This is a genomic window from Spirillospora sp. CA-108201 (genome assembly GCF_050936235.1).
GTDB lineage: Bacteria > Actinomycetota > Actinomycetes > Streptosporangiales > Streptosporangiaceae > Spirillospora.
Map to the genome: position 1 here is coordinate 4,934,029 of NZ_JBNJNE010000001.1, position 57,671 is coordinate 4,991,699.

Genomic DNA, 57,671 nt, shown 5'->3' on the forward strand with positions numbered 1-57,671 from the left:
CCGGGCCAGAACAAGAACGGGACGAGCAAGCCGCTGATCGCCGCCGTCGCCGCGCTCGTCACGGTCGCGGTCGGCGCCGTCGCGTTCGTCGCGTGGCCCTCCGGGGACGACGCGCCGACGGGCGGCGACCCGTCCCCGGCGGCGTCCCAGAAGCAGGTCGCGCAGAAGAACCAGATCCCGCCCGAGACGAAGCAGCAGGCCGCGATCCTGAACGGGGTCCTGAACGACAGCGTCGACACCCGCCGCATCCTCGCCGGGGCGATCGGCCGGGCCGGCAAGTGCAAGACGCTGCCGCAGGCGATCCAGGGATTCCAGACGGTCGCGCAGCGCCGCACGAACCAGATGCGCCGCACGCAGGGCCTCAAGGTCGACAAGCTGGCGAACGGCGAGCGGCTGCGCGGCTCGCTGAACCAGGCGCTCGGGGCGTCGCTCCAGGTCGACCAGGTACTGCTGCACTGGGCGCAGGCCAACCAGCGCAAATGCAAGGGCAAGCCGCGCCCGAGCGCCGCGCAGGTCCCCGGACGCGCCGACGCCGAGCGCCGCGCGACGGCGGCGAAGAAGCAGTTCGTCGTCCTGTGGAACCCGGTCGCGAAGAAGACCGATCAGCCGCAGCGTAGCTGGAAACGGGTGTAACGGTCGGTCACGCAGTATTCTCTGACCGTTCGAACTCACCGGGCAGGGGGCCGTCATGCGGTGTCCGAACTGCGGAACCGAGTCCGCTTCGTCGTCTCCCAGGTGCGCACGCTGCAACGCGCCCCTCGCTCCGCCGAGCGCGGACGACGCCACCGCCCTGGACAACACGGCCAGGGCGGGCGACGCGATCACCCAGGACGAAACGCTCCGCGACCCCTACGGCGGCCCACCGCGACCTGGGTGGGCACCGAACACGGACGACGCGGCCACCCAGAATCAGCCGTACGGCGGCACTCCGATGGGCAGCGCGCCACCAGGCGGAAATCCGTCCGACACCGGCGACACGGCCACTCAGGACGACCCGTACCGCGATCAGTACAGCGACCCCCCAGGCGGAAACTCGCCTGACGCGGACGACCCGACCCTTCGGAGCGACACTCACCGCGCACCGTACGGGAGTGCGCCGTACGGGAGTGCGCCGTACGGGAGTGCGCCGTACGGGAGCGGGCCGGGTGAGGGCGGGCCGGGCGGGGTGCCCGTGCCGTGGGATCCGGAGCCGCCGCCGTGGGCCGGCCAGGGCCCCGTCCAGTGGGAGGCGCGGCCCGAGCACACGCTGAACATGCCGCCCGGCGAGGAGCGCACGACGCACCTGTCCCCCGAGCCGTGGGCGGCCGAGTCGTGGTCCGAGCCCGCGATCTGGCAGCCTCCGGCGCCGCCGAAGCGCAGCACGCTGCCCTACTTCCTGGGCGCGGCGGGGGTCGTGCTCCTGATCGGGGTGGCGCTGGGCATCGTGTTCTGGCCGAGCGGGTCGACGTCGTCGCCGCCCGCGGCCTCCGGGCCGTCCACGGGCCAGAGCCAGGACCCCGCGTCCCCGTCCGAAAGCCCAGCGGCCGGCGGCGATCTCGACGCGCAGGCCGGCGCCGTCGACGACCTGCTGCAGGAGATGGGCGGGACCCGCTCCGACCTCGGCTCCGTCGTCACCCAGGGCTGCCCGGTCGACGGCGTGCGGCGCGTCCTCGACGCGCGCCGCGGCGAACTGGAGAGGGCACGCGGCCTGGACGTGAGCGCGCTCGACAACGGCGCGGAGATGAAGGCGGCGCTCGTCCGCGCCCTGGAGGCGTCGACGGAGTCGAACCAGCGCTACCTGGACGGCGCGCCCGGCTGCCCGTCCGACGGCGAGGTCGCCGACGTCAACCAGCGCGCCAGCTCCGCCAAGAGCGAGTTCATCGGCTACTGGAACCCCGTCGCCCAGAAGGCGGGCCTCCCGGCCCGCACCGAGGGCGACATCTGAGTCACTCGGCCTGCGGGTTGAGGAACGCGAGGCCCTTGGACGGGTCCTCGAACGGTGTGACGAAGCGGTCGTACCAGCTCAGGACGGGCTCCAGCCATCCGGTGACGCGCATCGTCCCGGCGACGTGCTCGATCTGGTCGTCCTCGTCGACGCCGATCGCCACGACGGCCAGGTCCTTGAAGAAGCCCGACTGGTCGTCGTCGCCGTAGAGGGCCGTCGCGGCGATGGGGCGGTTGCGTTCCAGCTCCATGGACAGCGGGTGGCGGCGCAGGGCGCGGAGCCGGTGGCCGAGCTTGGCGTCCGGCGGCTGCCTGAGGCCGGGCAGCTGGTAGTCCAGGGGCGGCGCGAGGGCGTGCTTGTCGGGCGCGCTGCCGCCGTAGGGGAAGAGCCTGCCGAGCTCGTGCAGCCACCTGACCTGCGGAACCACCCAGTTCGACCCGGGGGCCGACCCCGGCGGGCCGCCGCCGAGCAGCCGCTGGGCGATCTCGGCGACGGCGGCGGTGAGGTCCGCCGGCGGGAAGGCGGTGCGCAGCCCCCGCGACCGCCGGGACACCGCACGTTCGAGGACGGTCGCCAGCGCGCACTCGCGGAGCCGGGGCGCGAGCCGCGACCAGGCGCGCCCCAGTTCCGGCGGGACCGACGGGATCGGGCGGTTCGCCACATGCGCCAGGACGAGCGTGTCGCCCCACAGGCGCAGCCACGCCCACTCGGCATGGCCCGCGATCAGGTCCGCCTCGCGCAGCTCGTACAGGGTGCAGGCGCGCCCCGACCGGCACTCGCAGCCGCACGCCGACGAGCGCCGCCCGTCCACGGGCGGGGGCGGGCCGGGCAGCTCCGCCTCGCGGCCCTCGCCCAGCGGCACCCGCACGCGCAGCGGACGGTCCATCCCGTCGGCGAACACGGCGGCGACGCCCGGACGCAGCGACACCACCTCGCGGGACTGGTCGCCGTCCAGGTTCATCGCGGCGCCGACCTGGTGCCGGTCGTCGAACGCGGGCAGCCGGTGCACGACCTTCAGCGCCGTGTTCTTGATGACGTCCGGGACGAGCTTCGTCGGGATCTGCTCGGCGACGATGATGCCCTCGCCGTACGCGCGGATCTCGGCGAGCATCCCGGCGAACAGCTCGACGGCGTGGGAGCTGCCGCGCTCCGGGCCGCGGTTGCGCAGCAGCCGGTGCGCCTCCTCGATCACGATGACGTGCCGCAGCGCCGACCCGGTGGTGCGGTCGCGCTTGCGCTCCCGCATCCGCAGGTGCTCGACGATGCGGATGATGAGCGTCCCCATGAGGAACGCCTTGTCCTCGTCGTTCGCGACGTCCTCGATGGCGAGCACGATGTTGTCGCGCAGCATTCCGCCGATGTCGGCCGGGTGGCCGCCCTCGAAGAACCGTCCGGCCGAGCCGATGCGCAGCGACCGCAGGCGCACGTCCACGAACCCCTGCACGTCGGCCATCAGCTCGCGCCCGTAGCCCACGTCCTGGATGACCTGGAGCGCCGCGTTCTGCAACTGCTCCAGCGTCGGCACCGCGGGCTCGATGAGCGACCCGGGGACGCCCCCGCCCGTCACCACGTCCCACCCGTTGTTCTCGTAGACGCGCTGCAGCGCCTGCGCCATGATCTGCGGGAACGGCTCCTCGGCGTCGAACGCGGCCTGGAACAGGGCGCGCACCATGTCGATGTGCGCCTGGACGGGGTAGCCCGGCTCCGGCGCGAGCGGGTTCACCGACAGCGGCACCGAGTCCGGGTCGGAGGGGTTGACGACCGTGACCGGACCGCCGAGGTCCTGGATGCGGCCCGCCATCGCCGCGTACTCCGACTTCGCCGGCTCGATCGCCAGCCACGGCACGCCGGCCCGGGTGAGCTGCTCCAGCAGGTGCCGGACGGTCTGCGACTTCCCCGCGCCGGTCGCGCCCGTGACGAACACGTGCCGGTTGATGGTCGAGCGGGGAACCGCGAACCGCCCGACCTCGCGGTCCTGGCCGTCCAGGATGGCGCCCAGCTCGATCTGCGCCTCCCCGCTCGCCGGCGCCGTCTCGGACGTCACGTCGAAGTATCCGGCGTCCAGCACCCGCAGCCCCGGGACCTCCCGGCGCGGCAGTCCCGCCAGCGCCGCCAGCGCCCCGGCCGTGGCCGTGAACGGGAACCGCTGCTCCGCCTCGCCCATCGGCCGCGCCGCCGCGGGCGCCGCCCCCGGGCCCAGCATCTCGGCGAAGGTTCCGCTCCCCTGCCCCGACCTCAGCCGGTACGGATGGTGCCCGAGCTCCATCGACCCGACCAGCACGGGCGCGATCTGCCCCAGTTCCGCCTGCGTCGCGGCCCCGGCGACCACCCGGACCTGCCAGAGCCCCGCCTCGCGGAACGCGTCCAGCTCGGCGAGCCGCCGGTCGGCCCGCGCCACCGCGAGCCGCGCGTGCTCGTCCTCGCCTCGCCGCAACATCCGCAACTCGTGGTGCAGCTCGCGCATCTCGACGTCGACCAGCCGCTCGTCGCACGGGTCGGCGACCACGAACCACCCGAACGGCCGCTCCATCAGCGTGGCGAGCGTCGACTCGAACAGCCCCGGACCGCCGACGGCCCCGGCCGCCCCCTGCGGGGCGAGCCGTCCCGGACACCGCGTCCACGCCATCCGCTCGGCCTGCCGCAGCCACCCGTCCCCGACCGGCACGCCGCGCGCACCGCTGGGGAACAGCAGCCCGTGCGTCTCCGCCCCGGCCTCGGGCGTCCCGATCGGCCCCGCATTGGTGATCAGCTCCAGCGGCGCCCCGCCGCCCGCCGACAGCCACCCGACGACGAACGGCCTCCCCAGCCGCGCCGCCGACAGCGCCGCGGGCAGCACGCTCACGAAGTCCCACTCCGCGGACGCCTCCCGCTGCGGGCTCGGGATCGCCTGGATCCGGTACCAGGGCCCCGGCAGCGCGAACGGCGTCCCCTGCACGGCGGCCGGCGGCCCACCGCCCCACCCCAGAGGCGGCCTGCCAGCACCAGACGAACCAGGGGGCATAGTCACCCCAGCATCCTTCCCCGCTCCCGCCCCCGGCGCCAATGCCCCGTCCGGAAGAACCCGCCCTCCCCCGCCGTCCAGCGCACCTGCACGCACAACTGATGGTTGTGGCGGGTGGCGTGTCGTTTGTTGGACACCACTGGTCGCTCTCCGGTCGAATGCGCGGATTCGCAGCTGAATCTACAACCGGAGGTCGTGGTCGTCGTGAGGTCGTTCGTGCATCTCCACGTGCACACCGAGTACAGCATGCTGGACGGCGCCGCCAAGATCACTCCGCTGATGGACGAGGTCGCGCGGCAGCGGATGCCCGCGGTGGCGATGAGCGATCACGGCAACGTGCACGGGGCGCACGAGTTCTTCCACGCGGCGGCCGCGGCCGGCGTCAAGCCGATCATCGGCACCGAGGCCTACGTCGCGCCGGCGTCGCGGTTCCACAAGCAGGCGGTGTACTGGAGCGAGGACCGCGCGCTGCGCCGCTCGGACGACGAGACCGGCCGGGGCGGTGACGTGTCGGGCCGCGGCCTGTACACGCACATGACGATGTGGGCGGCGGACGCCGGAGGGCTGCGGAACCTGTTCCGGCTCCAGTCGCGCGCATGGCTGGAAGGCCACGTCCAGAAATATCCGCGGATGGACGACGAACTGCTCGGCGAGCACGGTGCGGGCATCATCGCCACGACCGGCTGCCCGTCCGGCGCCGTGCAGACCCGGCTCCGTCTCGGGCAGTACGACCAGGCCGTCGAGGCCGCCGCACGCTACCGGGACATCTTCGGCAAGGACAACTACTTCCTGGAACTGATGGACCACGGCCTGGCCATCGAGCGGCGCGTCCGCGACGACCTGCTGAGACTCGGCGAACATCTGGGCCTGCCCCCTCTGGCCACCAACGACTCGCACTACGTGACCGAGGACCAGGCCGCGGCGCACGACGCGCTGCTGTGCATCGGCACGGGCAAGCAACTCGCCGACCAGAACCGGTTCCGGTTCTCCGGGTCGGGCTACTTCGTCAAGAGCGCCGCGGAGATGCGGGCGTCGTGGGACCGCGAGGTCCCCGGGGCGTGCGACAACACCCTGCTGATCGCCGAACGCGTCGGCGACTACGCGGAGGTCTTCGCCCACCGCGACCTCATGCCCGAGTTCCCCGTCCCCGACGGGGAGAGCGAATCGTCGTGGCTGCGCAAGGAGACCCTGGCCGGAGCCGGGCGCCGCTACGGCGGCGATCCGCCGCGGGACGTCCTGGACCGTATCGACTACGAGCTGTCGGTGATCGACGGCATGGGGTTCCCGGGGTACTTCCTGGTGGTCGCCGACATCTGCCGGCACGCCCGCGCCGGCGGGATCGGCCTCGGTCCGGGCCGCGGGTCGGCGACCGGGTCGATGGTGGCGTACTGCACGGGGATCACCGAACTGGACCCGATCGAGCACGGGCTGATCTTCGAGCGGTTCCTCAACCCCGAGCGGATCACGATGCCCGACGTCGACCTCGACCTCGACGACCGGCGCCGCGACGAGATGATCGACTACGTCACCGCGAAGTACGGCGGCGACCGGGTGTGCCAGATCGTCACCTTCGGCACGATCAAGGCCAAGGCCGCGGTGAAGGACGCCGGCCGGGTGCTGGGCTACCCCTACGCCCTCGGCGACCGGATCACCAAGGCGTTCCCGGCCGCCGCCGGCGGCAGGGAGATCCCCCTGTCCGCCATCCACGACGCCGGCCACCCCCGCCACGGCGAGGCCGGCGAGCTGCGCAGGATGTACGCGGAGGAACCCGACGTCAAGCGGGTCATCGACACCGCCATGGGCGTCGAGGGCCTGACCCGCGGCACCGGCGTCCACGCCGCCGGGGTGATCCTGTCGTCCGAGCCGCTGATCGACGTGCTCCCCCTGGTCAAGCCCAAGCAGGGCGGCCCGGTCATCACCGGGTTCCCGTTCACCCAGGCCGAGGAGATGGGCCTGCTGAAGATGGACTTCCTCGGGCTGCGCAACCTCACCGTCATCAACGACGCGGTCGCCGGCGTCAGAGCCAACAAGGGCGTCGACATCGACATCCTCAAGGTCCCGCTCGACGACGCCAGAACCTACGAGCTGCTCGCCCGCGGCGACACCCTCGGGGTCTTCCAGCTCGACGGCGGCGGGATGCGGACCCTGCTGCGGCTGATGCGCCCCACCGAGTTCACCGACATCGCGGCGGTCTCCGCCCTGTACCGGCCGGGGCCGATGGAGATGAACGCCCACACCAACTACGCGCTGCGCAAGACCGGCAGGCAGAAGGTCGAACCGATCCACCCCGAGCTCAAGGACGCGCTGGAACCCATCCTGGGCGACACCTACCACCTGGTCGTCTTCCAGGAGCAGGTCATGGCGATCGCCCAGCAGCTCGCCGGATACTCCCTCGGCGGCGCCGACATGCTGCGCCGCGCGATGGGCAAGAAGAAGAAGGAGGTCCTGGACGCCGAGTGGGGCAGGTTCTCCACCGGCATGCGGGACCGCGGCTTCTCCGACGAGGCGGTCAAAGCCGTCTGGGACGTGCTGGTCCCCTTCTCCGGATACGGCTTCAACAAGTCCCACACCGCCGGGTACGGCGTCGTCTCGTACTGGACGGCCTACCTCAAGGCCAACCATCCCGCCGAATACCTCGCCGCGCTGCTCACCTCGGTCGGCGACGACAAGGACAAGATGGCGGTGTACCTGGCCGACTGCCGCCGCCTGGGCATCAAGGTGCTGCCACCCGACGTCAACCAGAGCGAACTGGACTTCACCGCCGTCGGGCACGACATCCGCTTCGGCCTGGGCGCGATCCGCAACGCCGGGGCGGGCATCGTCGACGCCATCGTCCGCACCCGCCGGGAAGAGGGCGACTACACCGGCTTCAACGACTTCCTGGCCAAGGTCCCGCAGAGCGTCTGCAACAAGCGCGTCATCGAGTCGCTGGCCAAGGCCGGCGCGTTCGACGGCCTCGGCCACCCCCGCAAGGGCCTGGTCATGGTCCACGAGCAGGCCGTCGACGCGGTCATCGACCTCAAGCGCAACGCCGCCCGCGGCCAGGACTCCCTCTTCGGCGCCTCCACCGAGGCCGCCGAGACCCTCACGGTCGAGGTCCCCGAGCAGGAATGGGACACCGGCACCCTGCTGGCCTTCGAACGCGAGATGCTCGGCCTGTACGTCTCGTCCCACCCCCTGGACGGCGCCGAACCGATCCTCGAAGCCAACCGCGACACCGCGATCGCCGACCTGCTGGCCTCCGCCCGCGCCGACGCACCCGTGCGGGTGGCCGGAATCGTCTCGGCCCTGCAGCGCAAGGTCACCAAGCAGGGCAGCCCGTGGGCGGTCGTCACCCTCGAAGACCACGACGCCGCCGTGGAATGCCTCGTCTTCCCCAAGACCTACACCCTCTACGGGCAGACCCTGGCCGAAGACCGGGTGATCTCCGTGCGCGGCCGGACGAACATCCGCGACGAGACGCTCAGCGTCTACGGCGAGGAGATCACCACCCTCGACCTCGCCCGGGCGGCCGCCGGGCCGCCCGTCGTCATCCACGTCCACGAAGACCGGCTGAACCTCCGACTCGTCGGAGAACTCAAACAGACCCTCACCGCCCACCCCGGCCGCACGCCCGTCCACCTGCTCCTTCACCGCCACGGGCCCAAGAGCGTCCTGTTCGACCTGCGCCCCTTCCAGGTCACCCCGGGTCCCGCCTTCTACGGCGACGTCAAGGCTCTGCTCGGCCCGGCGTCACTCATAGGATCCGACTGACTCCCGGCGGCGCCACCGCCCCCGATCCGCCGCGGCGTCCGACAGCTTGGAGTACTTGATGGAGATGGACCTCGGCGCCGTCCGGGCCTTCCTCGCCGTCGTCGACGCCGGACGCTTCACCGAGGCCGCCGACCGCCTGGACATGACCCAGCAGGCGGTCTCCAAGCGGATCGCCAAGCTCGAAGCGGCCGTCGGCGTCCCGCTGCTGCGCCGCTCCCGCACCGGCGCCGAGGCCACCGAGGAAGGCGCGGCCTTCCTCCCGCAGGCCCGAGCGCTGATCAGCCTCGCCGACCAGGCCACCGCGATGCTGCGCGCCCGCCACCGCCCCCTGCGCATCGACGTGCTCGGCTACAACTCGGCCCCGATCGAGATCGTCCGCTCCTACTACGAGACGGGTGACGCCGAGGTCGACATCGTCATCTCCCGCGGCGCCGGCTCACGCTGGACGGCCCTCACCGACGGCTCCGTCGACGCCGCCTTCGGCCGGGTCACCGGCGCACTTCCCCCCGGGATCAAACGCGTCCCTGCCGCTCTGGAGCCCATCCCCATCCTGGTCGGCCACCGGCACCGCCTCGCCGAACGCCGCCGGGTACCCATGGCCGAACTCGCCGGCTCGACGGCATGGATGCCCGGCAACACCCCCGAAAGCGAGTGGGCGGACTACTACCGCCGCCTCAGCGCGGAGTTCGGCATCCACATCGACACCTCGGGCCCTGTCTTCGGTCACGACCACATCATGGAGAAGGTCGGCGCCTCCCCCGGCCTCATCACCTTCGGCAACAAGACCCAGTACCCCGGTCACCCGGACGTCGTCCAGATCGCCATCACCGACCCCACCCCGGCCTACCCCTGGTCCCTGATGTGGCACGAGGCCAACCACCACCCGTCCCTCCCGAGCTTCGTCACCCATGTAGAGCACCGCTATCGCTCCCACACGCCCGGTTTCCCATGGCTTCCCTCCCCCGACCGCCCCCACTTTCCGGATGGCGGACGGGGGTAGGCCGTCCCCCTCCGGTCTTCACGAGGTGTCGAGGACCGCGAAGACGACCTTGCCGGCGTTGCCGGAAAGAGGGCGGACGCCCCAAGAGCGTGCGAACTGGTCGACGATGAACAGCCCCCGGCCCGCCTCGTCGGTGATGTCCGCGCACTGGACGCGGGGCAGATCGCAGGTCGCGTCCTGGACCTCCATCCACAGCGCGCCGTCATCAGTGCGCCCGATCCGTAACGTCACGTCGCCGTCGGACGCGGACGCGTAGCGGAGTGCGTTGGTGACCAGCTCGCTCGCCACCAGGCACGGCACAAAGTCGTCCATTTCCCACTGACCGGCGACCAATCGAACGAACCGCCGCACCTCGGCAACGACCGCAAGGTCGTTCTTCACCACCATCTCGTTCTCATGACACGCCGCCTCACCCATGATCCGTCTCCTCACTGTGATGGTGGGGTGATGTTGTTCCAGCGCTGGTGGCAGGCGGTGGCTTTCCGCTGGTGGCGGCGTCGTCAGGCGGACCAGCGCAGGACGTGCGCGAGGTCGCGGCGCGGCTGTGGCAGGACAGCGGCCCGCAGGAGTCGGAGCAGTTCGCGGGCGCTGACCGGGACGAGATCGGGCGTCTGCTCGGTGGTGCGGGCGGTGCGGGCCCGGGCGATGGCAAGGACAGCGGCGGCCACCAGGCTGATCAGGCTCCACCGCATCCATGAGTTCCAGCAGGTCACCTGGCCCTGGTCCAGCCCTGCCAGGTTCTTGGCGGTGTGGAAGTCCTTCTCGATCCGCCAGCGCGTGCAGACCACGCGCACGAGTTCGCAGAGCGTGACAGGGGCGGCCGAGTGGCAGCGGTAGAAGGACAGCTCGCGGGTGTAGCGGTGGCGGCGGACCAGCAGAGCGTTGTGCCCGGCCGGGGTGCCGTCGGCGGGATCGTCGTCGGCCAGGACGTCGACAACCGCCCAGTCGTAGTGGCGGTCGCCTTTGGTCCCGTGCCCGGTGCGCAGGCGCATCCAGGCGCGGTCGGGCAGCTTCGCGACCAGGCGGGTGGCGGTGAATGCGCCGGCCGGGGTGTCAACGGTGTGGTCGGCGCGGACCCCCGCGGTGCGGGCGCGCTCCAGCATGGTGCAGGCCAGCTCGGGGTCCCACACCCCGCGGGACAGGAAGTGCTGCAAGCGGTGCGGCCCCGAGTGACCGAGCGCCTCCGCCAGCGTCCAGCAGTTCACCCGCTGCAGCCCCATCAGCATCGCCTCGGTCATCCGGCGAGCGAGCAACCGCGGCTCCCGACGCGGAAAGCAATCCGCCACCTCGGCCATGAACGCCCCGAACACCTCGGTCCACCCCTGCCCGACTACCGTGGCCTCCACGGCCATCGCGTTCTGATTCGTCCTCACAAACGATCAGCATCGCGGTGGCCGCCCGTCTGCCCCCAGCCACCCGGCATCCCGATAACCAGCCCAGACACCTCATCGATCAAGAACTACAGCTGCCGTGTCTGCCCATCAGGAAGCTGTCCGGAAAACGCGTGGCCCCTCAGTCAGCAAGGCCGGTTACCGGCAGCTGCAGCGATTCGCACGCGCATGGCCGTGGGCCCGCTGGGCCATCGAAGGCGCCCGCGGCCTCGGTGCACCGCCGGCCGACGACGGCATCGCCGTGCTGGACGTGCCGGCCAAGCTCGCGCGTCGCGTCCGGTTGCTGTCGACCGGCCACGGCCGCAAGACCGACGAGGCCGACGCTCTGTCGGTCGGCATCGCGGCTCAGACCGCCACCGGACTGCACGTGGCCCGCCTGGACGAGGCCGTCACCGCAATGCGCGCCCTGATCGAGCACCGCGAGAACCTGGTGCGCACCCGAACCCAGACCATCAACCGGCTGCACGCCCTGCCCACCAACCTCGTCCCGGCCGGCCTGCCGCGCAGGCTGACCGCCGACATCGCCGCCAAAGCCCTGCGCGGGGTGCGTCGTCAGGCCGTCTTGGGTTGCACGCTGCCCGCCATGGTGGTGGACCTGGTCGCCGAGATCCGGCGCTTGGACCGGCGGATCACCGCTGTTGCCGAGCAGATCTCCGCGGCGGTCACTGATTCCGGCACCAGCCTGACCGAGTTGCACGGCAGGTCACTTGTCGGCGGCCAAGATCCTCGCACGCACAGCGGGCGTCGACCGGTTCCGATCGGCCGCCGCGTTCGCCTCCTATCGCGGCGTCGCGCCGCTGGACGCCTCGTCCGGAGACGTCAAACGGCACCGGCTATCGAGGGCCGGCGACCGGTAGCTCAACTCCGCACTGCCCATCATGGCCATCACCCAGATCCGCCGCCAGACCGCTGGCCGGGACTTCTACCAGCGCAAACGCGCCGAGGGCAAGAAGTCTTGCGCAGCCTGAAACGACGGCTCCGCGACGTCGTCTACCGGACCGTGATCCGAGACACGGACACATCTCTGCTCGCCGCCGCCTGACACAGAGAGGTGCCGAAAACCGGACACTCGCGGGCCAGGTGCTCGTTGAGGGGTTGGGCACCCAGAAACATGGTTGCCAAGAGGTGCGTGTGGCGGACTGTCCCAGTGTGAGCCGTATTGCGGTTCGTACAAACCAGAGAAAGGATCAATAAGATGATACTGGCTAGCACCATTATTCCGGTAATGGGTGAGAAACTCTCGGTATCGTTGCACGAGGACACGTCGGGCGTCCAGTGCCTCAGTTTTTATCGGGGCGATCTCGGTCTGCCGGGAACCGCCATCAGACCACATTCTTCCTGCCTTTTCGGTGAAGCCATCTGTGCTGAGGATTGTGACTGCCGAACGCAACTCCAGGGGGCGTTCCGGGAGATCCATAGGCGTGGTCGAGGCGCGGTCATCTATCTGTTTCAGGAGGGCCGGGGTGCCGGTCTGCTGTACAAGATTCGTGGCTTGGAGATACAGCGGGTCAAAGGCATCAACTCCTTCGCCGCGTACAAGGCGATGGGGTTGCCCCCTGATCTGCGGAACTACAGCATGACCAAGACCGCGCTCGCCGATATCGGGGTCGGCGACACGGTCATCCTGATGTCGAACAGCCCAACGAAGCGGGCGGCTCTGGAGGAAATGGGTTATGCGGTGGTAGATCAACTGCAGCTCCCCTGCCGGATCAGCCGACACGCTTTGCCCGAACTCCTAATGAAGAAGGAGGAGGGAAACCATAAAGTGGACTTCAGCAAAATCACGTTTTTCGACTAACTGCACGGAATGCGTGGATGCTGATGGAAAGCTTGAAGTAGTGACCCAGGGCTAGCGATAGATCGGCTGGGCCGAAAAGCAGCGGCATCCCGGCCTGCCCAGGCCCGGGACACCGCACGTCAACCAGACAGGCCCTCGGACTTCTCCAGTCCGGGGGCCTGTCGAATATCATCGCCCCGGCGATGCTCAGGTAGTCCGCGATCAAAATCGGGCCGTTCGGGTTGGCGCCGTACGCGCGCACGCTCCGATGCTGTTCTCTCGGTGAGACTTGCTGCGTAGGGACGCCTGCCGTTGCGGCCGTGGCTGCGGGGCGGTGTCCTCTCCCTTGGGACTGACCCATGTTCTATCTGGCCCCGGATGTTGCCGGTGCCGTTGGCGCGATCTGTCGGTTTTCCTTCGTCGAGTCCCATCGCCGCGTGTTCGGGGTGAAGCGGCTGGCATGGGAGCCGGGGGCCCGCACAGGTGAGCCGTATCGAGGCGGGGAAGAAGCGCGCCACGCGGCCGTTCGTGGAGATCGTGGACGACCACCTTGAGGCGCATGGAGCGCTGATCGGTCTGTGGGAGGACCTGAACAAGGACGGTCACCCTGTGCCCGTCTGGTTCGACTGGCCGCAGGTCGAAGGCGATGCGGTGATGCTGGCCTGCTGGGAGCACGGCGTGATACCTGGACTGCTCCAGACCGTGGCCTACACGTCAGTTCTCCTGAGGGGAAACCAGGAAGCCATAGACCTCCGACTGCGACGCCAGGCCATCCTCACGAGGGACGATGGAACGCCCCCCACGCTCTTTGTGCTGCTGCTCGATGAGCACGCCCTTTACCGGCGGGTCGGTCCCGTCGAGACGATGAAGGAGCAGTTGGAGCACCTGCTCACTATGGGCATGTTGCCGAACATCACGATTCAAGTAGTCTTGGCAAGTGGTGAGCACACCGGCAACTCAGGTGACTTCATGATTGCGACGATGGAGGACCGCAGCGAGGTTGCCTACGTCGAGACGGCCATCCGTGGCATCGCAACAGACAACCCGACGGACTTGGCCACTCTGGCGCGAACTCTGATCGAACTCCGTGCACAGGCACTTACTGAAAATATGTCGCGCGAGGTCATCAGGAAGGCAATAGAGAAATGGACCTGAGGAACAAGTCTTGGCGCAGGAGTAGCCGCAGCACATCCAGTGGCGGGAACTGCGTCGAGCTGGCGGACGCGGCCGGAGCGGTGGCCGTGCGGGACAGCAAGGACCCGACCGGCCCCGTGCTCCTCCTGCCCCGCGCAGCCCTCCGCACCGCCCTGGACTCCGCCCTCCCGACGCGCTGATCGCCATCCTGATCAACCGCCGCCACGGCGTGGGGGCCTGCGCGGCGACGTCGCAATTCATGGGGTGCCGGGGCCCACGGCGCACAGCGCGTGGTCGATCAGGGCGCTGGCCGCGTCCTCCTGGGCCTTGATGTGCTCGAACGTGTCGCCGCGCGCCTCGGACATGGAGACCACGGCGCTTCGCCTGGCGTCCTCGGTGACGCCGTTGAGGGTGATGTAGCCGCCGTCCCCGCCCTCGTGGCTCCAGTACGTGCCCCCGCAGCTCAGGGGACGTTCGACCAGGCCGAGGCCGTAGCGGCCGCCGGGCCACGACTGCTGGACCTCCGCGCTCACCGGGACGGTCCGCTTCATCTCCGCCAGCTGCCGCGCCGGCAGCAGACGGCCCGCGAGCAGCGCCCGGAAGAACCGGTTCTGGTCCCGCGTGGTCGTGACCCACGCGAGGTTCTGGTGGTCCACCGGGATCTGGTCGGTGACGTCCACCCGGGAGCCGGGGCCGAAGAGCTGGTAAGCCCGGGCATGCGGCCGGGGCAGGGTGGACGAGGTGCCGACCCACCGGGTCTGGACGAGGCCGAGCGGGCGCAGAACGCGGGCGCCGATCTCCCCGCGGGCGGGTTGGCCGGTGGCCTTCTGGATGATCATGTCGAGCAGGACGTAGCCGGTGTTGGAGTAACTCCAGTCCGTGCCGGGCGAGAAGTCCGGTGCGTGGGCCATGGCGCGGGCGACCAGCTGCTCGGGGCTGTAGAGGTCGTGGCGCTGCTGGTAGTACTCCTCCGGCGTGGTGTATCCGGGCAGGTCGTCGTGGATGCCGCTGGTGTGCTGGAGCAGTTGGCGGACGGTGATCCGGCCGCCGTCGTTGCCGTTGCCCTCCACCACTCCCGGCAGCCAGTGGCCGACCTTGTCGTCCAGGGACAGCCGGCCCTCGGCCACCAACTGGAGCACCACGGTCGCCACCAGCGTCTTGGACGTACTGGCCATACGGAAGTAGCCGTTGGAAGGGACCGGGCGGCCGGTCTTCAGGTCGGCGGTGCCGCTGGTGGCGACCCACTGCCGTCCGTCGGGACCGACCATGCGGGCCTGGACCCCACTGACCCCCAGGTCACGGATCGCCTCGGTGTCCTGGCGCAACCGCTCCACAGCGGAGGGACCGGCGGGCCGGGCGACGGCCGGAGCCACATCGCAGGCGAGCACCGCGGCGACACCGACCGCCACGGCGAGATACCTGCGCAGAATCGAAGTCATGCCCAAAACGCTAGTTTCGGCCCCCACCGCCCACGACCCGGCATCCCCCAAGATCGCAACGGGGGTTATCCCCACCAGCGCGAGAGACGCGAGGCTGCCCGCGCCGTCAGGAGGTGGACGGGGGGTTGGCCTTGTGGCGGCCGGTGGGCTTCAGGGGTGGGACCTTGCGGGGCTGGCGGGGGCCGGTGCCTCTGGGGAGCGCGTGGCGGGCCTTGGGGAGACGCGGTGGGGCCGGGGGATCGGGAGGCTTCGCGGGCTCCGGCGGGGCGGGGTCGGGCTGTTCCGGGGTCTCCTGCTGTTCGCGGAGGTACTCCTCGAACTCCATCGAGTGGGCGGTCGGCAGCGTGATGATGCCCGGATTCGCGTCCACCAGGAGGGTGCGGCGGCCCGTCGCGCCCGAGTGGGTGAAGACCATGGCGGTCGGCGGGAGCTCCTGGAGTTGCGGGGGCTCGACGAGGAGTTCGCGGAAGCGCTGCTTGTCGGGGCGCCGCCGGGCGACCGTGCGGCCCCAGGCGGTCGCGGAGCTGATGCCCTCCACCAGGACGGAGTCGTCGGCGGCGGGGGCGGGCAGCGGCGTCCAGACCGGGTCGGTGAGGCCGTCGCCGCGCGGGCGGGCGTAGGCGACCGTGCTCGCGTAGGTCTCGCCGGCGACGTCGAACAGCGTCTCGGCGGCCGAGTCGGTGATCTCGGCGACGAGCAGCGGCTGCCCGGCGCCGATGTGCTCGGCGGCGACGCGGGCGTCCTCGGGGTTGCCGAGGCGCATGAACCCGACGGCGGCGTGGCCGCGGCGGCCGAGGCGCTCGCGGACGTGGCCGGGGATCGACCGGTACATGAGGACGAGCCCGGTGCCGGTGGCCTCGCAGGCGTCGATGAGGCGGTCCAGGACGTCCCCGCGCAGCTTCTCGGCCCCGCACAGGAACAGCGTGTGGTCCCAGCGGCCGCCGGGCGGGGCCTCGCGGATCCGGTGCGTGAGGGCGGTCGTGACGTAGGTGCCGAGGATGCGGTTGGTGAGGACGCCGGCGCGCCGGTCCATCGAGACCACGTGGAGGCGCGAGGGCGGCAGCCGGACGGGCTCGGTGGCGAGCTTCTCCAGCTTGCGGAGCTGCGCCTCCAGCGCCCACGCGCGGCGGACGACGATGCGGTCGGTGGCGTCGCGGCCGAAGAGGGTCGCGATGCGCTCGTGCTGCTCGTCGGTGAGCAGGCCCTTGCGCAGGTCGTCGCGGGGGTCGCCGACCTGGGCGAGGACGCGCAGGGCGGCGGTGATCCTCGGGATCGTGGTGTCCGGGCCGAGGACCTCGATGAGGCGTTCCAGGATCGAGTTGTCGAACGACAGGTCGCGGGTGCCGCCCTCCTCCTCGCCCGCGCTGACGACGAGGGACAGCACGTCGGCGAGCGCCTCGGGGTTCAGGCCGCGGGTGGCGTCCAGGCGCGGCAGGTCGGCGGGCAGGACCCAGACGAGCGGGTCGTCGCCGCGGTTCGCCGCGAGCCGGAGGAGGTCGTGCGCGACCGCCCCTTCGGACAGGTCGATGACGGTCAGCCGCGCGCCCACCGCGAGCCTGGCGGCGCCCATCGTCGTGACGGCCGCGGACCACCCGGCGAGCGTCCCGCCCACGACGTCCACCCGGTCGACCCCTGGCGGGACGGCCACCGGGTACCACTCGCGCTGGCTCTCGTACGCCGACTGGCGGCGTTCCCACTCGGCCCGATCCTTGGCGTAGGCCTCGTCGGCCTTCCTGTGGGCCCGCTCGCGTGCGGCCCGAGCGCGCGCCTCCGCGTCCCGCTCCTGGGCGATCCGTTCGCGGACGCCGCGCTCGTCCCGCCACAGCGCGCCGCCGGTGATGGCGAGGACGACGCCGCACGCCAGCAGCGCCACGACGGCGAACGCCCACGGGATCACCCCGGCGGCGCCGCACAGGAGGAACAGCCCGACGAACACCAGCGTGCCGGCGAAGGCGATGCGCAGCGGCTTTCCCGCCATGTCCTCGCCGAGCCGCCGCGCGGGCGGCGGCAGCGGCGGCCGTGCGGGCTCCTCAGGCCGGTCGGGGGGCGGCCCCGGGTCGGGGTGCACCTGCGCGTAGCGCCAGCCCACGTAGACGCGGTCGGCCTGTGTCAGCCGCGCCATCGCGGACCCGCTCGCCATGTCCGTCACGTCGAGAGACCCCTGGGAGTCGCGGGAATGTGGGGAACGCCTGGGGGTGGCCGGTTCGGTTGCTTACGGTCTGGTTTCCTACACAGCACAGGGTAAAGAGCTTCCCGCGTTCCCGCGCCACGTTCAATGGAAGAGCCCCGAGGACGCGTCTTCTCGCTCGCCAAATCGGTCACCAGGTCAGCCCGCGGGAAAGATCGGACACGGCGCCCCGCGCGGATGGCCGCATCCGGCCACGCTCGACCGGCGGGGGCCGCGCTCAACCGGCGGGGCCATGCTCAACCGGCGGGTGCCGAGCTCAACCGGCGGGGGCCGCCTTCACCGGCAGGAACGCCTCCAACTCCATCGCGGGATGCGGGTACTTCCACTCCACGCCGTCGAACGGGACGTACATCCCCTCCGGCGTGTCGGCCAGGAAGTAGTTCCCGTTCCACTGGTTGGGGTGGGTCACCGGCGACTCCTGCGGGTAGCGGGCGCCCAGGGCGTCGTACTTCACGCCGACGCCGAACATGGCGTAGACGGCCGCGTCCACGAAGTTGAAGTAGCCGATCTCGCCGCGCAGGTGGGTGTCCTGGAGCGCGACGCCGTGGACCTGGTCGCGGGCGAAGTACAGGGAGCTCAGGTCCTTGACGACCTGGTTGAAGTCGTGCGCCCCGTCGTGGTGGACCAGCGCACGCGTGCCCTGCTCCCCGCTCAGCACGTTCGCGGCATAGGTCGGCAGGTCGCCGTGGAACATGCGGACGCGGGTCATGGCGCGGGGGAAGACGCGGCGCACCCGTTCCCGGGCGAACTGGAGGAACACCGAGTTGACGTCGACGAGGTCGAGTTCCAGTCCCATCGGCTCGACGCAGCCGGCGAGCACGGTCGCGGAGCCGCCCATGAAGACGCCGATGTCCACGAGGCGGGTCAGCGTGCCGTGCTCGCGTTCGACGCAACTGAAGACGTCGTAGTAGTGCTGGGCACTGCACTGGTCCTCGTAGGCGAGGTTCACGTCCTTGGCCCGAGCCGCGATGCGGTCGAAGACCGAGTTCCGTCCCTGGAACGCCGTGAGGTCGGCGTGGTGCCCGCTCAGGATGGGGATGCCGAGCATGTCGTGCAGGTTCTCGGCGCTCTCCAGGGCCGGGTCGGGTTCGAGGAACGTCCCCCAGGTCCCCTCGTGCATCGCCACGCTCGCGACGTAGTCGGTCATCGTCAGCTCCTTCTCCTGGATGCGGGGGGCGGCCCTCAAGGCCAGGATCGCGGCCGCCGTCTCGGCCGCGCCGAGGTCATCGCGGACGGCCCGGGGGCGTTCTGCGCAGGCGGGCGGAGAGTGCTCGCCCGAGATGCGACATCGCCTCGCCCAGTTCGGGGTCCGGTGCCGCGCGGGCCACCGCCCGGCCGGCGTCCTCCCGATGCGCCTGCGCCTGCGCCTGCGCTTCGCTGCGCCGTGCCGCCAGTTCCGTGGTGGTCCGGTCGAGGTCGGATTTCAGGCGGGCGAGTTCCCGCTGCTGGGCGGTGATGGTCTCGGCCAGGCGCGTGGCGTCGCCGGTGCGGGCCAGGGCCTCGTACTGGAGTTGCAGGACGCGGGTGTAGAGGGCGATGCGGTTGTTCTCCAGCGCGGCGAGCAGGTGCGAGGACGTGTGGGGACGCAGCGCTTCGAAGACGGCGTCGGCGCCGGGGGCGCCCGTCCTGGCGAGGACGCCGAAGCCGAACACGGCCGGGACGATCTCCAAATGCCAGTCGGGGGCCTCGGCCAGTGCGTCCTCGACGGCCGTGAGGACGCCGTTGCGCGGTCCGCCCGCGCGCTCGGCCACGGTGTAGGCGCCGTCGCCGACGAACCCGGCCGGGGTGAGTTCGTCGTGCCACACCGTCGGGCCGTCGGTGGTGGCCGGGTGCGCGTCCTGCGGCGCGACCGGCGACGGCTGGTAGTAGAAGTCGCGGCGCCCGCACGGCCACAGCACGTCGTGCAGGACGACCAGGGCGTCCGGCGCGTTCGCCATGATCCAGGCGAGTTCGTCGCGGACGACCGCGTAGTTGTGGTCGCCGTCGAGGATGTAGAGGTCCGCCACCGGCAGGTCGGGCAGGACGGCGGGGGACGGCCCCTCGACGAGGTTCAGGCGGGGGTCGCCGTCCAGGACGGCGCGCAACTCCTCGCCGGGTGCGGGCTCGACGCAGTGGACGGTCGCGCCGAGGTCGGCGTACAGCGCGCTGACCTGACCCGACTCCACGCCGACCTCGACGACGACACCGATGTCGCGGCAGCGGAAGAGCGTCGCGAACAGCTCGCGGAACACCGCCATCGAGTGCAGCAGCAGCGGCTGCTCCCGGGCGGCGCGGGCCTGCTCGTGCGGGTCGTCCGGGGACCCGGTCGCGGCCGCCCCGAAGTCACGTGTCACCGAGCTTCCTCCTGGCCACTCGTCCGGCTCCGGCGGCGATTCCGCGGACGCCGGTGGTCCGGTACTCCGCGCGGACGCGTTCGGTGAGCCGCGCGGCCCGGGCGGCCCGCTCGGCCCTCCGGTCGACCGGCATGCGCGGCGCCATGCCGGTCGCCGACTGGGGCAGCATCGCGAACGCGATCGTGACCTGCCCGGACGAGACCGCCGGCGTCCCGGCCCGGCGGGCCAGCGGGAGCCACACGGCCGCGTAGGAGGTGTCGAACTCCATGAGGTTCCCGCCGAGGTAGCGGCAGTCGGCGTAGTGCAGGCCGACGAAGTCCTCCGGCTTGTCCCAGCACAGCACCTGCTCGCGCCGCCGGCCTCCGGCGACGACCCGGGCCTCGATCCAGTCGACCCGCACGATCGCGGGCCGGCCGGGGATGGCGAGGGAGATGTCGACGGTGTCGTGGTGCTCGAACGACAGCCGGGTGAACGACAGGCCGTTGTGGTTGATCCGGACGCGGCGCCGGATGGGCTCGTGCCACCGGTCGTCGGCCGTCCGGAACCGCAGCCGCGTCTCGTGCTTCTCGCCGGACGGGTCGAACGCCTCCGCGTCGATGGCGCCGTCGGCGACGGCCCTCGCCATGGCGCCGAGCCCGGTGTCGGACGCGGCGATCAGCGCGGGCCAGAACGAGTCGCGCATGTGCAGGTCGCCGAGGTCGCCCGGCGACAGGTACGGGACGGCCGCCTTGAGGTCGGCGGGCAGCAGCGTCGTGACCAGGGACGAGCCGAAGTTGTCCTCGTGGGTCCAGTTGCCGAAGACGGCGGCCTCGTCGGGGGTGGGGGACTCCAGCGCGGCCACCAGGATGCGCGCGAGCCGGTTCCGCGCCGCGGGCGGGCGGGCGAGGTCGGGCCAGGCGCCGTCGGAGGCGGCGACGTACCTGTTCCACATGTGCTGGAACGCCAGGACTCCGTCCTGCACGGTCCGGCGCTCGGCGTTCTGGGACGGGGAGTCCGCCGCCCGGCCGAGGACCGGCGCGCCGTCCTCGGTGTAGCCGATGAGGGAGCCGCACAGCGCGTTGACGCACTGCTCCACGATCTCGGGGCTGCGGGTGACGGTCGCCGCGACGTTCGCGGGGTGCCCGGCCTGCGCCAGGTAGCCCTCGGCGCGCAGACCGGCCATGTGGACCCGCTCGGCCCGCCCGTCGGTGGCCAGGTACAGCCCGGCCGGCCGGACGTCGATGCGGGCGATCTCCAGGGCGCGGCCGAGCTGGCGCTGGATCGTGCCGCCCCAGCCGAGGTCGACGAGCGTCAGCTCGCCGGCGGCGAGCGCGTCGTCGTCGAGGGCGCCCGCGTCCCGCAGCGACTTGATCATGCGTTCGCGGGCGGCGGTGACGGTCACCGCGAGCCGGTTGCACAGGTGCGGCGTCTCGGTCAGCGCGAGGGCGACCCGCTCGGCGATGTCGCCGTTGTCGATGACGGTGTCCAGCTCGGTCGCGAGGCCGGGCACGTCGCCGGGCTGGAGCTCCAGGACCGACAGCGCCTGCCGGACGGTCAGCCGGTACCCGGTGCGGACGAAGGCGTGCACGGCGGCGGTGTCGTGGGGGTCGAGCCCGGCGAGCGAGGTCGTGAACCGCGACAGCCACACCGGGGCGGCGCGCACGTCCCAGCCGCGCGCCCCGGCCGCCTCGTTGATCAGCCGGGACAGCAGCTCGCCCTCGCGCATCGGGCACCACAGCCGGCGGGCGCCGGTCTCGTGCGCCCGCCACGCCGCCCATTCGGCGAAGCCGGTCAGCACGGGGCCGAGGACGCCCGCGCCGTACCGCCACGCGACGTCGAGCGCGGAGGTGGTGAACGGGACGCCGGAGTGCACGGCCTTGGCCCGCAGGCTGGTGAGGCCGAAGTCGCCGTGCCGGTCGTCCAGGTCGGGGGCGTGGTCGCCGAACGGCAGGACGGGTTCCCTCTCGCGTCCCAGCACGTCGAGGTAGGGGTCGTCGAGCCTGCGGTAGTGCACGGTGCGGATGCCGAGCCTGCCGGGCACCTCGTGGTCGGCGATCTCGTGGTCGCCGACGTGCACGATCTGCTCCGGGGCGCGGCCGAGATCGCGCAGCACGATCTCCCAGAGGCCGGACGCCTTGGCGGTGCCGTGCTGGTTCGAGCGGAAGACGCGCACGCCGTCCAGCGGGCCGAGCTCCGGCCGGTCGAGGAGCCGGGAGAGGTGCTCCTCGGTGAAGTAGGTGTCGGACACCAGCACGACCTGGAGGTCCTGCTCGCGCGCCGCCCTGACGACCTCGGCGACGTCCAGGTCGACCACGGTCAGCTCGCGCTCCAGCCGGACCTCGGCCTCGACCAGCTCCTCCAGGGACGCCGCGTCGAAGATCCCGTCCGGCATCGCGCGCCAGACGTCGAAGAGCGAGACCTCGGTGCCGAGGGCGTCGCGGCCGCGGCGGGCGGCGTCCTCGGCGGCGATCCGCATGCGGCGCAGCGTCGCGTCCGTGACCCAGGACGGGCAGAGGCCCGCCTCCCGCATCCGGGACGCGAGCAGCCCGAACGCGTCGGTGGGGCGGGGCACCCGGCGCCACAGCACCGTGTCGAAGACGTCCAGGGACAGGACGGCGCACGCCCGGTCGGCGATGACGCGGTGGACGTCGTCGAGCAACGGGCTGCCGGACTCCTGCTTGGTCAACGCCGTACCTCTCCCCTGCTCCCGCATGCCCTGCTCCTGCACGCCCCGGTCCCGTACGCCCCGCTCCCGCACGCCCCGGTCCCGCACCGGCGCACGCCCCCGGCCGCGGTTCGGGACACCCTATCCACCGAGATCTCCCATTCCCCCGGAAACTCCCGGTGCGGCCGCCGGTCCGGCCCCGGTTCCGCCAGGGGTTCCGGCCCCGGCCGCGGTACCGGCCCCGGCGGCGGCGCGGCGGGCGGCGCGGTCCTCGCGGACCAGCCGGCCGGCCTCCTCCGTCGGCCCGTCGAAGATCACCCGGCCCTGCCGCATGGTGACGCCCCGGTCGCAGAGCCCGACGAGCATCCTGATGTCGTGCGCGACCACGACCATGGTCCGGCCCTCGCCGCGCAGCTCGCGGATGCGGTCCAGGCACTTCTCCCGGAACGGCGGGTCGCCGACGGCCAGCACCTCGTCGATGAGGAAGACGTCCGGCTCGGTGTGCGCCGCGATCGAGAAGGCCAGCCGCATGAACATGCCGGAGGAGTAGAACTTCACCTGGTCGTCCAGGAAGCGCTCGACGCCGGAGAACTCGACGATCGCGTCGAACTTGCGGGCGATCTCGGCCCGCGGCATGCCGAGGATCGCGCCGTTGAGGAAGACGTTCTCCCGGCCCGTCAGCTCGGGGTGCAGGCCGGCGCCCACGTCGATCAGCCCGGCGACGCGCCCCCGGACGAGGACCGACCCGGCGTCGGGGCGCATCACCCCGGAGATCAGCTTGAGCAGGGTGCTCTTGCCGGACCCGTTCAGCCCCATGAGCGCGACGGTCTCGCCCTGGCCGATGGTGAGGCTCACCTCGTCCAGGGCCCGGAACCGGTCCGACAGGCGCTGGCCGCGGAACGCGCGGACGCTCATCTCCTTGATCGAGCGCGCGTGCCGCAGTGTGAAGTTCTTCGTGACGCGGTCGATGACGATCGACGGCCGGTGCGAGGGATCCATCGGCTACATCTCCTGCGCGAAGCGCGCCTGCATGCGGGAGAACGCCGCGTGCCCGGCGACGAACACCAGCACGCTGACGGCCAGGGAGATGCCGGCGTGGGCGTAGAGGTCGGGCGGGAACGCGAAGTCGCCGCGGGTCCCGGGGAACCAGAAGGCCCGCTGGAACAGGGAGACGGCGCTGACGAGCGGGTTGGCGAGGTAGAGGTCCAGGACCCAGCCGGGCGCGTGCGTCCGGACGTGCGTCCACGGATAGATCATCGGCACCGACCAGGTGATGACGATCATGGAGATGTCCACGACCTGCTCCAGGTCGCGGAAGAACACGTTCACGGCCGCGCAGAGCAGCCCGAGCCCGAAGCCGAGCACGAGGATGATCGCGAATCCGAAGGCGGCCGCGCCGAGCTCCGCCGGGGACGGCCGCCATCCGGCGGCGACGGCCCCGCCCAGCAGGATCATCATCCCGGGCAGGAAGTGGACGAGCGAGACCAGCACCGACGCGGTCGGGAACAGCTCGCGCGGCAGGAACACCTTGCGCACGAGCGGGGCGTTGCCCGTCACCGAGCGGGTCGCCGAGTGCAGCGTCTCGGTGAACAGGTTGATCAGGACCATGCCCGCGAACAGGTAGACCGGGAAGTCCTCGACCCGGTCGTCCATGCCGAGGAAGACGCCGATGACGTAGAAGTAGACGGCGAAGTGCACGGCGGGCCGCACGTAGGACCAGCCGAGGCCGAGCAGCGAGCCCTTGTAGCGGGCCCTGAGCTCCCGGCGCACCAGCAGCCGCAGGAGGTACTTCTCCCGGAAGGTCCGCCGCAGACCGCCGTCCCCTCCCGGCGGCCGCAGCCCCTCGTCGGCGCGGACCGGCGTGACGGTCATCCGGGCCCGTTTCCGCCAGGGCCGCCGGAGTCCCCGCCAGGGCCGCCGGAGTCCCCGCCAGGGCCGCCGGAGTCCCCGTCAGGGGCGCCGGAGTCTCTGCCAGTGCCGCCGGAGTCTCCGCGGATCGCGTCCCGGCTCGCGGCGGCCTCGAACGTCGCCCGCCAGGCCTCGGCGGAGGAGATCTCGGTCATCGCGGCCCGGTAGCGGCGGCTGAGCTCCGGCCACTCGCGGCCGAGCCGGGCGTGCAGCAGCGACGTGCGCCGCAGCAGCGTCCGGAACCGCTCCGGGTCGCGCTGGTACCAGGCGACCCGGGTGCCGTCGGCGGAGGAGACGAGCGCGCTGTCGACCTGCGACAGCAGGCTCCAGTGCCGGTCGATGTGCGGGACGACGGCCTGCGGGTTGCCGCGCGAGCCCGGTTCGACCGGGCGGAGCTGCCTGACGGTGCCGAGCATCGCGCTCGCGAGCACGTTCACCGTGCCGCGCGGCGGCTTGAACCCGCGCCCGCGCTTCGGCGGCTTGGCGCGCCGGACCTGCGGGAACTCCTCGTGGCTGGCGCGGTTCTGCGCGTCGGGGAAGTCGGCGCGGAACGCGAGGATCTCGGGCAGCTTCGAGACGATCCCCGCGTGCATGTGCTCGGGCCCGTCCAGCACGTCCTCGATCGCCGACAGCATCAGCTCGGCGGTGGAGTACTGCATGGCCAGCGCGTGCTTCACCGAGATGATGAAGCTCTCCTTGAGCAGGTTGCCCCCGCGCTCGTACGGCGAGTGCATGAGGGCGGTGACCAGCCGGTTGCGCTCGTGGAAGTACGCCTGCCAGTCGATGCCGTCGTCCTTGTCCTGCCAGGGGACGTGCCAGGCGGCCATGCCCGGCAGCGTCACGGTCGGGAAGCCCGCCTCGCCGGCGCGGACGCAGTACTCGGCGTCGTCCCACTTGATGAACATCGGCATGGACAGCCCGACCTTGCGGACGACGTCGGTGGGGATGAGGCACATCCACCAGCCGTTGTAGTCGACGTCCACGCGGCGGTGCAGCCACTTCGTCTTGAGGAGGCTGCCCGAACTGGTCCGCGCGCGGGGGCTCGGGTCGGGCGGCTTGGCGAAGTCGTGCTCGCGCTTGGTGTGCGGGGCCTCCTCCCACCACCAGCGGTACCGTCCGATGGTCTCGCCGTAGGCGTGCAGCTGCGAGCGGACGAACAGGTTGAACATGTGGCCGCCCACGATCGTCGGCGTCCGGGCGAAGTCCGCGAACGCGACGGCGCGCAGGACGCCCTCGGTCTCGGTGACCACGTCGTCGTCCAGGAGCAGGACGTAGTCGCTGGTCCCCGCCTTGAGGGTCTCGTCCATCGCGCGGGAGAAACCGCCGGAGCCGCCGAGGTTGCCCTGCTCGATGACGCGCAGCTTCGGTCCGAGCAGGGCGGCGGCGCGCTCGAAGCCCTCGTCGTCGCGGACCCGCCGGCTCCCCTGGTCGACGACGTAGACGGCGTCCACCACGTCCAGCGCCTCCGGGGCGCCGCCGAGCGCGACGAGCTGGTCGACGCAGAAGCCCGGCCGGTTGAACGTGGTGATGCCCAGGCTGACCCGCCCCTGCCGTACGGGTCCGGTGGCGCTCGCGTCGGCGCACCAGTCGGCCCGCTCCAGGACGGCGTTGCCCTCCCCGGCGAGCACGTCCATCCAGTACCAGCCGCCGTCGATGAACGGGCCCAGCGTCAGCCGGAACGTCTCCTCGCAAGGGGTCTCGGAGTCGACGCGGACGGAGTCGACGCGCTGGACGTGGCCCTTCGCGCTGGACCGGTAGACGATGACGGTGGCCTGGCCGCGGACCCGGACCCGCAGCACGACCTCCTCCACCGACGTCCAGCGGCGCCAGTAGCTGGCCGGGAAGGCGTTGAAGTAGGTCGCGAACGAGACCCGGCGCCCGACCGGCACGACCACGCTGCGCCGGCCGACGCCCTCGGCCCCGTCCGCCGGGGTCCCGGTCCCGGCGCCGGTCTCGGCGCCGGTCCCTGTCCCGTCCCCGGTCTCGGCGGCCCTCTCGGCGGCGACGGCCTCGGCTCCGCGGGCGATCTCGCCCTCGACGTACAGCCCGAGCACGTCGAGGTCGCGGTCGACGGGCATCACGACGCGCTGCAGGACCCGCATCCCGGGGGCGGCGCCGGACTCCCCGGCCGCCTCGGCGTGTTCGGTCACTCGTCCGTACCTCCGCTAGTGAGACGCGTGCCCTCGCCGAAATGGGGACGCAGCCGGTTGTCGACCATGGTGAGCGCGCTGGCGATGGCCATGTGCATGTCGAGGTACCTGTAGGTGCCGAGCCGCCCGCCGAAGAGCACGCCGTCCTCGCGCCTGGCCAGCTCGCGGTAGGCGAGCAGCCGGGCCCGGTCGGCGGCGGTGTTGACGGGGTAGTACGGCTCGTCCCCGCGCGCGGCGGCCCGCGAGTACTCCCGCATGATGACCGTCCGGTCGGACGGGTAGCCCGCACGCTCGGGGTGGAAGTGCCGGAACTCGTGGATCCGGGTGTAGGGGACGTCCTCGTCGGCGTAGTTCATGACCGGGGTCCCCTGGAAGTCGCCGGTCGGCAGGACCTCGGTCTCGAAGTCCAGCGTCCGCCAGCCGAGCTCGCCCTCGGCGTGGTCGAAGTAGCGGTCGAGCGGGCCGGTGTAGACCACGGGCACGTTGCCGGCGATGTCGCCGCGCAGGTCGAAGAAGTCGGTGTTCAGCCGGACCTCGATGTTCGGGTGGTCGGCCATCCGCTCCAGCCAGGCGGTGTAGCCGTCGACCGGGAGCCCCTCGTAGGTGTCGTCGAAGTACCGGTTGTCGAAGGTGTAGCGCACCGGAAGCCGGGTGATGATCTCCGCGGGCAGGTCGCGCGGGTCGGTCTGCCACTGCTTGGCGGTGTAGCCCCGGATGAACGCCTCGTACAGCGGGCGCCCGATCAGCGAGACCGCCTGCTCCTCCAGGTTGGCCGGGCGGCGGATCTCGGCGGCCTGCCCGGCGATCAGCGCGCGCGCCTCGTCGGGGGTGAAGACCCGGCCGAAGTACTCGCAGATCGTGCCGAGGTTGATCGGCATCGAGTAGACCCGGCCCTTGTAGGTGGAGTACACGCGGTGCCGGTAGCCGGTGAAGGAGGTGAACCGGTTCGCGTACTCCCACACCCGCTCGTTGGAGGTGTGGAAGAGGTGCGCGCCGTAGCGGTGCACCTCGATGCCCGTCTCCGGCTCCGCCTCGCTGTAGGCGTTCCCGCCGATGTGGTCGCGGCGGTCGAGCACGAGCACGCGCAGGCCGAGTCCGGCCGCGCACCGTTCGGCGACCGTGAGGCCGAAGAACCCGGCACCGGCCACCACGAGATCAACGTTCACTGGACGGGGTCCATCCGACTCGTGCGGGGAGCGAGGGACCTGGCCGCACGGGGGCGCCGCCCGGATCCCTATGTACGGAATGCGGCTAAGATACCCGGCGTTCGGTACCGGCGCAGGAAGCCCGAGGATCGCGGTGGCCCCACCCACTCCCGGCAGTGCGGCGCACAGCGCGCACGGCACGCGCCCTGCGGTCTACCTGCACGTGGGGGCCGCCAAGAGCGGCACGACGTTCCTCCAGCACGTGCTGTGGCACAACCGGGGCCTGCTGCGCGGGCACGGCGTCCTCTACCCGGGCCGGGACCAGGCCGCGCACGTCCGCGCCGCGTTCGACCTGCGGCGGACGTTCTTCCGCGAGGCGTCCGACCCCGCGACGCGGGGCGCGTGGCACGACCTCGTCGCCGAGGCCCGCGACTGGCCCGGCACCGTGATCATCTCGCAGGAGCTGTTCGCGCCCGCCCGGCCGCGGTGGATCCGGCAGGCCATGGCCGACCTCGATTTCGCCGACGTTCACGTGGTCTTCACCGTGCGCGATCTCGGCCGGCAGATCCCGGCGCACTGGCAGGAGGACGTCAAGAACCGCTTCACGACCTCGTTCACCGAGTTCGTGACGTCGCTGCGGAGGCAGGACTGGCGCGCCTACGAGAGCGCGCGGCTGTTCTGGGGGCTCCAGGACCCGGTCGCCGTGCTCGGCCGCTGGGGCGAGCACCTGCCGCCGGAGCGGGTCCACGTCGTCACCCTCCCCCCGCCCGGCGCGCCCCGCGACCTGCTGTGGCGGCGCTTCTGCACGGCAACCGGCCTCGCGCCGGACGACTACGACCTGTCCCGGACGTTCGCCAACCAGTCGCTCGGGCTGAGCGAGACGCAGTTCCTGCTGCGCCTCAACGAGGCGCTCGGCGACCGCGTCGGCTGGCACGGCTACAACGAGGACGCCAAGCTCTTCCTCGCGCAGGAGGTGCTGGCCGGGCGGCCGTGTCCGGTGCGGATCGAACTGCCCCGCGAGCACGTTCCGTGGGCCGTCGAACGGGCCGTCGAGACCGTCGAGGCGCTGCGCGCGGCGGGCTACGCCGTGGCGGGCGACCTGTACGACCTGATGCCCGCGGCCGCGTCCGGCCCCGCGCTCGGCACGGCGCCGGCGGCGCCGCCCGACGAGGCCCGCTGGGCGGAGATGGCGGACGTGGGCGTCGACGCCGTCGCGGCGCTGCTGCTGCGCGTCCGGGAGAGCCGGGCGCGGGCCGAGGCGGTGCCCGGCGCCGGCCTCCCCGTCCGCGACCAGATCGACGTGCTGCGCGCGGAATCGGCCGGCCTGCTCGACACGACGGGCCGGCTCGTCCAGGACGCCGCCCCGCTCGTCGAGCGCGCCAAGCGCACGGCCCGGGACCGCTACCCGGCGGCGCTGCGGCTGCGCGGCGCCTACCGCAGGATCCAGGGCGGCACGGAACGGCCCGACGCCGAGACGAGAACGAGGTGAACGCCCGCATGGGGGAGCCCGGTAAGTCCGTCTATCTGCACGTCGGTGCGCCGACGGCCGAGGCGGCCTTCCTGCACCGAGCGCTGTGGAGCAACCGGCGGCGGCTGGGCGACGCCGGCGTCTGCTACCCGGTCGCCGGGCCGCAGGAGCACTTCGCCGCCGTGATGGACCTGCGCGAGATGAGCTGGGGCGGCCACCGGGACCCGGCCTGGGACGGCGCCTGGGACCGCGTCGTGCGGCGCGCCCGCGACTGGGACGGCCCCACCGTCGTCTTCTCCCAGCCTCTTCTGGGCGGAGCGACCGAGCAGCAGGTCGCGCGGGCCGTCTCGGCGCTGGAGCCGGCCGAGGTGCACGTGGTCCTCGCCACCCGCGACCTGGGCTGGCAGCTGATCCTGGACTGGCAGGAGCAGATCCGCCACGCGCACACCATCACCTTCGAGCGCTTCGTCGACGACCTCGTCGCGCTCGGCATCGACGCGCCGGAGCCCTACGGGGAGATGTTCTGGGGCCTGCACGACCCGGTGCGGGTGCTGCGGGCCTGGGGGTCGGCGGTGCCGCGCGAACGCGTCCACGTCCTCACGCTGCCGCCGCCCGGCGGCCGCGCCCGCGTGATGTGGGACCGGTTCCGGTCCCTGGTCGGCATCGAGGGCGGGGTGTGCGACCTCGGCGGCATCCCGGGGGACGAGCCGCTGTCGGCGATCGGGGCGGAGCTGCTCCGCCGCCTGAACGAGAGGATGGGCCCGGCGCTGGGCGGCGACTACGAGCGCCTTGTCCAGGACCATCTCCTGGGGCCCGGGTTCACCGACGGGTTCACCGACGGGTTCACCGACCACCGGCTCGCCGAGCCGGGGCGCACGGGGATGGGGCTGCCCGCCCGGCACGCCGGCTGGGCGGCGCGCAGGACCCGCGAGCTCGCCGAGTCGCTGCGCGCCTCCGGCTACGACGTGGCCGGCGACCTGGACGAGCTGACCACGTCCCGGGCCCCGGAGGCCGCGATGCTTCCCGGCGACGTCCCGGAGGAACTGATCGCGACCGCGTCCGTCGGGGTGGTGGCGCACCTGCTGGAGGAGCTGTCGCTGGCGCGCGAACGCGTCGGGCTCGCCCACCTGCACAGCGAGATGACGGGCGTGAAGGAGAACCTGGAGCGGCTCATGGAGACCGCCGCCTCGCCGTCGCCGGCGCTGCAGCGTGCCGCCCGCAGAGCGACGGGCAGGCGCAACCCGTGACGCGGGGCCCGCGAAGCGGCGGCGGGCCGTCGGTCACCGCGGTCGTCGTCACCTACAACCGGCGCGCGTTGCTCGACGAGGCCCTGACCGCGCTCGGCGCCCAGACGCGCCCCCCGGACCGGATCGTCGTGGTCGACAACGCGTCCGCCGACGGCACCGCCGCGATGGTCGCCGAGCGCTTCCCCGACGCGGACCTGCTCGCCCTGTCCCGCAACATCGGCGGGGCCGGCGGGTTCGGCGCGGGAATGGCCCGGGCGCTGGGCGGCGGCGCCGGCCTGCTCTGGCTGCTGGACGACGACACCGTGCCCGGGCCGGAGGCGCTCGAAGCCCTGCTGGACGCGCGGCGGAGGGCCGCGACCGGGGAGGACGGGCCTCCCGTGCTCGTGGCGAGCCGGGTCGTGTGGACCGACGGCCGCGACCACCCGATGAACACGCCCCGGCCCAAGCCGCGGGCGACGGCCGCCGAGTCGCGGGTCGCGCGCGCGGCCGGCTGCGTGCCGATCCGGTCCGCGTCCTTCGTGTCCGCGCTGGTGGACGCGGCGGCGGTGCGCGAGCGCGGGCTGCCGGTCGCCGACTACTTCCTCTGGAACGACGACTTCGAGTTCACGACGCGGCTGCTGCGCGGGCGCCGCGGGCTGCTCTGCCCCGCCAGCGTCGTGGTGCACAAGACGCGGGAGTTCGGCGGGGCGGACGCCGACCCGGGCGACCGCTTCTTCTACGAGGTCCGCAACAAGATCTGGCTGTTCACCGGGAGCCGCGGGCTCGCACCGCCGGAGCGCGCGCTGTACGCGGGGTCGACGGTGCGGCGCTGGGCTCGCACGTTCGCCGGGTCCTCCGATCGCGCGGTGCTCCGCCGCTCGCTGGTCCGCGGCGTGAAGGACGGCCTGTTCACCCGCCCGAGGCCGACCGGCGCGATCCTGCGGGAGACCGGGGCCCTGCGGGACGCCGAAGTCGAGTCGGCGTCCGACGGCCGCGGTCACGGCCGCGGTCACGGTAACGGCCGCGGTCATGGTCGCGACGGATAGCCGGCCGCCGGACGACGCCGCGCGCGGCACGCGCCTGCTCGCCGGGCCGTTGCCCCCGGTCGCCTGCGCCGCGCTGACGCTCGCCGCCGCGCTCGTCGGCATCGGCGCCCCGTCGCTGTGGCTGGACGAGGCCGCCACGATCAGCATGACGACGCGGTCGTACGGCGACATGCTGCGCGTCTTCCCGCACCTGGACCTCGTCCACGCCCTCTACTACCTGGTCATGAAGCCGTGGGTGGCGGCGTTCGGGACGGGCGCGCTCGCGCTGCGGCTGCCCAGCGCGCTCGCCATGGCGGCGGCCGCCGCTTGCCTCGCCGTCCTCGGCCGGCGCTGTCTCGGGCCCGCCGCCGGGCTCGCGGCCGGGCTGGCGTGGGCCGCCGGCCCGCAGACGAGCCGGTGGGCGCAGGAAGCACGCTCCTACGCCATGACCGCGGCGGTCGCGGTGCTCGCGACCTACCTGCTCGTGCGGGCCCTCGACCGGGACGAGGAGCGCCGGTGGCGGTGGTTCGCGGGTTACGCGCCCGCGGTCGCGGTGCTGGGGTTCCTGCATCTGGACGGCGCCCTTCTGCTCGCGGCGCACGGCGTGACCGTCCTGCTGACCCGTCCCAAGGCCGGGGTGTGGCTGCGCTGGCTGGCGGCCTCGGCGATGGCCACGGCGCCGCTCGCGGTGCTGGCGCTCGCGGCCCAGGACCAGAAACGCCAGGTGAAATGGCTTCCCCGGCCGTCGTGGGACGTCGCGTGGACGCAGCTCCAGTTCCTGACCGGGGATCGCGCGCTCGTCGCGCCGGTCGTGGCACTCGCGTTTCTCGGCGTGGCGGCGAGCGTCCTCGGACGCGCCTCCGTCCCGCACCGCACGGCTTCGCTTCCCGCCGTCGCCCTCCCGTGGGCGATCGTCCCGGCGGTGCTGCTGCTCCTCGTCTCCAGCGTGACCGACCCGGTCTTCTACTACCGGTACACCACCTACTGCCTGCCCGCGGTCGCGCTGCTCGTCGGCGCCGGCCTGGCCGGGCTGTGCACCGTCGCCCGCCGTTCCGCCGCTCCCGCCGTTCTCCTGGCCGCCACTCGCACCGTGCTGGTGGCCGCCGCCGCGGCGGCGCTCGCCGTCCCGTCCCTCCGGGCCCACGACCACATCCGCCGCCAGGACAGCCGCCCGGACGACATGCGCGCGGCCGCCGACGCCGTCCGCGCGAACGCCCGGCCCGGGGACGCGATCGTCTACCTCGCGGGGAGCGCCCGGTGGAGCGCCGCCGCCTATCCCGACGCCTTCGGACGGCTGCGCGACGCCGGCCTGGGCACGGACCCGGTGACCGCCGCCAACCTCAAGGGAACCGACGTGCTCCCCCGCGAGCTGCCGCCGAGGCTCGCCCGGACGGACCGGGTGTGGGTGATGAACCACCGGTCCCTCGACCCGCACGGCCCGGTCATCGAACGGCGCGAGCGCGCGGTGCAGTCCGCCGGGCCCTGGCGGAGGGCCGGGACGTGGACCTACCGGGGCGGCTGGCTGGTCCTGTTCGAGCGGACGGGCCCCTACCGCAGCTCCAGGTAGTCGACCTGCCCCTGACCGTCCAGGCGGCGCAGGCCGATCGTGTTCCAGCCCGCGGCCAGTTCCACCGTCGCCGTGACGGACGCCCAGTCGGCGCCCGCCGTGGCGCGCAGCCGCAGCGACGTCGCGGCGTAGCCGTTCACCGACATCTCCAGGTCGGAGTCGCTCCCGGAGCGGTTGGCGTACCGGGTGCGGACCGAGTAGCTCCCGGCGGTGGGCGCGAACACGGGCACCTCGACGCGGCAGTCGTCGCGCGCGAAGGGGCCGACCGCCGATCCCCCGGACGCGTTGGGCCGCCCCAGCGCCGAGACGCAGCCGTTCAGCCGCCCCCGCTCCGCCTCGTAGCGGACGGGGACGCCCCGGACGGCGGGCCGCGCGCCGTCCCAGCCGAGGCGGGCCACGTACATGCCGCGCGTCACCTTGGAGCCGCCGCGGTAGTCGAGGATGCCGTGGAAGACGAGGTAGTCGCCGGTGTCGTCGCCGAACACGTCCGCGCTGCCCGGCCCCTCGACCTTCCCGCCGTACAGGCCGGTGGACTGGACGGCGCCGCCCTTGGCGTAGGGCCCCTCGATCGACGAGGCCACCGCGTAGCGTGTCTGGTAGTTCGACTTGAAGTACCAGCCCGCCGAGTACAGCAGCACGTACTTCCCGCCGCGCCGGACCAGGTCGGGCGCCTCCACCAGGACGGGCTCGTCCGCCGCGCGCCCCATGATCTGCTTCGCCGGGCCGGCCGGGCGCAGCCCGTCCGGGCTCAGCCTGACCAGGTAGATCGCGGCCGTCTTCTGGGCGTCGGTCTTGTAGAGCAGGTAGCGGGCGCCGTCCTGCTCGATGTAGGACGCGGGGTCGATCGCGCCGCCGAGGTCCAGCGGGCAGACCAGCGGCCCGCCCTCCTGCGGGACGAACGGGCCCGCGGGCGAGGACGCGGTCGCGACCCCGATGCACTGCTCGTCGCCGTCCTTGCGGCGCGCGGAGAAGTACAGCAGGTAGGTGCCGGGAGCCTCGCGCGGCGGGACGACCTCGGGGGCCCAGGTCCAGCCCCCGGCGGCCCAGGCCGGGAGCCGGGCCAGGCCGTCGCCCGGCGACGCCTTCCAGGGCCCGGTCGGCGACGGGGCCGTCGCGACGGGCATCGTCGCGTCCGCGTTGTTGGTGCCGTAGGCGAAGTACGTCCCCGCCACCTTGATGATCGCGGGGTCGGCGAACGACCCGTCGATCACCGGTTCGGCGGGCGAGTAGCCGGGCGGGTCGATCGCCGCCGGGGAGCCCGCCGGGCTCGGCGGCGGCGCGCCCGCGGACGGCCCGGGGCCGGTCCGCGCGAAACCGCTCGGCGGCCGGGCGTCCGGCCCGCCGGGCGGCGGGGCCACCGTGACGGCCAGCCAGACGACGAGCGCGACCAGGCCGCTGATCGCGGCCCCCGCGACCAGCGGCAGCAGCGGTGCGAGCTCCCGCGGATCCCGGTCCGTCCACCTCATGGCACCCCGCATCATGCCAACAACCGAGGCGGGACGGCCAACGGGCGCCGCGTGCGCGACCGGCGTCCGGATCGTTACGCTTGCCCGGCGGTCTCGTCACGGAAGGGACACGCGCATCACCGGAGGGGGCGCTCATCACGCAGGGACACGGGCGTTGACCACGCAGGGACACGGGCGTTGATCCGGCATCGGCGGCTAGCGGCCGTGCTGTGCCTGCTCGCCGTCCTCGGGACGAGCGGCTGCCTCTTCCGGCCGGTGGAGCGTTCCGAGACGAAGGCGACGAAGGCCCCGAAGAAGCCGAACATCGTGTTCGTCCTCACCGACGACCTGTCCTGGAACCTCGTCGCGCACATGCCGCAGGTGCTGCGGATGCAGCGGGACGGGCTCACCTTCGAGGACTTCGTCATGGCCGACTCGCTCTGCTGCACCTCGCGCGCCACGATCTTCACCGGCCGCTACCCGCACAACACCGGCGTCCGCACGAACTTCCCGCCCGACGGCGGCTACGAGGTCTTCAAGGACAAGGGCGGCGAGCAGGCGTCCTTCGCCCCGTCCCTGCAGAAGGCCGGCTACCGGACGGCGCTGCTCGGCAAGTACATGAACGGCTACCAGCCCAACGACACCCAGGGCGACACGAAGCCGTACGTGCCGCCGGGGTGGAACGAGTGGCACGTCAGCGGCAACGGCTATCCCGAGTACAACTACAACCTGAACGAGAACGGCCGCCTCGTCCACTACGGCGGCCGGCCGCAGGACTACCTGACCGACGTGCTCGCGAACAAGGGCGTCGAGTTCGTCCAGCGGTCCGCGGGGTCAGGGAAGCCGTTCTTCATGGAGATCGCGACGTTCGCCCCGCACGGGCCGTTCGTGCCCGCGCCGCGCCACGCCGCGCTGTTCGGCGGTCTGACGGCGCCGCGGCCCCCGTCGTTCAACGAGGCCGACATCCGCGACAAGCCGTCCTGGCTGCGGTCGCACCCGAGCCTGCGCAAGCCGGGGATCCGCCGCATCGACGACGGCTTCCGCGACCGGGTGCGGATGGTGCAGGCGGTCGACGAGATGGTCGGCCGCATCCGGACGGCGCTGAAGGAGCGCGGCCTCGACCGCGACACCTATCTGGTGTTCGGCTCCGACAACGGCTTCCACCTGGGCGAGCACCGGCTGGCCGGCGGGAAGATGACCGCCTTCGACACCGACATCCGGGTGCCCTACGTCGTCGTCGGGCCGGGGGTCCCCGCCGGACGCCGGGTCCGCGAGATCGCGCAGAACACCGACCTGGCCCCGACGTTCCAGGAACTGGCCGGCGTGCGCCCGCCGGCGACGACCGACGGCCGGTCGCTCGTCCCGTTCCTGCGCGGCGCCACCCCCGCCGGGTGGCGCGAGTCGGCGCTGGTCGAGCACGTCAAGCCGCCGCCGTCGCCGCTGGACCCCGACCGGCAGGACTCCGCCCCCGGATCGCCGACCACCTACAACGCGATCCGCACCGACGACATGCTGTACGTGGAGTACTCCGGCGGGGAGACCGAGTACTACGACCGGGTCCGCGATCCGCACGAACTGAACAACATCGCCGCCGGGCTGCCGGAGCAGCGGCGCCGCCACCTGTCCGACCTCCTGTACGCGCTGACCCACTGCACGGGCTCCGGCTGCACTCCCGCAGGCCGGAGCAGGTGACGGAGTTCCGTCCTTTATGCGCCGCTATCATCGCTGACGACTGCGGACGCGCCAGGGCGAAGTGCAGGGTGAAACGTGCAGAGTGACCGGAAGCTGGGAGAGGGCGTGACTCCAACCGGAAAGCCGGATGACGACCACGAGGGTGAGCGTCCCGAACCCGGGCGGCCGGCGCAGACGCCTCCCCCGTCGCACTGGCTGGACGACCAGGACACCTCGTCCGGCCCGCTGCTCCCCGCGGACGATCCCGAAGACGACCTCGAAGACGACCCCGAGGACGACCCCGACGGGAGCGAGGACTTCCCCGAGGACTCCCCCGAGGACGACCCGGAGGGGGAGATGGCGGACCGCACCGTCATGGACCCCAACTTCAACCAGACGATGATCCTGCCGAAGAGGCAGAAGCCCGCGGAGTCCGCCGGAGAGCGCGGCGGAGCGGGCGAGGAGGCGGCGTCGCCCGTCCTGCCCGCCCCCGTGGCGGAGGCTCCGGCCACGTCCACCGACGTTCCCGCGCCCCAGCCCTTCCTGTACGAGCAGGACGAGGCGGACGTGACGAGGACCGAGATCCCCCTCCCGCCCCGCTTCTCCTACGAGCAGGACGAGGCGGACGTCACGAGGACCGAGTTCCCCACCCAGCCGCCGCCCTCGTACGGGCAGGACATGGCGGACGTCACCCGCATCGAGAAGCTGCCGCCCATCCCCCCGCAGGCGGCGCCCCCGCAGGCACCGCCCACTCAAGCGGCGCATCCGCACCCCGCACCCCCTCCGCCGCCCTCGCAGAGCCCCCCGGCCCACGAGCCGTTCCCGTGGGCGCAGGAGATCCCCGGCACCCCCGCGCGCCCGGCGCACGAGCCGTTCCCCTACGCCCAGGAGATCCCGGGAGCGCAGGCTCCCCCGCCCCCGCAGGCCCCTCCGGCCGCGGAGCCGTTCCCGTGGGCGCAGCAGATCCCCGGTACGCCGCCTCCACCCGGACCGGACGCCGTCCACCCGATGGCGCCCCCGCCGGCGATCGAGGAGCCGTGGCGGACCGGAGGGCCGTCCGGGCCGAAGGGGCCCCGCAGGAGCATCAGGAAGCCGCTGCTCATCGGTGCGGGCGGGCTCGTCGCCGTGGCCCTGATCGCCGCGGGCGTGCTCGTCGTGCCCGGCCTGATCGGCGGCGACGACGCGGGCGGCGACGCGGGCGCCAAGCTCGCCGGCGCGCTGTTCCCGGTGGACGGCGCGGCCCGCACCGACGGCCGCGACCAGCAGGTCACCGGCGTCGCGGCGCGCGGCTCGACGGTGGTCGCGGTCGGCGGCGAGACCGACCCGCAGAACTCCCGCGGCCTGTTCCTGGTCTCCTCCGACGGCGGGCGCACCTTCGCCTCGGTCGACCAGCAGGACACCGACGGCGGCATGGCGCCGCCCGGCGGGGTCCCCGCGGCGGTCGGCGCGTCGCGCCGCGGCTGGGTCGCCGTCGGCAGCCGGGCCGACGGCGGCGGCGCCGTGTGGACCAGCAAGGACGGCAGGGAGTGGCGCCGCCAGCCCGACGCCGTCGGCGACGTCTTCGGCCCGCACGACCGGGTGAGCCGGATCGTCGGCACCGGCGGCGGGTTCCTCGCCGTCGGCGAGAACTCCCCGAAGGGCGACTTCAGCGACGCGCGACCGGCGGTGTGGCTGTCGAGCGACGGGCGCCGGTGGGAGGCGCGGGTCGGCGACCAGATCGGCCTGCAGGTCCAGAACGGCGAGTTCTCCCTGGTGGAGGCCGCGGCGAGCGGCGATGTGATCCTGCTGGAGGGGCTCATCACGCCCGACTCCAAGAAGCCGGGCCCCTACCGGAAGGTCTGGCGCTCCGACGACGCCGGCCGGACGTGGTCGTCGTCGGAGGTGCCGGCGCCGAAGGGCAGCCGGGGCCTGATGATCGGCGGTGGCGGCGGGGCGGGATTCCTGGCGATGCGCGAGATGTCGTCGTCCGGGAAGCTCTTCGGCCAGGCCTTCACGTCCAAGGACGGCCGGTCCTGGACCAAGACCGGGAAGCTCGAACCGGCCGGCTACCAGCGCACGAACGGGATCGTCTCCGACGGTCAGGGCTTCACGGCCGTCGTCGTGCGGGGCACCGACGTGCTGCTCGCACGCAGCGCCGACGGCGCCGCCTGGAAGGCGGCGGGCTCCGCCGAGTCGAAGGCGGGCCGGGAGGTGCTGGGCGCCGCCGCGGCGGGCGGCCAGACGGTGCTCGTCGGGCGCGAGCCCGGCGGCGGCGACCTGGACCCGATGCTCGGCGTGTGGGACGCGGGCGGCGCCGCGGTCCCCGTCGACCTGGCGAAGATCCCCGGCGCCGTCCGGCCCGACCACGCGGTGCGGGCGGTGTCCGCCGCGAACGGACTCGCGGTCGCGGTGGGCAGCGCGAGCGGTGACGCCGCCGTCTGGTCGTCGCGGGACGGCGCGTCCTGGAAGGCCGCGCAGGGGCTCGGCGCCGCGTTCACCCGGCCGGGCCCGCAGCAGCTGAACGACGTCGCCGCCGGCGGCGCCGGCTGGCTGGCCGTCGGCTACGACCAGTCCGCGCCGCGCCGTCCGCTCGTCGTCGCGTCCAACGACGGCGCGACCTGGCAGGCGGCCGACGGCGCGCCCGCGTTCGCCGCGAACAAGCAGGGCGCGCCCGCCACCTACGCGGCGGCGGCCGGCTCCGCCGGTTACGTCGTCGTCGGCACGCAGGGCTACTCGGTCGCGACCTGGTACTCGTCCGACCTGAAGAACTGGGCGCGGGGCGCCGGCGCGGACCCGAAGATGATGGCGGGCACCAAGGACGCGAGCCGCTGGATGCTGGACGTCACGTCCGGGTCGTTCGGGTACGCCGCCGTCGGCGGCAGCCGGGACGGCAAGGGCAACCACCCGTCGGTCTGGCTCTCGCAGGACGGCAAGCGCTGGACGCTCCAGGAACTTCAGCTCCCCGGGGCCGGGGTGACCGAGGGGCACCTCACCCAGGTCGCCGCCAAGGGCGGAACGCTCGTGGCCGCCGGCGTCGCGGCGACCCCGAAGGGCCTCGACTGGCTCGGCTACGTGTCCACCGACGCCGGCCGGACCTGGCGTCCCCTGGAGTCTCCGAGCGGCGGCGCCACCGTCGGCGTCACCGCGCTGACCGCGACGCCGAAGGGCTTCGCCGCGACCGGCACCACCGGGCGCGCGGGCGCGACCGACGTCGTGTCGTGGACGTCCGCGGACGGCACGTCCTGGCGGGCCTCCACGCCTGGCGGCACCGGTCTCGGCGGCGTCGGCGACCAGGAGATCACCGGCCTCGCGGCCTTCGGGAACACGCTGCTCGGGGTGGGCCGCAGCGCCGACTCGGGCGGCGCCCAGCCGGTCCTGTGGAGCCGGCCCGTGCCGTGACCGGGCCCGCTCCCCAGGACGGGCCGGGCCCTGCCGTGATCCACGGCCCGCGCGGCTGACCCGGCCGCCGTCCCGCGCTACTTCTCCGGTTGCGGCGGGGCGGCGTCCAGGTCGGGAAGCCGCTGGTGCCCGTCCCCCGCCGCGCGCGCGTGGCGGGGGATGTAGGGCAGGGCGGGCCGCGAAGCCGTGCGGACGCTGTCGCGGCCGCGGTCGCGCAGGCGGTTGCGGCGGGCGCCGTAGGGGGCGACGACCGCGCGGTAGAAGGGCTTGCGGATCAGGGTGGGGACGAGGCGGTAGCCGCCGCGGACCATGACGTTGCGCCAGTACTGGGGCTGGGAGATGAACCCCTCGCGGAGCATCGCGCGCTGCAGCCGCAGTTCGGAGCGCAGCAGGTCGCGTCCGCCTCGGCGCTCGTAGGCGCCGTCGCCGACGCGGTAGTAGACCAGGGGCTCGGCGACGTTCACGATTTGCGCGCCGCCCGCGATCATGCGGGCGAACAGCCAGTAGTCCTCCATCAGGGGGAGGTCGCCATAGCCGCCCGCGGCGACGACGGCGCTGCGCCGGTAGACGACCGTGGGGTGGTTGAACGGGTCGTGCAGGCGGGAGTAGCGCGCGATGTCGGCGGGGTCGCTCGGCGGGATGCGGCGGCCCACGATGTCGGTGATGTCGGTGCCGAACTCCAGCAGGCCCGCGCCCACGAGGTCGGCGCCCGCGCGGACCAGCGGCACCTGCGTCTGGAAGCGGTGCGGCATGGAGTAGTCGTCGGCGTCCATGCGGGCGACGATGTCGTGGCGCGCCGCGTGCAGGCCGGCGTCGAGGGCGGGGCCGAGACCGCGGTTGTGCTGCAGGTGGACGAACGTGACCTCGACCGGGCTGATCCTCACGAGTTCGCGCAGCGTGGAGATGAGGGCGGGCGGGACGGGCCCGTCCTGGACGAGGACGACCTGGTCCGGGCGGAGGGTCTGGAGGTGGACGGCACTGCGGAACGCGTCCCGGACATGCTCCTCACGATCACCGCCGTAGACGGTCATCAGCAGGCTGAAGGGTTCGGGCTGCATGCATCCGTTCCGGGGGAGCGTGACGGCCGTGAGGCACCGTGCGGGGCCGGGGTCGGCGGGCCTGGTCGGGGGTAGGGGGAGGCGCCGTCCTAGGTGGGACGCTTTGAAACGTTTGATGGTTTGCGCGGGCCAAGATACCGGTGAAAGGCGTCCACAACAGGTTTGGGCGCAGAATCAGCTTTGGACACAGAATCGGCTTTGGACGGTAAGTCAGGTCTCACACGAATCGCCCCCGTGCGTGCGGGGTCAGGTCGGTGCGCAGATGTTGCGGTCGGCGCGGATCTCTCCCGCCATCTTCGGGACCATCGGGCCCAGCCCCCGCAGGGTCGCGCCGTCCCTGCCGACGATCAGGTAGACGTATCCGGGCTTGGCGGACGCCCACGGGCGCGGCTCGTGACCGGGCACCGCGATCGCCACGCGGGCGGCCTGCCGCTCGGCGCCCGCGCCGTAGAGGATCTGGGTGCGGGGGAAGGTCTTCTTGGCGGTGCCGACCTTGACGACCTGGAAGCCGCGCTCGGCGAGCTGGTCGGCGGTCCGCTGCGCGAGGCCGCCCGTGCCCGAGGCGTTGTAGACCCCGAGCCTGACCTGCGTGGGCGGGACGGGCTGGACCTTGTTCTGCGCGGGCGCGGGCGCCGGCTGGGGGAGTTTGTTGTCCTCCCGGATGGATCGGAACAGGGGCTCGGCGGCGGCCTGGGCGAACTGGACGCGGTTCTCGTCCTGCGGGAACGCCTCCACGGGGACGGTGACGAAGCGGACCTTCCCGGCGCTCATCCCGCCCAGGGAACCGGCGAGCTTCTGCATCACCGACAGCGTGAGCCCGTTGTCCGCCTTGATGGACTTGGTGGCGGCCGAGAGGAAGGCGTAGGTGCGGCCGGGGTCGGCGAGCATCCCCTTGTCGGTGGCCTTCTTCACCACGGACGCCATGAATGCCTGCTGCCGCTTGATCCGGTCGAGGTCGGAGCCGTCGCCGAGGACGTAGCGGGTGCGGACGTAGCCGAGGGCCTGGTCGCCGCGGACGTTCTGGCGGCCCGCCCTGAGGTGCAGCTCGGCCTTGGGGTCGTCGATCCGCCTGGGGACGCAGATCTCCACGCCGCCGAGCGCGTCCACCACCCGCTTGAACCCGGCGAAGTCGACCTCGACGTAGTGGTCGATGTGGATCTTGGTGAGCGCCTCGATCGTCCGCCAGGTGCAGGCCGGGCCGCCGTTGGAGAACGCCGCGTTGATCATCCCGAACTGCGCCGGGACGGTCGTGCCGTTCCTGCGCTTGCACGGCGGCATCTGCACCATCGAGTCGCGCGGGAAGCTGACGCCGATGGCGCTCTCCCCGCCGGGTGAGATGTGCAGCAGGATCGTGGTGTCGGAGCGCTGCCCGACCTCGGTTCCGTAGCGGGCGTTCTCCCCGGCGCGGCTGTCGGAGCCCATCATGAGGATGTTCAGCGAGTTGTTCAGCTTGGGCGGCCGGTGCTCGCCGAGTTTGCCGTCGACGTTCTCGCGGTCGATCTGGCCGTCGAGCCGCCGCCAGAACCCGTAGGTGGTGAGGCTGCCCGCCACCAGCACGGCCGACAGCCCGATCGACACCCAGCCGAGCATGCGCCACAGGCGCCCCCGCACCGGCGGCTCCGGTGGCGGCGGGGCGCTGTCCGCGTAGTACACGGGCGGTGGCGCGACGGCTCGCTGCATCCGGAACATTTCAGCACAGATTGGACATGCGTCAGGGCCGTCACGGGAAAGAGCCAGGCCGGCGACGGGCCCGACGGTGACCTGGACGTCGCCCTCCGCTGGGGATCTGCTGTGCGCTGCACAAGGGGCTCGGGCTGGACCTCGTCACGGCGCTCGCCGCGAGCAGCGTCCTCCCCGCCCTGCGCACCGTGGCGGGGTTCGTCCGGCACCGCTCGCCCAACGCGCCGGCGGGCCTGATGCCGGCGGTGAACGCGGTCGGCGTCGCGCTGAGCCACATCAGCGGCGACCCCCGCCTCACGATCGCCAAGGACACGGGGATCAGCAGTGTGATCGGGCTCGCCGTCCTGGCGGCCGCGAGCGGCGCTCGGCTCGGGGGCGTGGCGCCGTCAGAAGACCGCGGTGCGGAACGACGCAGCCCAAAGCGGCCTTCCGCACCCTGGCCGCCGCATACGGGGCACCGAGTAGATGATCTACCCGTAAGGGATGCTGTACGGTCCTGCCCATGGAAGAGGCCGGTCAGCTCGACGCGCTTGAGCGGGCCGTCGAGGGGACGCTCGCCGAGGGGTCGTTCGAGTTCGACGACGAGGAGGCGGTGCTCCGCATCGAGGGGTCCCTCATCCTCACGACCGGCTGGTTCCTGGGCCTCGGCGCGGGCGGCGTGTCACTGCTGCTGACCGGCGCCGTCCTGTCCCTGACCGGGCTGCAGGACCAGGCGCGCTGGGCGCTGGCCCCCGGCGCCGTCCTGCTGGCCCTCGTGGCCGGGTTCGTCCTGCTGCTGCGCTTCACCCCGCTGGCCGGGCTCTGGTCGGACCTGGAACTGCGGTTCGCCGAGCAGGCGATGGTGCACCGGCGCACGCGGATCCCGTTCGGCGACCTGCGCCCCGAGCACCTGGTGTGGAAGAACGGCCGGTTCTTCCGGCGCCTCTACGTCCGGCACCCCTCGCTGCGCAAGCAGCTCGCCGGGTTCTTCGGCAGCGAGGAGCGGCAGGCCGAGGAGTTCCAGCGGCGGCTCTGGGAGCTGATCTCCACGCCCGACCTGAACGGCGTCCTCACCCACGGCAGCGACCTCACCCCGGTGCAGCGCTGGATCATCGCCGCCGGCGCCCCCTACGGGGCCGTCAACGGGTTCCGGGTGGACCGGCTCGGCACCGCGCCCGGCGCGGCCGCGGCCGCCGACCGCCGCACCGCGCAGGACCTGCTCCAGGACCCCTGGGGCGCCTACGACCTGGAGCAGCTTCTCGGCGCCGTCAACTGGCTCGTCCAGGACGGGCACCGCGCCGACTTCACGCAGGACGCCCACCTCGCCGGCCGGCCCACCACCGCGCAGCGGGAGTACGAGTCGCTGCTGCGCGAGGTCGACGGCCTCATCGCCGGAGACCGGCTGGAGCCCCCGTTCGTCGAGCGTCTGATCGAGCTGGTCCGCGTCCGGTACGGGGACGAGGGCGGCTCGTACGCGCGGCTCGTCCCGCCGCTGCTGCGCGACGAGCCGGGCGCGGACGCGAGCGAGGAGGGCGCCGAGCTGGCCCTGTTCCTCCACCAGCTCTTCAACGACCGCAACCACGCGGCGGAGGAGCTGCACCGGCTGAAGGTCCTCGCCGACCCGGCGCTGCGCGCCAACGTGGGGCGGTTCCTGATCTGGGACTACGGGCGCGCGCTCATGCTGTACCGGTGGGGCCACATCGTCGGCTGGCTCACCGAGGAGTACTGCTGGGACCGGATGCTCCCGCTCGCGCTCGACATCCAGCGGCGGTACACGTCCTGGCGGGACATGGCGACCTGCTACCTCCAGGGGCGGCTGCTCTGGTCGGGCGGCGGCGGAAAGGCGCAGGCCGAGTACGAGCGGCTCATCGAGGAACTCGCCACCGAGCCCCGCAGCCCGTGGAACCTCGTTCCCTGGGACCTGGACCTCACCCGCGACTGGGCCTAGTAGTCCGGAACCGCCCGCCCGCCGCAACGAGGCGGAGCGGTGATCTATCTCTCACGCTCCAGAAACCCCGCCGTGGAACGGCTGCCGGGGCCCGGCCATCTCTATATGGGAAATCTGCCATGAAATCACCATTCACCGCCCGTAGGCTGGTCCGACCTCAGTCGGTACCCCGCACGTGAACCGCCCGGAGCGACCATGAACCCCCCACCTTGGCCCGGCCAGCAGCCCGGCCGGCCGGGCTTCCCGCCGCCTGCCGCACCCGCCGGTCCGCCCCCGATGCCGGGCGGCCCCGGCTTCCCGCCCCCGTACCCGCCCCCGCGGCGCGGCGGCGGCAGCACGCTCGTGTGGCTGCTCGTCGTCGGCGCGGTGCTGGTGGTGGCGGTCGCGGGCACGTGCGCCGTCCTCGTCTTCAGCGGCGATGACGACGACCCGGTCCGGCCGGTGTCGATGCCGTCCACGACGCGCATCCCGTCCTACGGGTCCACGACGGAGCCCTCCCCCACCTACTCCAGCGGCGGGGCGGTCGACCCGTCCGGCGTCCTGAAGCGGACGATCACGACGGCCAAGGGCAACGTGTTCACGCAGGCGGGGACGCGCACCGAGCCGTGCAGCACCCGCGCGAACTCCGTGCTGCTGCCGGCGCTGCGCCAGCACCCGTGCACCGGGAGCATGTACTCGGCCGTCTACGCCAGCCCGTCCAAGCAGATCATCACCGCGGTCTCCATCCTGAAGTTCGCCACGTCGACGGACGCGTCCCTCGTCAAGGGCTACACGAACCAGGAGGGCTGGCCGAAGCTGCTGACCCCGTCGGACGCCAGCGGGCTCCCGCAGCCGAAGGCCGACCCCGCGTACTGGACGCGGACGTGGGCGCAGGGCTCCACGGTCGTCTACGCCCAGTCGTACTGGTCCACCGGCGGCCCGACCGGCGACCGCACGGGCAGCGTCTTCGCCACCGCCGGGGAACTCGGCGTCGAGATCACCAACACGCTGATGTTCAGCAACTGAGCGGACCGGCCGGCCGAGGGACCAGGCGGCCGGAGGACCAGCCGGCCGGAGGAGAAGTCGGTCCTTGCGCTCGGTGGAGGGCAAGGACCGACAGACGGACGCCGCCGGCAGTCGTGTCAGCCGCTGACCTCGAAGGTCAGCGTGGCCTTCCTGCCGCCGGCTCGTCCCCGGTGAGCCGTGCTCGTCACCCTCTCGTGAGGGGCGATGGCCCGGTGGACGCTCTCCATGGCCTCCCAGCAGAGCCGATCGGTCTCCCGTACGCTCCCCGCGGAGATCTTGACCTTGATCTTTCTCATCAGGGGTTCTCCTGACCTCGTGAGAAGACGCGGCCGCGAGGGCCGCGCCCTCTGATCTTGTTTGGGACCTTGCAAGGGAAGACCGTCCGCCACCGGCGGATCCGGACCGTCCAGGTGGGATGAAGAGCACGGGAACACCTGCTGGAGACGCCGTTAACGAACGCGCCGACGACCGCACCCGAGAACGCTCCGGACACGACGAACCCCGCCGCCCCCATGGGGGACGGCGGGGTTCGCGGGTCGCCGGTCGCGGGTCAGATCGTGACTTCGAGGCCGGCGACCTCGCCGGTCTTCGCGGTGACGCCGGTGTCGACGCTCACGCCGCCGGCCGCCAGGACGCGGACCGTCCAGTCGCCGTCGGCGGCGAAGAAGCGGAACACGCCCTCCTCGCCCGTCACGACCTCGGCGGTGAACTCGCCGGACGAGTCGAGCAGGCGGGCGTAGGCGCTCGACACCGGGGCGCCGTCACGCGTGACGGTCCCCTGGATGACGGCCTCGTTGGTCAGGTCGACGGTCGCCGGAAGATGCGCCGTCTGCTCGGGCGCTGCGCAGCCCTGGGTCATGGTTCCTCCACGTGTGGTGCTGCGGGACTTACTTGCCTGCGCCGAGCTCGATCGGCACGCCGACGAGCGAGCCGTACTCGGTCCACGAACCGTCGTAGTTCTTCACGTTCTCCAGGCCCAGCAGCTCGCGGAGCGCGAACCACGTGTGCGAGGAGCGCTCGCCGATGCGGCAGTAGGCGATGGTGTCCTTGCCCAGGTCGACCCCGGCCTCGGTGTAGAGGGCGCGGAGCTCGTCGTCGGACTTGAACGTGCCGTCGTCGTTGGCCGCCTTCGACCACGGGATGCTGGCCGCCGTCGGCACGTGGCCGGCCCGCTGCGACTGCTCCTGCGGCAGGTGCGCCGGGGCGAGCAGCTTGCCGCTGAACTCGTCCGGCGAACGGACGTCGATCAGGTTCTGCTTGCCGATCGCGTCCACGACCTCGTCGCGGAAGGCGCGGATCGCCAGGTCCTGCTCCTTGGCCGTGTACTCGGTCGCGGGACGCGTCGGGACGTCGGTGACCAGCTCGCGCGAGTCCAGCTCCCACTTCTTGCGGCCGCCGTCGAGGAGCTTCACCTTGTCGTGGCCGTACAGCTTGAAGTACCAGTACGCGTACGCGGCGAACCAGTTGTTGTTCCCGCCGTACAGGATGACGAGGTCGTCGTTCGCGATGCCCTTGCTCGACAGCAGCTGCTCGAACCCGGTCTTGTCGACGAAGTCGCGGCGGACCGGATCCTGCAGCTCGGTCTTCCAGTCGATCTTCACGGCGCCACGGATGTGGCCCTTGTCGTAGGCGGACACGTCCTCGTCGACCTCGACGAGCACGAGCCCGGGGTCGTCAAGGTGCGCCTCGACCCAGTCGGTGTCCACCAGGACGTCTGAGCGGCTCATGCGGGAACCTTCCCTTCGGAGCGGACTTTCGCGGTGATGCGGCGGAAGAGCGGATACATCTCGCAGCCGAGGCAGAACCCGAACGCCGCGTTCAGGAACGCCGCCGCCAGCGCGAGGGCGGTGGCACCGATGCCGAGCCAGATGGTCCCCGTCGCGTACCCCGCCGTGCCCAGGAGGGCGAAGGCGAACCCGACACCCTGCGCGAAGCGGGGCGCGGCCTCGTCCTCCAGTTCCCCGGGCGGGGCGAGACGGGGACGGATGAGCACTTTGAACACCAGTCCGTACGGGGCGTACCGAAGGCCGAGGAGGGTCGCGATGGCGAACACGACGGCCTGAGCGGCGAGCAGTGCCCAGCTTCCGGTCACCAGCACCACGACGAGGACGGCCGTGGTGACATAGGCGCCGAAGCGCGGCCCACGCGGATCGACCTGCATCGGGGTGCTCCTGGCGGAGTGGAAGCGTGCGTACGAGCTAGAAGGAGAAATGCTCGGGGGCGGACGGGCTCGATGCCTCAGGCCATACGACAGAGCGAGGCGGCCACGCGGCAGAAGTCCACCGCGCGGCGCTTCGTGAGCATCTGCTCTGTCCAGTAACGCACGGACACGATGTTAAGCCGACAATCCACGGGCTGTCACATCCGTCTCGCCTTGCGAGACAGTGACATTCGTCTTAGCGCAGGTCATGGGGCTGCGGCTCATGCAGTGACTCTTGTGACGGCTCTTGTGACGGATCATGTGACGGCCTCCCCGAGAGCGGCGATGACGTCGGGTTTGCGGGGCGCGCCGGCGGCCCGCCGAACGACGCGGCCGGCGGCGTCCAGGACGAGGACGGTCGGCGTCCGCACGACGTTCAGCCGCCGGACGAGATCGAGGTGCGCCTCCGCGTCGAGCTCGACATGGGCGACGCCCTCGACCATCTGGCTCACCTCGCCGAGGACGCGGCGGGTGGCCCGGCACGGCGCGCAGAACGCGCTGGAGAACTGCAGCAGCGTGGCCTTCTCGCCGAGCGCGGCACCCATCTCGTCCGGTCCGACGGTCTCGCCCACCTGCCCGCCCTCCTCCCGCCGGGCGCGCAGCACACCGTCACGGCGCCGCCTCACCAGGCCGAACACCGTGGCCGCGAGAAGAACGCCGGCAGCGGTCAATGCTCCGATCATCACCACCAACAACCCCCGGGACCTGCCCGTTCTTCCCGCGCCCCGTCACCTCCCCCGCCGCACCTCGCGGGCGGGCGGTGGTCGTTCAGGTGGGGATCGTGAGGAGCGGTCGTCCGTCGAGGCCGACGATCTCGAACGAGAACAGCTGGCCGCGCGGGAACATCGTGGACCCGCGGTACTCACCGTAGCCTTCGTCGTACGGGACGTACCAGCTGCCGAGCGCGTCCCGGCGGCCGTCCCGCGCGATCACCAGCAGCCGGCAGTGCGACCCCTTCGGTACGCCGGCCAGGTGCAGCTCCACCTCGGTCCCCCACGGCTTGCGGTGGAGCACCACGTAACCCTTGATCGCGGTCTTGGGGTCCGTCGCGGTGATCCGCTCGCCCGCCACCGCCGGCGCGGCGGTCGACGTGGACGAGGGCGGACCGGCGCCGGCACCGCCGGAACCGTCCCCGCCGCCGGCCCGCGAGGGGAACAGCAGACCGCCGAACAGCCCCCCGGCGATCAGCAGCAGGCACGCGGCGGCGGCCGGCGGCGCCCAGCCGGCGCGACCGCCCGCCAGGCGGCCGAGCGGGCCGAGCCTTCCCCTCCGCTGTTCGGCCGCCCTGGCCAGCAGCCCGTCCAGCAGCTCGGGCGGCGGCCCGGCGACCCCTTCGAGCTGCGCCTCGTCGACCCGTCCGAGCAGGGCGGGCAGCCCGGCCAGCCCGGCGAGCTCGTCCCGGCACGCGGGGCAGCCTTCGAGATGGGCCTCCAGCCGGCTCCGCTCGCCGGGATCGAGCGCGCCGAGCACGTAGGACCCCAGCGCGGCGCGCGCCTCCGTGCAGCCGGTCATGGCGCCAGCCCCCGCTCCTCCAGCGCGAGTTTGAGCGCCCGCAGCGCGTAGTAGGTGCGGGACTTCACCGTGCCGGGAGGGATGCCCAGCGTCCTGGACGCCTCCGCGACCGACCGGCCGCGGTAGAAGGTCTCGATCAGGACGGCGCGGTGCGGCGGGCTGAGTCCGGCCAGCGCCTCCGCGACCGTCCAGGACTCCAGCGCCCGGTCGATGTCGTCGGAGCCGTCCGCGGTCATCAGGACGTGCTCGTCGATGCCCGTCTCCGGCGGCCGGGCCCGCCTGGCGCGGTGCGCGTCCACGACGAGGTTCCGCGCGACCGTGAACAGCCACGGCCGTACGGGGCGCCCCGCCAGCGCCTCCGGGTGCTTCCAAGCGCGCAGCAGCGTCTCCTGCACGACGTCCTCTGCCTGGGTTCGGTCTCCGCCGGTCAGCCGCAGGACGTAGCCGAGGAGGGCGCCCCCGTGCTCGCTGTACAGGGCGCGAAGCAGCCCCTCGTCGGCGGTCGGTCCCACACCAGTGTCACGTACGGTCCTCCGGACCGGTTCACCGGTTCCGGGACTACTTCTGCGCGGGCGTCTGGAGATCGTTCAGCCGGACGTTCTCGGCGGTCGCCGCCACGCGCAGCCCGTCCGGCGTGGGCTGGATCTTGCTGATCCGGGACCCGACGGGCAGGTCGGAGACGGGGACGACCCACGTGAGCTGCCGCCTCACCAGCGCCAGCGGGATCTGCGCGGCGCCGTTGGACCCCACCGACACGGGCGAGATCGCGATGCCCTTGGCGGTCGGCCTGACCTCCACGACCGCGGTGCCGTTCACCGGCACGCCGAGGACGTTGCCGGTGAGGTCCACCGACAGGTCGTCGCCCTTCGGCCCGATCCGCTTGACCTCCTTGGGCGCCTGCTTCTGGATCACGTCGTAGGGGACGACCGCCGAGGCGGTCGCGGTGCGCGCGGTCACGTCGGCGGCGCTGCCCTTGGTGACCTCCGACAGCGGCGCGTCGACGCCCCGCATGTCGACCTTGACGCCGGTGACGGTCACGCCCTGCTGCGTCCAGTCGCCGATGGCCACCTCGATGTGCTTGTACTCGCCGCCGACCGCCTGCGTCAGGAACGGGATGCCGTGGATCGTGACGTCCGACCGCTCCCGCAGGTTGTACTGCGCGGCCACCTGCTCGCCGATCTTGTCCTCGGCGACCCGGACCCCCAGCCGGTCCGCGGCGACCAGCCCCGCGGCCACGAGGATCAGCAGGACCAGCAGTACTTTCCGCATGTCTCTCCTTAGGCCTGCGGCATGCGTTCGCCACACGATAGTGAACAAAACGCCCAGAAAGGGTCGCTCCGGAGAATGACCTCTCAGCGCCGAAAATCACCCCGCTGCGAGGCCGGCCCTGAGATCGGCTGTGAGGCCGGCTGTGCCATCGGCTGTGCCATCGGCTGTGCCATCGGCTGTGCCATCGGCTGTGAGATCAGCCACCGGCGAAGGGCGGCAGCACCTCCACGACCCCGCCCTCCGGCAGCGCCACCGACGCGTGCGGACGCGTCCCGACGGGGTTCCCGTCGACCAGGAACGAGCTCCGCCCGACGACCCGGGCGAACTCGTCGCCGCGCCCGTCCGCGGCGGCGGACACCGCGTCCGCCAGCGTCGCCGCGTTGTACGGCTCCTCATGCGTCCCCGCCGCGGCCTTGGCGGCCGCCCAGTACCGCATCGTTCCCTTGGCCATGGATACAGGCTCTCATCCCTCGCCGGATCGCCCGCTGAATCCCCCGCCGGATCCCCGCCGCGGCTCGGCCTGGCCAGGTCGCGCCATGGCCGCCGGAGGCACCTCGGTTATGCTCGGGGGTGAGGGATCCGGGCGACGAGGCCATGGAGTTCATCCGCAAGACCCTGCATGGCCGCCTCGTCTTCGAGCCGCCGGCCGTGCGCCGGCCTTGAGGATGAGCCGCCTGGGTCCTACGTCTTTTAGGGACGGGAGGCGGGCACTTGAGCAGCTTGCTCTTGCTGACCAACGCGTTGGAGCCCTCTGACGAGGTCCTGCCTGCGCTGGGACTTCTGCTGCACTCCGTGCGCGTCGCGCCCGCGGAGGGGTCCGCGCTCATCGACGCGCCACCGGCCGACGTCGTCCTGGTGGACGCCCGCCGCGACCTGGTCCAGGCCAAGGGCCTGTGCCGCCTGCTGCGCACCACCGGACTCGACTGCCCCCTGCTCGCGATCGTCACCGAGGGCGGGCTCGCCGCCCTGAGCTCGGAGTGGGGCCTGGACGACGTGCTCCTCCAGACCGCCGGCCCCGCCGAGGTCGAGGCCCGCCTCCGCCTGGCCGTAGGACGGGCCGCGGCGGGCACGGAGGCCGACGACGTCCCCGGCGAGATCCGCAGCGGCGACCTCACGATCGACGAGGCCACCTACACCGCCCGGCTCCGCGGCCGCGTCCTCGACCTGACGTTCAAGGAGTTCGAGCTGCTGAAGTACCTGGCCCAGCACCCGGGCCGCGTCTTCACCCGGGCCCAGCTCCTCCAGGAGGTCTGGGGCTACGACTACTTCGGCGGCACCCGCACCGTCGACGTCCACGTCCGCCGCCTCCGCGCCAAGCTCGGCGCCGAGTACGAGTCGCTGATCGGCACCGTCCGCAACGTCGGCTACCGCTTCGTCCCCGACCACCGGCCGGGCGACGCCGAGGAGAAGACCCCCGCCCGCGCCTGACCGGCCCGCTCCCCGCCGGCGAAGCCGCCGAGCCGGAGCAGCACCGGAGTCAGGACGAGGAGGACGACCGCGAGGCCCGCGACCGCGACCATGGCGCCGCGCAGCCCCACCGCGTCCGCCCAGAGCCCGACATAGACCGGACCGGCGAGAAACCCCAGGTAGGACACGGTCGTGACGACCGACGTCGCGCGTCCCCGGTAGTCGTCCCCGGCGTTCCGCGCGACCAGGCGAAGCAGCGTGGGGAACAGCACTGCGGTCCCGGCGGCGGCCACGGCGAGCCCGATCCCGGCGACCGCCAACGTGGACGCGCCCGCGATGACCACGGCCCCGACCGCGGCTCCCACCGCCCCCGCGAGCAGGACCCCGCGAACGGCCCTCACGCCGCCCACCGAGAACCGTGTGATCGCCACCGTCCCGGCGAAGACGGCGGGTGCGACAGCGCTGAGGCCGCCGGAACGCAACTCGTCGTCGACGAAAACCGCACTCCAACTCTGATGCGCGTTCTCGCTGGCGAACGCGAGCGCCCCCAGCACCCCCACGAGCAGCAACGGGACGACCCGGCGCCGCCCCAACGGCGCGGCCGCCTCACGCCGAACAGCGAAACCCCCAGGAGACGCCCACAGGCACACTCCGGTGGCCAGACACCCCACACCCGCCACCACGAACGGCACCACGAGCGGCAGCGACGACACCGCCCCGCCGGCAAGGCTGGCAAGAACCACCGATCCGGAGAAGACGCCATGAGCCCGGATGATGACGGCCCTGCCGGCGATCCTCTCGGCCCGTCCGGCGATCGCGTTGATGCCCACGTCCGCCGCCCCGCTGGCGGCGCCCACCACCGCGAGCCCGGCGCACAGGCCGGCCAGGTTCACAGCCGTGAACGCCACGACGACTCCGGCCCCGCCCAGCGCCACGAAGGCCGCGCCCGCGACCCCGGGCCCCCACCGATCCAGCGCCCTCCCCGCGAGCAGCATCGCCGGGAGGGCACCCGCACCCACGAACAGCAGCGCGAAACCCAGAGCGCCGTCCCCGACCCCCGCCTGCTCCTGGACACGAGGCACGGAGGCACCCCACACGCCCCAGAACGCCCCGAACGCAGCGAAACCCGCGAACGCGCGCCACGAAGCCCTCCAGCCCATATGTGTAACGATACACAGCGGCGCGAAGCTCAACTAGCATGGAGCGTCATGGACCCGTCCGGAGCCGCGAAGCGCGTGACCCTGGCCCAGGTGGCGGAGAAGGCAGGCGTGTCCGTCATGACCGCCTCCTACGCCTACAACCGTCCGAACCGCGTCTCGGACAAGGCCAGATCGAAGGTCCTCGCCGCGGCGGCCGAACTCGGCTACGCCGGGCCCGACCCGAGCGCCCGCTCCCTGCGCCGAGGCAGCACCCGCACGCTCGGCGTGGTGATGGGCGAGCATCTGAGCTACGCGTTCGAAGACCCCGCGGCGGTCTCCTTCATGGCGGGCATCGCCGACGTCTGCACCGACCACGGCTACGGCATGAACATCGTCCCCGTCACGGGCGCCGCGGGCGACGTCTCCCGGATCACCGAAGCCGCCGTCGACGGCTTCGTCGTGTGGACCACGTCCGACGACGACCCCGTCCTGGCGGCCGTCCGGGCGACGAAACGCCCCGCGGTCGTCCACGGGGGCCCGGCCGTCGAGGGCATGAGCCTGGTGAGCATCGACGACCGCGCCGCGGCCCGCGCGATCGGCGCCGCCGCCTGGGCAGGCGCCGAGCGTCCCGCCGTCGTGAGCTTCCCGCTCTCCCGGGACCGGCGAACCATGATCACCAACGGCGCGGCCCTCCCCGGCATCGCCTTCCCCGTCACGCGCGAACGCATGGAGGGCTACCGGCGGGCGGCCGAGGCCGCCGGCATCGCCTGGCGGGACGTGACCGTCGCGGTGTGCGCACGCAACGACGCCGCCGAGGCGGAGCGGACCGCGGCGACCCTCCTGGCCTCCGCGGAACCGCCCGACGCGATCGCCGCGATGAGCGACCAGCAGGCGTCCGGGGTCGTCCGCGCGGCCCGCGCCGCCGGCCGCGCCATCCCCGGCGACCTAGCGGTCACCGGCTGGGACGACGCGGCGGCAGCGGCCCGGCTCGGCCTGACCACCGTCGCCCAGTCCCTGCGCGACCAGGGCGCGTCCTGCGCCCTGGTCGCCCTGGGCCGACCGAACCCCCGCACACCGGAATGGTCCCTGGTCCGCCGGACCAGCACCCGCCCCTGATCAGGCCCCGGAGGGTTCGTGCGTGCTGTTGAAGCAGAAGCGCGGCGGCGCCTTCAGGGTCGGCGGCTCGGAGCCGGGAAGCTCGGCGATCTCGATGCCCTCGCGCTCCGCCATGGCCGTCACCGTGGGCAGATGGTCGTGGTAGAACACCGGAACCCAGCGGCCGGACGGCTCGCCGTGACCGGCAGGCAGTTCCACCAGCCCCTTCTCCCGGGTGACACCCGCCCGGGCGGCCACATCGAGCGCTTCGCCCGGGTCGCCGTCCTGCACGTCCAACGCCGCGAGCAGCGCCTCGACGGCGGGACGCTCGACGTCCCCGGCCTTCACCGCGCGCATCAGATCCTGGTAGGCCAGCGCCGACGGGGAACCGTCCTCGTCGATGAACTCGTCCATGCGCTCGGCCCCGTCGGCCAGGATGACGGCGAGCCCGTCGTCCACGTGCTCGGGCAGCGGAGGGCCGCCCCAGGAACCGTCCCACCAGCGCAGGAAGGCCACGGAGTAGTCCTCGTTCACCAACAGGTCCCGAAGCCACTCCCAGGGCAGCCACGCCGGGCCACCGGCGAGCAGGTCGACGGGCAGGTCCTGGATGTGCGTGTCGGAGACCTCGTTGTCGTACCCGTACAGCAGCGCCCGTCCGCCCTCCACCCAGCGCAGGGCCCAGTAGCCGTCCCCGATGTCCTCGGTGCGCAGGCTGCCACCGTCCACATGCACCTGCCCGGAACAGTCGTCGAGGTAGGGGGCCATCATGGCCTTGACCACGCCCAGGGCCCAGAGCTCAGCGGGCGGCGGCACGTCGGTGGAGACTTGGTCGAACACGGCGCTCCTTCGCGTCGAACGTTTTCCGGCCGTCCGACGCTTGGCGAACCGGACTGGTTCCCACCGCGCCCGCCGCACCGGGCAGCCCTGCGACGCCTTGACCTCAACTTAACTTCAGGTTCTACCGTGGCCCGAACCAGCGATCATGCAATGGGGGCCACCGCACATGAAGACCGAAGAGACTTCCGACGCCGAACTGGCCGCCCAGCCGGCCGCCTACTGGACCGGAGTGGCCTACGAGGCCCTCATCGCGTTCACCAGAGCCCAGCAGGCCGAGTTCGGCTTCACCCAGCCCCAGTTCCGGCTGCTCCGCAACCTGTCGGAGCACGACCTCTCCCCCGACGGCCACGGCATGACCGTCCCCGACCTCCAGCAGGCCATGAAGACCTACCTGAGGCCAGAGGACGACCTGGCGGCCGAGGCGAACGTCCTCCTGGACCGCGACTGGCTGACCCGCGACAGCGAAGACCGCCTGTGGATCACGAAGGCGGGAGAACAGGCTCGCAGAACCCTGCTCGGGCACGCCCCGGCGATCCGCACCCGCATCCACCAGGGCATAGACGACGGCGACTACGTCACCACCCTGAAAGTGCTCCAACAGATGATCCAAAACACCACCGCCGCCGACCGCACGAACTCTCACCCCTGAGCCCAGACGATCACCGCCGGCAAGAGCGCGACGGCCGCCCCCACCCGCCCACCAGACGCGCCGACCGACCAGGCGCAACACACAGACCACGTCCGAAACCGAGCCCGAACCGAGGCTGCCGTTCACATCCTCGGCTGCCGGTCGTAAATCAGGTCCGCGATCGCAGAGGCGGCTCGGGCACCCTGGACACGGGCGGCGTCCAAGGCCGCGCGTGTGCCCTCATTCCCAGCGATACACAACACCGCGAACAGAGCAGCGCGAACAAGGTAGCGGGTCACAACCTGGCCCGGCGCTCACAACCTCGGCCGGCGCTCACGACCTTGAACTGCTCGCTGAGCGGGCCGCACACGCGAACACGGACCACGGTGACCAGTGCAAATGCGCAGCAGTGATGGACACCATGGCCCGAAGACGGCAACCGAGCCCAAAGCCGATACCGGTGGTGGAGTGGGAGGCCGGCCACGCGACCAACCCCCAACCCGCTCCGAGCGGCCAACACCTGCTCCTTCACCCAGCAGAAATCCGCGCCGCCGCCATGCCCGAAGACAGGACGACAACACCACACCCGGCACCCGCACACGTTGGAGGAGACGAACACCGTGCAGGCCCGCTGAACACCACCGAAAGACCCCGCGGCTCGCTCCGAACGGCCAACACCTGTTCTCCACCCGACCGCGGCCCGCGCCCACCATGCCCGCGGACGAGACGACATCACCACGCCCCCAGCGCCCGTCCCGTGGCAAGGACAAGCACCATGCAGGCCCACTGGACACAACCAAAAGACGCCGCGGCTGGTTGTGACCGTTAGAAGCAGGAACGTTTGTTCGCTGGTTTGAACGACGGTTTGGGGTCGTCGGGGCGGTGCTTTCGATGAGATCTGGTGACGGTGTCGGCGCACGGGGTCTGGTGCGGAGTTCGGGGGCAGGTGGCTGCTGCTGGTCGGGCTGGCACCTTGATCTCAAGTGTGGTTGAGGTTGCATGCTCGGACTCCTTGTCAGTGAACGGTTCAGGGGTGATCGGTGTGCGGGTGGTTCAGGCGCTGCGGTTCGGGGACCCGGAGGTCCTGGTGCCCGGTGAGGCGCCGGATCCGGTGGCTGGGGCGGGCCGGGTCGTGGTCGATGTGGCGGTCGCGGGCGTGACGTTCGTCGAGACGCAGATCCGGCGTGGCGTCGACAAGTGGCATACCAGGCCGTCGTTGCCGTACGTGCCGGGCGGTCTGGTGGCCGGTCATGTGAGCTCGGTCGGGGCGCGGGTGGATCCGGATTGGCTTTGGCGCCGGGTCATCGCCGGGACCGGAGAGAGCGGCGGGTTCGCCGAGCGTGCCGTAGCCAAGGTCGAGGACCTGTTTGCGGTGCCGGACGGACTGGGCCTTCCGGAGGCCATCGCCCTGCACAGCGACGGCAGCACCGCGCAGGGTCTGACCGAGAAGGCCGGCATCGGCCCCGGTGACTGGGTGCTGGTCGAAGCGGCTGCCGGCGGCGTCGGCAGCCTGCTGGTGCAGCTCGCCCGTTCGGTCGGCGCTCGGGTTGTCGGAGCCGCCCGCGGAGCGCGCAAGCTCGACCTGCTCCGGGAACTGGGCGTCGATACCGCGGTCGACTACTCCGAGCCGAGTTGGACCAAGCGGGTACTCGAAGCGACCGATGGCGCGGGACCGGACGTGGTGTTCGACGGCGTCGGCGGACAGATAGGGCGGGCCGCATTCGAGGTGACAGCTCGCGGTGGCCGATTCTCGGTGCACGGAGCCTCCAGTGGCGAGGTCACGCTCATCGACTCTGCGGAAGCCCGGTCCAAGGGGGTGAAGGTGATCGGCATCGAGCAGCTCTTCGATTTTGGGCCGAACGTGGCGCGGTGGGCGGAGCAGATGATGTCTCAGGCCGCCGCCGGGCTCGTCCGGCCGGTCATCGGGCAGACCTTCCCGTTGGAACGCGCTGCCGACGCGCACGCCGCGATCGAGGATCGCACCGCCGTAGGGAAGACCCTGCTGCTGATCTGACGGAACCCGTGCCAGAAGCATCAGCCGAGCCGCCAGGAACCCGGCGCCTCAACATCGAACGCCCTCAACGAACCCTTGACAGGCATCAAGCTCTGCACGTCCACCGAAACTCGGACTGCAGGCGGACGGCGTGGCGGAGCGATGGGTAAAGGGCGGGCCGCGGCGCGGTTCCGCCCTTGGGTGAGCTGTTGTCAGCTGCCGACGTGGTTGCGGGTGCAGGTCCGGGCGAGTCGGTAGGAGTCGGTGCCGGTCTCGATGATGGTGCCGGTCTCGATGATGGTGCCGCCGAAGGTGAGGCGGTCGACGATGGCGGCGCAGAGACGCGGGTCGGTG

At 72.3% G+C, this 57,671-nt stretch carries 48 protein-coding genes (2 of these 48 only partly in view); 20 read left to right on the top strand and 28 right to left on the bottom strand.

All coding sequences use genetic code 11. From position 1 onward, the window contains the following. Positions 1–633 carry the 3' portion of a hypothetical protein gene (locus ACQEU6_RS23815; RefSeq protein ID WP_499335084.1) on the top strand. The gene continues 1,038 nt to the left of window position 1, outside the view, so the window shows 633 of its 1,671 coding nt (coding positions 1,039–1,671); the start codon falls outside the window, past its left edge; its stop codon occupies positions 631–633. 538 nt (positions 634–1,171) lie between these two features. Further along, entirely contained in the window at positions 1,172–1,924 is a 753-nt protein-coding gene (locus ACQEU6_RS23820; protein WP_499335086.1) for a hypothetical protein, read from the top strand. A 1-nt stretch (position 1,925) separates the two neighbouring features. Here ACQEU6_RS23820 and ACQEU6_RS23825 read toward each other — a convergent pair whose 3' ends face one another. Further along, the gene (locus tag ACQEU6_RS23825) at positions 1,926–4,859 is read right to left on the bottom strand and encodes an ATP-binding protein (RefSeq protein WP_499335088.1); all 2,934 of its coding nucleotides are present in this window, start codon (positions 4,857–4,859) and stop codon (positions 1,926–1,928) included. 261 nt (positions 4,860–5,120) lie between these two features. Here ACQEU6_RS23825 and dnaE point away from each other — a divergent pair, with 261 nt between their 5' ends. Both dnaE and ACQEU6_RS23835 read left to right on the top strand, forming a co-directional pair. Next, positions 5,121–8,678 (top strand): DNA polymerase III subunit alpha, encoded by a 3,558-nt coding sequence (gene dnaE / locus ACQEU6_RS23830; RefSeq protein WP_499335090.1) that lies wholly within the window; start codon positions 5,121–5,123, stop codon positions 8,676–8,678. Positions 8,679–8,736: 58 nt separating this feature from the next. Next, positions 8,737–9,678: a LysR family transcriptional regulator gene (locus tag ACQEU6_RS23835; RefSeq protein ID WP_499335092.1), complete on the top strand. Its 942-nt coding sequence runs from the start codon at positions 8,737–8,739 to the stop codon at positions 9,676–9,678. Positions 9,679–9,696: 18 nt separating this feature from the next. On the opposite strand, the gene ACQEU6_RS23840 is transcribed toward ACQEU6_RS23835, so the two are convergent. Further along, on the bottom strand, positions 9,697–10,095 hold the full coding sequence (locus ACQEU6_RS23840) for an ATP-binding protein (RefSeq protein ID WP_499335093.1): 399 nt from the start codon (positions 10,093–10,095) through the stop codon (positions 9,697–9,699). Between the two features lie 83 nt (positions 10,096–10,178). Next, positions 10,179–11,051, bottom strand: a complete 873-nt coding sequence (locus ACQEU6_RS23845) for a transposase family protein (protein WP_499335095.1) — start codon at positions 11,049–11,051, stop codon at positions 10,179–10,181. A 97-nt stretch (positions 11,052–11,148) separates the two neighbouring features. Here ACQEU6_RS23845 and ACQEU6_RS23850 point away from each other — a divergent pair, with 97 nt between their 5' ends. The 4 genes from ACQEU6_RS23850 (at position 11,149) to ACQEU6_RS23865 (ending at position 14,180) form a co-directional block, all read left to right on the top strand. Continuing rightward, complete coding sequence (locus ACQEU6_RS23850; protein ID WP_499335097.1) at positions 11,149–12,111, top strand: IS110 family transposase; 963 nt, start codon at positions 11,149–11,151, stop codon at positions 12,109–12,111. 183 nt (positions 12,112–12,294) lie between these two features. Further along, a complete protein-coding gene (locus ACQEU6_RS23855) occupies positions 12,295–12,867 on the top strand; it encodes a GTP cyclohydrolase II (RefSeq protein ID WP_499335099.1) in 573 nt (190 codons plus the stop codon). A 462-nt stretch (positions 12,868–13,329) separates the two neighbouring features. Next, on the top strand, positions 13,330–14,001 hold the full coding sequence (locus ACQEU6_RS23860; protein ID WP_499335101.1) for a DUF5753 domain-containing protein: 672 nt from the start codon (positions 13,330–13,332) through the stop codon (positions 13,999–14,001). Next, the gene (locus ACQEU6_RS23865) at positions 13,992–14,180 is read left to right on the top strand and encodes a DUF397 domain-containing protein (RefSeq protein WP_499335103.1); all 189 of its coding nucleotides are present in this window, start codon (positions 13,992–13,994) and stop codon (positions 14,178–14,180) included. Before ACQEU6_RS23860 ends, ACQEU6_RS23865 begins: the two co-directional genes overlap by 10 nt. A gap of 57 nt (positions 14,181–14,237) precedes the next feature. Here ACQEU6_RS23865 and ACQEU6_RS23870 read toward each other — a convergent pair whose 3' ends face one another. From ACQEU6_RS23870 to glf, 9 genes are all read right to left on the bottom strand, one after another. Next, complete coding sequence (locus ACQEU6_RS23870; RefSeq protein ID WP_499335105.1) at positions 14,238–15,419, bottom strand: serine hydrolase domain-containing protein; 1,182 nt, start codon at positions 15,417–15,419, stop codon at positions 14,238–14,240. 106 nt (positions 15,420–15,525) lie between these two features. Further along, a complete protein-coding gene (locus tag ACQEU6_RS23875) occupies positions 15,526–17,559 on the bottom strand; it encodes a hypothetical protein (RefSeq protein WP_499335107.1) in 2,034 nt (677 codons plus the stop codon). A 304-nt stretch (positions 17,560–17,863) separates the two neighbouring features. Continuing rightward, positions 17,864–18,754, bottom strand: coding sequence for a class I SAM-dependent methyltransferase (locus ACQEU6_RS23880; protein ID WP_499335108.1), 891 nt, complete (start codon positions 18,752–18,754; stop codon positions 17,864–17,866). Between the two features lie 76 nt (positions 18,755–18,830). Then, positions 18,831–19,940, bottom strand: coding sequence for a class I SAM-dependent methyltransferase (locus ACQEU6_RS23885; RefSeq protein ID WP_499335110.1), 1,110 nt, complete (start codon positions 19,938–19,940; stop codon positions 18,831–18,833). Continuing rightward, a complete protein-coding gene (locus ACQEU6_RS23890) occupies positions 19,930–22,692 on the bottom strand; it encodes an HAD family hydrolase (protein ID WP_499335112.1) in 2,763 nt (920 codons plus the stop codon). Before ACQEU6_RS23890 ends, ACQEU6_RS23885 begins: the two co-directional genes overlap by 11 nt. Before the next feature lie 33 nt (positions 22,693–22,725). Then, entirely contained in the window at positions 22,726–23,583 is an 858-nt protein-coding gene (locus ACQEU6_RS23895) for an ABC transporter ATP-binding protein (RefSeq protein ID WP_499335114.1), read from the bottom strand. 3 nt (positions 23,584–23,586) lie between these two features. Then, positions 23,587–24,456 (bottom strand): ABC transporter permease, encoded by an 870-nt coding sequence (locus ACQEU6_RS23900; RefSeq protein WP_499335115.1) that lies wholly within the window; start codon positions 24,454–24,456, stop codon positions 23,587–23,589. Beyond that, positions 24,453–26,642, bottom strand: coding sequence for a glycosyltransferase (locus ACQEU6_RS23905; RefSeq protein ID WP_499335117.1), 2,190 nt, complete (start codon positions 26,640–26,642; stop codon positions 24,453–24,455). The genes ACQEU6_RS23900 and ACQEU6_RS23905 overlap by 4 nt, the downstream gene beginning before the upstream one ends. Continuing rightward, entirely contained in the window at positions 26,639–27,808 is a 1,170-nt protein-coding gene (glf, locus tag ACQEU6_RS23910) for a UDP-galactopyranose mutase (protein ID WP_499335119.1), read from the bottom strand. The genes ACQEU6_RS23905 and glf overlap by 4 nt, the downstream gene beginning before the upstream one ends. A gap of 133 nt (positions 27,809–27,941) precedes the next feature. Here glf and ACQEU6_RS23915 point away from each other — a divergent pair, with 133 nt between their 5' ends. The 4 genes from ACQEU6_RS23915 to ACQEU6_RS23930 are packed head-to-tail and all read left to right on the top strand — an operon-like array spanning position 27,942 to position 33,073. Further along, the gene (locus ACQEU6_RS23915; RefSeq protein ID WP_499335121.1) at positions 27,942–29,276 is read left to right on the top strand and encodes a hypothetical protein; all 1,335 of its coding nucleotides are present in this window, start codon (positions 27,942–27,944) and stop codon (positions 29,274–29,276) included. After that, positions 29,273–30,502: a hypothetical protein gene (locus tag ACQEU6_RS23920; protein ID WP_499335123.1), complete on the top strand. Its 1,230-nt coding sequence runs from the start codon at positions 29,273–29,275 to the stop codon at positions 30,500–30,502. The genes ACQEU6_RS23915 and ACQEU6_RS23920 overlap by 4 nt, the downstream gene beginning before the upstream one ends. Next, positions 30,499–31,527 (top strand): glycosyltransferase, encoded by a 1,029-nt coding sequence (locus ACQEU6_RS23925; protein WP_499335125.1) that lies wholly within the window; start codon positions 30,499–30,501, stop codon positions 31,525–31,527. The genes ACQEU6_RS23920 and ACQEU6_RS23925 overlap by 4 nt, the downstream gene beginning before the upstream one ends. Beyond that, a complete protein-coding gene (locus ACQEU6_RS23930; RefSeq protein WP_499335126.1) occupies positions 31,511–33,073 on the top strand; it encodes a glycosyltransferase family 39 protein in 1,563 nt (520 codons plus the stop codon). Before ACQEU6_RS23925 ends, ACQEU6_RS23930 begins: the two co-directional genes overlap by 17 nt. On the opposite strand, the gene ACQEU6_RS23935 is transcribed toward ACQEU6_RS23930, so the two are convergent. Next, a complete protein-coding gene (locus ACQEU6_RS23935; protein WP_499335127.1) occupies positions 33,055–34,539 on the bottom strand; it encodes a family 43 glycosylhydrolase in 1,485 nt (494 codons plus the stop codon). The two genes, ACQEU6_RS23930 and ACQEU6_RS23935, sit on opposite strands and share 19 nt — an antisense overlap. Positions 34,540–34,716: 177 nt before the next feature. On the opposite strand from ACQEU6_RS23935, the gene ACQEU6_RS23940 reads away from it, so the two are divergent. Both ACQEU6_RS23940 and ACQEU6_RS23945 read left to right on the top strand, forming a co-directional pair. Then, positions 34,717–36,210: a sulfatase family protein gene (locus ACQEU6_RS23940; protein WP_499335129.1), complete on the top strand. Its 1,494-nt coding sequence runs from the start codon at positions 34,717–34,719 to the stop codon at positions 36,208–36,210. Between the two features lie 105 nt (positions 36,211–36,315). Next, complete coding sequence (locus ACQEU6_RS23945; RefSeq protein WP_499335131.1) at positions 36,316–39,567, top strand: hypothetical protein; 3,252 nt, start codon at positions 36,316–36,318, stop codon at positions 39,565–39,567. Positions 39,568–39,644: 77 nt separating this feature from the next. Here ACQEU6_RS23945 and ACQEU6_RS23950 read toward each other — a convergent pair whose 3' ends face one another. Beyond that, positions 39,645–40,625 carry a glycosyltransferase gene (locus ACQEU6_RS23950; protein WP_499335133.1) on the bottom strand — a complete coding sequence of 327 codons (981 nt, stop codon included), beginning with the start codon at positions 40,623–40,625 and terminating at the stop codon, positions 39,645–39,647. Between the two features lie 246 nt (positions 40,626–40,871). Next, a complete protein-coding gene (locus ACQEU6_RS23955; RefSeq protein WP_499335135.1) occupies positions 40,872–42,305 on the bottom strand; it encodes an LCP family protein in 1,434 nt (477 codons plus the stop codon). A gap of 502 nt (positions 42,306–42,807) precedes the next feature. Between ACQEU6_RS23955 and ACQEU6_RS23960 the strand changes: the two genes are divergently transcribed. Continuing rightward, on the top strand, positions 42,808–44,232 hold the full coding sequence (locus ACQEU6_RS23960; RefSeq protein ID WP_499335137.1) for a DUF1266 domain-containing protein: 1,425 nt from the start codon (positions 42,808–42,810) through the stop codon (positions 44,230–44,232). Positions 44,233–44,427: 195 nt separating this feature from the next. Further along, on the top strand, positions 44,428–45,237 hold the full coding sequence (locus ACQEU6_RS23965; protein WP_499335139.1) for a hypothetical protein: 810 nt from the start codon (positions 44,428–44,430) through the stop codon (positions 45,235–45,237). A 116-nt stretch (positions 45,238–45,353) separates the two neighbouring features. Here ACQEU6_RS23965 and ACQEU6_RS23970 read toward each other — a convergent pair whose 3' ends face one another. The 10 genes from ACQEU6_RS23970 to ACQEU6_RS24015 all read right to left on the bottom strand — a co-directional run bounded on the left by ACQEU6_RS23970 (position 45,354) and on the right by ACQEU6_RS24015 (position 50,669). Further along, positions 45,354–45,533 (bottom strand): hypothetical protein, encoded by a 180-nt coding sequence (locus ACQEU6_RS23970; RefSeq protein WP_499335141.1) that lies wholly within the window; start codon positions 45,531–45,533, stop codon positions 45,354–45,356. A gap of 254 nt (positions 45,534–45,787) precedes the next feature. Next, the gene (locus tag ACQEU6_RS23975; protein ID WP_396083693.1) at positions 45,788–46,096 is read right to left on the bottom strand and encodes a DUF1416 domain-containing protein; all 309 of its coding nucleotides are present in this window, start codon (positions 46,094–46,096) and stop codon (positions 45,788–45,790) included. A gap of 28 nt (positions 46,097–46,124) precedes the next feature. Then, positions 46,125–46,964, bottom strand: coding sequence for a sulfurtransferase (locus ACQEU6_RS23980; RefSeq protein WP_499335143.1), 840 nt, complete (start codon positions 46,962–46,964; stop codon positions 46,125–46,127). Next, positions 46,961–47,398, bottom strand: a complete 438-nt coding sequence (locus tag ACQEU6_RS23985) for a DUF4395 domain-containing protein (protein WP_499335145.1) — start codon at positions 47,396–47,398, stop codon at positions 46,961–46,963. The genes ACQEU6_RS23980 and ACQEU6_RS23985 overlap by 4 nt, the downstream gene beginning before the upstream one ends. 77 nt (positions 47,399–47,475) lie before the next feature. Further along, positions 47,476–47,541: a putative leader peptide gene (locus ACQEU6_RS23990; protein ID WP_353819285.1), complete on the bottom strand. Its 66-nt coding sequence runs from the start codon at positions 47,539–47,541 to the stop codon at positions 47,476–47,478. Positions 47,542–47,694: 153 nt separating this feature from the next. Beyond that, complete coding sequence (locus tag ACQEU6_RS23995) at positions 47,695–47,982, bottom strand: TlpA family protein disulfide reductase (RefSeq protein ID WP_499340328.1); 288 nt, start codon at positions 47,980–47,982, stop codon at positions 47,695–47,697. A 223-nt stretch (positions 47,983–48,205) separates the two neighbouring features. After that, complete coding sequence (locus ACQEU6_RS24000) at positions 48,206–48,949, bottom strand: anti-sigma factor family protein (RefSeq protein WP_499335147.1); 744 nt, start codon at positions 48,947–48,949, stop codon at positions 48,206–48,208. Further along, a complete protein-coding gene (locus tag ACQEU6_RS24005) occupies positions 48,946–49,461 on the bottom strand; it encodes a sigma-70 family RNA polymerase sigma factor (RefSeq protein ID WP_499335149.1) in 516 nt (171 codons plus the stop codon). The genes ACQEU6_RS24000 and ACQEU6_RS24005 overlap by 4 nt, the downstream gene beginning before the upstream one ends. Before the next feature lie 46 nt (positions 49,462–49,507). After that, a complete protein-coding gene (locus tag ACQEU6_RS24010) occupies positions 49,508–50,218 on the bottom strand; it encodes an LmeA family phospholipid-binding protein (RefSeq protein ID WP_499335151.1) in 711 nt (236 codons plus the stop codon). Between the two features lie 196 nt (positions 50,219–50,414). Next, positions 50,415–50,669, bottom strand: coding sequence for a MoaD/ThiS family protein (locus ACQEU6_RS24015; RefSeq protein ID WP_499335152.1), 255 nt, complete (start codon positions 50,667–50,669; stop codon positions 50,415–50,417). A 260-nt stretch (positions 50,670–50,929) separates the two neighbouring features. On the opposite strand from ACQEU6_RS24015, the gene ACQEU6_RS24020 reads away from it, so the two are divergent. After that, complete coding sequence (locus ACQEU6_RS24020) at positions 50,930–51,646, top strand: winged helix-turn-helix transcriptional regulator (RefSeq protein ID WP_499335154.1); 717 nt, start codon at positions 50,930–50,932, stop codon at positions 51,644–51,646. Here the strand turns inward: ACQEU6_RS24020 and ACQEU6_RS24025 are convergent. Next, the gene (locus tag ACQEU6_RS24025) at positions 51,583–52,707 is read right to left on the bottom strand and encodes an MFS transporter (protein WP_499335155.1); all 1,125 of its coding nucleotides are present in this window, start codon (positions 52,705–52,707) and stop codon (positions 51,583–51,585) included. The genes ACQEU6_RS24020 and ACQEU6_RS24025 overlap by 64 nt on opposite strands. Positions 52,708–52,833: 126 nt before the next feature. Between ACQEU6_RS24025 and ACQEU6_RS24030 the strand changes: the two genes are divergently transcribed. Continuing rightward, a complete protein-coding gene (locus ACQEU6_RS24030; RefSeq protein WP_499335157.1) occupies positions 52,834–53,880 on the top strand; it encodes a LacI family DNA-binding transcriptional regulator in 1,047 nt (348 codons plus the stop codon). Here the strand turns inward: ACQEU6_RS24030 and ACQEU6_RS24035 are convergent, their stop codons facing one another. Continuing rightward, positions 53,881–54,696: a hypothetical protein gene (locus ACQEU6_RS24035; RefSeq protein ID WP_499335158.1), complete on the bottom strand. Its 816-nt coding sequence runs from the start codon at positions 54,694–54,696 to the stop codon at positions 53,881–53,883. Between the two features lie 166 nt (positions 54,697–54,862). Here ACQEU6_RS24035 and ACQEU6_RS24040 point away from each other — a divergent pair, with 166 nt between their 5' ends. Further along, positions 54,863–55,345, top strand: coding sequence for a winged helix DNA-binding protein (locus tag ACQEU6_RS24040; RefSeq protein WP_499335160.1), 483 nt, complete (start codon positions 54,863–54,865; stop codon positions 55,343–55,345). A gap of 1,012 nt (positions 55,346–56,357) precedes the next feature. Then, entirely contained in the window at positions 56,358–57,338 is a 981-nt protein-coding gene (locus ACQEU6_RS24045) for a zinc-binding dehydrogenase (protein WP_499335161.1), read from the top strand. A gap of 191 nt (positions 57,339–57,529) precedes the next feature. On the opposite strand, the gene ACQEU6_RS24050 is transcribed toward ACQEU6_RS24045, so the two are convergent. Then, positions 57,530–57,671, bottom strand: partial view of a hypothetical protein gene (locus ACQEU6_RS24050; protein ID WP_499340597.1) — the 3' portion only. It continues 32 nt past the right edge of the window; the window shows 142 of its 174 coding nt (coding positions 33–174); its start codon lies off the right edge, out of view; the stop codon is at positions 57,530–57,532.

Excerpts from the sequence above, each read along its gene's own strand:
- ACQEU6_RS23935 (WP_499335127.1), bottom strand. The coding sequence starts at position 34,539 with ATGAGGTGGACGGACCGGGATCCGCGGGAGCTCGCACCGCTGCTGCCG.
- ACQEU6_RS23855 (WP_499335099.1), top strand. The coding sequence starts at position 12,295 with ATGGGTGAGAAACTCTCGGTATCGTTGCACGAGGACACGTCGGGCGTC.
- ACQEU6_RS23980 (WP_499335143.1), bottom strand. The coding sequence starts at position 46,964 with ATGAGCCGCTCAGACGTCCTGGTGGACACCGACTGGGTCGAGGCGCAC.
- ACQEU6_RS23930 (WP_499335126.1), top strand. The coding sequence starts at position 31,511 with ATGGTCGCGACGGATAGCCGGCCGCCGGACGACGCCGCGCGCGGCACG.
- ACQEU6_RS23895 (WP_499335114.1), bottom strand. The coding sequence starts at position 23,583 with ATGGATCCCTCGCACCGGCCGTCGATCGTCATCGACCGCGTCACGAAG.
- ACQEU6_RS23880 (WP_499335108.1), bottom strand. The coding sequence starts at position 18,754 with ATGACCGACTACGTCGCGAGCGTGGCGATGCACGAGGGGACCTGGGGG.
- ACQEU6_RS24000 (WP_499335147.1), bottom strand. The coding sequence starts at position 48,949 with ATGACCGGCTGCACGGAGGCGCGCGCCGCGCTGGGGTCCTACGTGCTC.
- ACQEU6_RS23955 (WP_499335135.1), bottom strand. The coding sequence starts at position 42,305 with ATGCAGCGAGCCGTCGCGCCACCGCCCGTGTACTACGCGGACAGCGCC.
- ACQEU6_RS23985 (WP_499335145.1), bottom strand. The coding sequence starts at position 47,398 with ATGCAGGTCGATCCGCGTGGGCCGCGCTTCGGCGCCTATGTCACCACG.
- ACQEU6_RS23865 (WP_499335103.1), top strand. The coding sequence starts at position 13,992 with ATGGACCTGAGGAACAAGTCTTGGCGCAGGAGTAGCCGCAGCACATCC.
- ACQEU6_RS23975 (WP_396083693.1), bottom strand. The coding sequence starts at position 46,096 with ATGACCCAGGGCTGCGCAGCGCCCGAGCAGACGGCGCATCTTCCGGCG.
- ACQEU6_RS24030 (WP_499335157.1), top strand. The coding sequence starts at position 52,834 with ATGGACCCGTCCGGAGCCGCGAAGCGCGTGACCCTGGCCCAGGTGGCG.
- ACQEU6_RS24015 (WP_499335152.1), bottom strand. The coding sequence starts at position 50,669 with ATGGCCAAGGGAACGATGCGGTACTGGGCGGCCGCCAAGGCCGCGGCG.
- ACQEU6_RS24040 (WP_499335160.1), top strand. The coding sequence starts at position 54,863 with ATGAAGACCGAAGAGACTTCCGACGCCGAACTGGCCGCCCAGCCGGCC.
- ACQEU6_RS23995 (WP_499340328.1), bottom strand. The coding sequence starts at position 47,982 with ATGGGTGCCGCGCTCGGCGAGAAGGCCACGCTGCTGCAGTTCTCCAGC.
- ACQEU6_RS23875 (WP_499335107.1), bottom strand. The coding sequence starts at position 17,559 with ATGGCGAGCGGGTCCGCGATGGCGCGGCTGACACAGGCCGACCGCGTC.
- ACQEU6_RS23970 (WP_499335141.1), bottom strand. The coding sequence starts at position 45,533 with ATGAGAAAGATCAAGGTCAAGATCTCCGCGGGGAGCGTACGGGAGACC.
- ACQEU6_RS23965 (WP_499335139.1), top strand. The coding sequence starts at position 44,428 with ATGAACCCCCCACCTTGGCCCGGCCAGCAGCCCGGCCGGCCGGGCTTC.
- ACQEU6_RS23835 (WP_499335092.1), top strand. The coding sequence starts at position 8,737 with ATGGAGATGGACCTCGGCGCCGTCCGGGCCTTCCTCGCCGTCGTCGAC.
- ACQEU6_RS23950 (WP_499335133.1), bottom strand. The coding sequence starts at position 40,625 with ATGCAGCCCGAACCCTTCAGCCTGCTGATGACCGTCTACGGCGGTGAT.
- ACQEU6_RS23870 (WP_499335105.1), bottom strand. The coding sequence starts at position 15,419 with ATGACTTCGATTCTGCGCAGGTATCTCGCCGTGGCGGTCGGTGTCGCC.
- ACQEU6_RS23900 (WP_499335115.1), bottom strand. The coding sequence starts at position 24,456 with ATGACCGTCACGCCGGTCCGCGCCGACGAGGGGCTGCGGCCGCCGGGA.
- ACQEU6_RS23840 (WP_499335093.1), bottom strand. The coding sequence starts at position 10,095 with ATGGGTGAGGCGGCGTGTCATGAGAACGAGATGGTGGTGAAGAACGAC.
- ACQEU6_RS24010 (WP_499335151.1), bottom strand. The coding sequence starts at position 50,218 with ATGCGGAAAGTACTGCTGGTCCTGCTGATCCTCGTGGCCGCGGGGCTG.
- ACQEU6_RS23960 (WP_499335137.1), top strand. The coding sequence starts at position 42,808 with ATGGAAGAGGCCGGTCAGCTCGACGCGCTTGAGCGGGCCGTCGAGGGG.